The following is a 57,671-nucleotide window of genomic DNA, read 5'->3' as shown; positions in this document are numbered from 1 at the left end:
GGACAACATTTCGCAGAGCTTGCAGCAGTCCATCAGCCAGGCGGTCACGTCGGTGCTGACGGTAGTGGGCGTGCTGGTGATGATGTTCATCCTGTCGCCCACGCTGGCGCTGATTGCGCTGGTGACCGTTCCGCTGACGCTGGGGATTACGGCGCTGATCGCCAAGCGTTCGCAGAAGCTGTTTGTGGCGCAGTGGAAGCACACGGGGGAGCTGAACGGGCAGATCGAGGAGACGTACACCGGGCACGCGCTGGTGAAGGTGTTCGGCCGGCAGCAGGAGGTGGGCGAGCGGTTCCGGCAGAAGAACGCGGAGCTGTATGAGGCGAGCTTCGGGGCGCAGTTCATCTCCGGGCTGATCATGCCGGCCATGACGTTCATCGGGAACCTGGTGTACGTGGGGATTGCGGTGGTGGGCGGGCTGCAGGTGGCGTCCGGGGCGATGCAGCTGGGCGATGTGCAGGCGTTCATCCAGTACTCGCGGCAGTTCACCATGCCGCTGGCGCAACTGGGGTCCATGGCCAATTTGCTGCAGTCCGGGGTGGCGTCCGCCGAGCGGGTGTTCTCGCTCTTGGACGAGGACGAGGAGTTGCCGGATCCATTGCCTGGGGATTCTTCTTCCGACGGTTTTGGCCGTGGCCGGCTGGTGTTTGAGGACGTCTCCTTCTCCTACTCGCCGGACAAGCCGCTGATCTCTTCTTTGTCTTTGGTGGCGGAGCCTGGACAGACGGTGGCGATTGTGGGGCCCACCGGTGCGGGCAAGACCACGCTGGTGAACCTGATGATGCGGTTCTACGAGCTGGACGCCGGGCGGATAACGCTCGACGGCGTGGACGTCACCTCGGTGCCCCGGCGCGAGCTGCGCGCGCGGATGGGCATGGTGCTGCAGGATACGTGGCTGTTCGGCGGGACCATCCGGGACAACATTGCGTACGGCAGGCCTTCGGCTACCGAGGACGAGATTTTGGAGGCGGCGCGGGCGACGTACGTTGACCGGTTCGTGCGGTCGCTGCCTGAGGGGTATGACACTGTTTTGGACGACGAGGGCGCCAACGTGTCTGCGGGGGAGAAGCAGCTGCTGACGATTGCGCGGGCTTTTCTGGCGCGGCCTTCTGTCCTGATCCTGGATGAGGCGACGTCTTCGGTGGATACCCGGACCGAAGTGCTGGTACAGAAGGCGATGAGTGCGTTGAGGTCCGACCGGACTTCGTTTGTGATTGCCCACCGCCTGTCCACCATCCGGGACGCCGACCTCATCCTGGTGATGGAGGCCGGGCAGATCGTGGAACAGGGGACGCACGCTTCACTGCTGGCTGCGGGCGGGGCGTACGCGCGGCTGTACGAGGCGCAGTTTGCGGCGCCCGTGGCGGAGGTGTGAACTGGCATTGTTCGTGCCCCGGGCCGGCTGCAAGAACAGCCGGCCCGGACGCATCAGTCAGCGCAGGTCGAAGCGGTCCAGCTCCATGACCTTCACCCAGGCGGCCGGAGTCGTTGACTTCTCCCGGCCGTCCCCATGCACATCCAGCGAGAACCTGTTGACACTCTCCGGCGTCGATAGCATACTTGAGCGCAGAAACTAATATATCAATGGGATATTAGGTTTAAAACTTTAGGAGACATGATGGTCGACGTTCTGACCCGCACGCTCGCAGAGACGGATCCTGCTATCCACGCCGCTGTGGAGCAGGAACTGCTGCGCCAGCAGGGCACGCTGGAGATGATCGCCTCGGAAAACTTTGCGCCGACTGCCGTCATGGAGGCGCAGGGATCCGTACTGACCAACAAGTACGCCGAGGGGTACCCGGGCAAGCGCTATTACGGGGGCTGCGAACACGTTGACGTGGTGGAGCAGCTGGCCATCGACCGCCTCAAGTCCCTCTTCGGTTCCGAATTCGCCAACGTACAGCCCCACTCCGGTGCGCAGGCCAACGCAGCGGCGATGTTCGCCCTGATCCAGCCCGGTGACACCATCCTGGGCCTGAACCTGGCTCACGGTGGCCATCTGACGCACGGCATGAAGATCAATTTCTCCGGCAAGCTCTACAAGGTGGTCCCGTATGGCGTCGATGAAGACTCCATGCAGATCGACATGTCGGAAGTGGAGCGCCTGGCGGTTGAGAACAAGCCGAAGCTGATCGTCGCCGGCTGGTCCGCGTACTCCCGCCAGCTGGACTTCGCCGAATTCCGCCGCATCGCTGACCTGGTGGGCGCCTACCTGATGGTGGACATGGCCCACTTCGCCGGCCTGGTGGCTGCAGGACTGCACCCCAACCCCGTGCCTCACGCCCACATCGTTACCAGCACCACCCACAAGACCCTTGGCGGCCCGCGCGGTGGAGTGATCCTGACCAACGACGCCGGCATCGCCAAGAAGGTCAACTCCGCAGTGTTCCCCGGACAGCAGGGCGGCCCGCTGGAGCACGTCATTGCCGCGAAGGCCGTGGCGTTCAAGCTCGCTGCTGAGCCGGAGTTCCGCGACCGCCAGGAACGCACCCTGGAAGGCGCCCGCATCATCGCAGAACGTATTCTGGCTGCCGACGTCGCAGAGTCCGGTGTGACCGTGGTCAGCGGTGGTACCGACGTGCACCTGGTCCTGGTTGACCTGCGCAATTCGGAACTGGATGGCCAGCAGGGCGAAGACCGCCTGCACCGGATCGGGATCACCGTTAACCGGAACGCTGTGCCCTTCGACCCGCGTCCCCCGATGGTTTCCTCCGGGCTTCGTATCGGCACACCGGCACTGGCCACGCGTGGGTTCGGAAAAGCAGAATTCACCGAGGTGGCAGACATTATCGCAGCAGCCCTCAAGCACGATTTCAATGAAGAGACCGTGGCAGAACTTCGGCAGCGGGTTGAAATCCTCGCCGGAAAGTTCCCCTCTACCCCAATCTGGACCCGAAGAAGTCATAAGGACGGTGTGGTCCGGGCATTGAACACAACCTTGGCCTGACCTGCGACTCCGTGGGCGGGCTGGTGCAGATCCCCTGCATCGAACGCAACGCCATCGTCAGCGTCAATGCCATCAATGCCGCCCGCCTTGCCCTGCACGGCGACGGAAGCCACAAGGTATCCCTCGACAAAGAGACCAGCCTGTCCTATCGGAGCAAGAAATGTCCCTGAAACGACTCCCGTACGAACACATCGCCGTCACGGGCAGCAAGCGCGTCAAGCGCGGCATGGCTGAGATGCTCAAGGGCGGCGTCATCATGGACGTCGTCAACGTCGAGCAGGCCCGCATCGCCGAAGACGCCGGTGCCGTTGCAGTGATGGCGCTGGAACGCGTGCCGGCTGATATTCGCGCCCAGGGCGGCGTGTCCCGGATGTCGGATCCGGACATGATCGACAAGATCATCGAGGCCGTGTCCGTGCCGGTCATGGCCAAGGCCCGGATCGGCCACTTTGTTGAGGCCCAGATCCTGCAGTCCCTGGGCGTTGACTACATTGACGAGTCCGAGGTCCTGACCCCGGCGGACTATGCCAACCACATCGACAAGTGGGAATTCACTGTTCCCTTCGTCTGTGGTGCCACCAACCTTGGTGAGGCGCTGCGCCGGATCAACGAGGGCGCGGCGATGATCCGGTCCAAGGGCGAGGCAGGCACTGGTGACGTTTCCAACGCCACCACGCACATGCGCCAGATCCGTGCCGAGCTGCGCAGGCTTTCCTCGCTGCCCGAGGATGAGCTGTACGTTGCCGCGAAGGAACTGCAGGCCCCGTATGAACTGGTCAAGGAAGTAGCGCTCACGGGCAAGCTTCCGGTGGTGCTGTTCACCGCCGGCGGCATCGCCACCCCCGCGGACGCGGCGATGATGATGCAGCTCGGCGCCGACGGCGTGTTCGTCGGCTCGGGCATCTTCAAGTCCGGCAACCCGGCCCAGCGCGCCGCCGCCGTCGTCAGAGCCACTGCCTATTTTGACGACCCGGACGTCATCGCCAAGGCCTCACGCGGTCTGGGCGAAGCCATGGTGGGCATCAACGTGGACGAAATCCCGCAGCCGCACCGCCTCGCCGAGCGCGGCTGGTAAAGCAACGACATTGACCGGGCATCACATCTTAGAGAAAAGGAAAAAAGTGACACGTATTGGCATTGTGGCCGAGTTGGGTCGCGAGACGAGGGTGGCGGCGACGCCTGTCACCGTGAAGCAGCTGCTTGGGTTGGGCTACGAGGTTGTGGTCGAGAAGGGTGCGGGGGAGTCCGCGTCGTTCCGCGATGAAGCGTATGCCGAAGCGGGTGCCCTGATTGTGGGCGCCGATGAGGCGTGGGGCAGCGAGGTGGTGTTGCGGATAAATCCGCCCACTGAGGATGAGATTGCCCGTCTAGCATCGGGCGCCACGCTGATCGGGTCATTGAGCCCTGGTTTGCGGCCTGAGCTGGTGGAGGCTCTGGCTTCGCGTCCGATCACGGCGCTGGCGTTGGATGCGGTGCCGCGGATCTCGCGGGCCCAGTCGATGGATGTGCTCAGTTCGATGGCGAACATTGCCGGGTATCGTGCCGTCATCGAGGCGGCCCATGAGTTCGGCCGGTTTTTCACCGGTCAGGTGACCGCGGCGGGCAAAGTCCCGCCCGCGAAGGTCCTCGTCGCAGGCGCCGGCGTCGCCGGGTTGGCGGCGATCGGCGCCGCGTCCAGCCTGGGCGCGATTGTCCGGGCGACTGATCCGCGGCCGGAGGTCGCCGACCAGGTGAAATCCATCGGCGGTACCTACCTCAAGGTCGAGGTCGCCGAAGAGATGAAGTCCTCCGATGGATACGCGAAGGCGACGTCCGAGGCGTACAACGCCCGGGCCGCGGAAATTTACTCCGAGCAGGCAGCGGATGTGGATATCATCATCACCACGGCCCTGATCCCGGGGCGTCCGGCGCCGAAGCTCCTCACGGCTGAGGATGTGGCCGGTATGAAGGCTGGCAGTGTGATCGTGGACATGGCAGCGGGTCAGGGCGGGAACGTTGAAGGCTCCGTCGCCGGCGAACGCATCGTGACGGACAACGGGGTGGTGATCCTGGGCTACACGGATCTTCCGGCCCGTTTGCCGGCCCAGGCGTCCCAGCTGTACGGGACGAACATGGTGAACCTGCTCAAGCTCCTGACGCCGGATAAGGACGGTCAGCTTCGGATCGATTTTGATGACGTGGTGCAGCGCTCGGTGACGGTGGTGCGCGACGGTGAGAAGACCTGGCCGCCGCCACCGGTCCAGGTCTCCGCCGCCCCGGCGGCCAAGGCCCAGGCCACGGCTGCCGAAACCACCGCCCCGAAGAAGAAGCAAGGCCTCGGTACCGCCGGTAAAGCGGGCTTGTTTGCCGCCGGCATCGCGGCGTTGTTCCTGGTCAACGCGGTGGCTCCGGCGCCGCTGCCCCAGCACTTTACGGTTCTGATGCTTTCGATCGTGGTCGGCTTCTACGTCATCGGGAAAGTCCACCACGCCCTGCACACCCCGCTGATGTCCGTCACGAACGCGATCTCGGGGATCATCGTCGTCGGTGCCCTCCTGCAGGTCACCTCGGACAACATTGTCATGCAGGTCCTCGCGGCCGTCGCGGTGCTGCTGGCCAGCATTAACATTTTCGGCGGCTTCGCCGTCACCCGGCGCATGCTCGCCATGTTCTCGGCCGGGAAGGCACGTTCATGAGCGCGGCCACTGAAGCAGCAGGAATTCTATCGAGGAGCCTTACCGTGTCTGACACCGTCTCCGGTCCGTTGACCGCCGACTCCATCGCCGGCGCCGCCTACGTCGTCGCTGCCCTGCTGTTCATCCTCAGCCTCGCCGGGCTGAGCAAGCACGAGAAAGCCCGGGCCGGGGTCATCTACGGCATCACCGGCATGGTCATCGCCCTCGCCGCGACGATCTGGCTGACCGTCCAGGACGCCTGGGGCACCGGCGCCGGCCTCACCGGCCTGGGCCTGCTGGTCGCCGCGGTGGCCGTCGGCGGCGCCATCGGGCTCTGGCGCGCCCGCGTCGTCGAAATGACCGGCATGCCCGAACTGATCGCCCTGCTGCACAGCTTCGTTGGTCTCGCCGCGGTCCTGGTCGGCTGGAACGGGCACCTTGAAGCCCCTGACCTATCCCCGGACCTGACAGCGATCCACCACGCCGAGGTGTTCATCGGCGTGTTCATCGGCGCGGTGACCTTCACCGGCTCGATCGTGGCGTTCCTGAAACTCTCCGCCCGGATGAAGTCCTCACCGCTGATGCTGCCGGGCAAGAACGCGATCAACCTCGGCGCCCTCGCCGCGTTCATCGCCCTGACCGTCTGGTACGTCAACGACTCCCAGCTCTGGCTCCTCATCGTCGTCACAGCCCTTGCCCTGGCGCTGGGCTGGCACCTGGTCGCCTCCATCGGCGGCGGCGACATGCCCGTGGTCGTGTCCATGCTCAACAGCTACTCCGGCTGGGCCGCGGCCGCGGCAGGCTTCCTGCTGAATAATGACCTGCTCATCATCACCGGTGCCTTGGTTGGCTCCTCGGGCGCATACCTGTCCTACATCATGTGCAAGGCCATGAACCGGTCCTTCATCTCCGTGATCGCGGGCGGCTTCGGCATCGCCGCCCCCGCCAGCAAGGGGGACACGGACCAGGGCGAGCACCGCGAAATCACCGCCGAAGCCACCGCTGAAATGCTGACCAACGCCTCGTCCGTGGTCATCACCCCCGGCTACGGCATGGCCGTCGCGCAGGCACAGTACCCTGTCGCGGAACTCGCACACCAGCTCCGAGAGAGGGGTGTGAACGTCAGGTTCGGCATCCACCCGGTCGCCGGGCGCCTGCCAGGGCACATGAACGTTCTCCTCGCCGAAGCCAAAGTCCCCTACGACATCGTCCTGGAAATGGACGAAATCAACGAAGACCTCGGCGACACCTCCGTGGTCCTCGTCATCGGCGCTAACGACACCGTCAACCCCTCCGCCGCAGAAGACCCGGGCAGCCCCATTGCCGGGATGCCTGTCCTGCGGGTCTGGGAAGCCGAAAACGTCATCGTGTTCAAACGCTCCATGGCCGCAGGCTACGCCGGCGTCCAAAACCCCCTGTTCTTCCGCGACAACTCCCAAATGCTCTTCGGCGACGCCAAAGCCCGCGTCGAAGACATCCTCAAAGCGTTCTGACAGGAAGCACGTCATGGGCTTCCTGCAGTTCATCCGCCCGCGCTGGAGGCGTACGTACGATCACCCAACCCTCAACGGAGATGAGGACAAAACCATGCCCCAGGATCAAGCGCCGCACAACCGCATTCGCCAAGGCGCGGTTCGATCCTTTCCGTCCGCCCCGCCACAAACATGCGAGAATTCTGCAGCGCGGGAATTTCCTAGTATTGACGCCTTCGGCGCCTCACCCTGGGTTGGCCTTCACTACCGGCACGAGTTCCTGCTCCACCACCGGCACGAACTGCTGGCGTATCCGGGGGATGCATAACGCGGCAAGCTGCGGCCGACCGGACCTCCTTTGTGATGGCGCACCGCTTCTCCACGATCCGCGACGCCGATCTCATCCTGGTGATGGACGCCGGTCAGATCGTAGAACCGGGGACACACGCCTCGCTGTTGGCTGGCGGCGGGGCTTGTGCGCGGTTGTATGAGGCGCAGTTCGCGGCTCCAGTGGCGGGGGTCTGATCGGTTCCGGTTGTTCCGAGGACCAAGGCAGGGAGCCGTGTGTCAGCGTGGAGTTGCCGCTGTGAAAAGCTGCAGTTATGGACATCTCATCTCGGGAACATGACCTCGTTCTCTACGGAGCGACGGGTTTCGTTGGCAGACTGATCGCCGTCTACGTCGCGGAGAATGCACCGGCCGGCATGCGAGTCGGACTCGCGGGCCGGTCCAGGTCCAGACTCGAGGCGGTTCGGTCGCGGTTGCCGGTTGCGGCGCACGGATGGGCCCTCATCGAAGCCGACTCGGAGGACGCTGACTCAATCGCCGCCCTGGCCGCGGGCACACGCGTGCTCTTCACAACCGTCGGTCCATACGCGGAACACGGACTACCTGTCGTCGACGCCTGCGCACGGGCCGGTACCCACTACGCCGACCTCGCGGGTGAGGTGTCCTTCATCAGGGAGGCGATCGATCGCTACGACGCTCTGGCCAAGACGAACGGGGCCAGGATCGTGCACTCCTGCGGCTACGACTCCGTGCCGTCCGACCTCACTGTACTGCTGCTTCACCAGGCGGCAAAAGCCGATGGCGCTGGCGGTTTGGTCGAGGTCCAACTCGTTGCTACTGCCAAGGGTGGCATCAGCGGAGGCACGCTCGAATCGATGCGCGGGCAGCTCGACGCGATGCGATCGAGCAACGCCCTGAGATCATTAGCCGCGGACCCCTACGCTCTGAGCCCCGACCGCACACGGGAGCCGACGACTCAACAGCCTCCTGACGCCGGTCCTGTCCGCCGTTCCGATGACGGCACCTGGACCGCGCCTTTCATCATGGCCCCGTTCAACACCCGGATAGTGCGCCGCAGCAACGCATTGCAGGGCTGGGCCTATGGCCGCTCCCTTCAGTACGGCGAGGTGATGGGGGTGGCCCGCGGACCGGCAGGAGCGGTCATCGCCAGGGCGATCGCACTCGGGCTCCGGGCATTCACGGGCGCGATGGCGTTCCCGCCGACCCGGAGGGTGCTCGACCGCTGTCTTCCGGCACCAGGTGCGGGTCCGAGCACCAGCACGCAGCGCGCGGGCTGGTTCCACTCCCAGGTGACCGCCCACACCGAGGGCGGGCACCGATACCAGGCGATTGCTGCCGGCCCCGGTGATCCCGGCTATGCCGCCACCGCCGTGATGGCAGGGGAGACGGCACTCGCTCTTGCCCTCGACGGCGACCGGCTGCCGACCGCGAAAGGGTCGCTGACACCGGCCACTGCACTCGGCAACGTGCTCATACAGCGACTCCGTGCAGCCGGTCACACTTACCAAGTGACCAAACTCGCCTAACCCAGGTCCTGCAGGTCACCTGATAACGGGGCAATCATTGACTGGACCAGGTCCGCTTGCGGTCTGCCCATTTCCGAACGCCGATAACGGAACTTCTGATCGATCTACTCGCGAAGGTATTGGCGGAGCCCGGGGATTGCGAAGTCCACTTTGCCGTAGCCTGCGGACTCGATCAGGCCCGCAGCCATGAGCCTGTTCCGGTACTTAGATACGAGATTGGGCTTAGCCTTGAGGATGGCGCCAATCTGACCGGCTGCAGAGGGACCATCTTGGGCGGCCATTGCGTCGAGGAACTCGCGGTCTTTGTCAGAGATGTCCGACAGCGCCGACTCGACGACCACCAAGGTGTTTCGTCTTTGGGCGGCAGTGATCGCGCGCTGAACGCTGCCCTGGTTCAGCTTCCATCCTGCCTTGTCGGCTTCGAGCCAGAGGTAGTAGCCGACCAGTTGGATCAGGAAAGGATACCCCTCGGTGGCCTCGGCTGCTTCGTTAATGAGGTCGGGGGAGATGCTGATGTCCCCCTGGCTGAAAAGCTCGCTGTACGATGCAGTGACTTCAGTGATGGCTGCTTCGTGGAGATTTATCCTGTCGGCGCGACGCAGGAAGGTGGCGACGCCTTCGTTGAGGAGGTCGGAGACAGCTGATGGCAGGCCGGCGAAGATCAGGCCGATGGGCAGCCCGTCGCGGATGAAGTGCTGGACGTCGGCGGCCAGCTGCGAGATCTCCGTCCTGTCGACGGCGTGTATCTCGTCAACGGTGATGACCAGTCCTGTGCCTTGAGCGTCCAGCAGGCGCAGCAGTTCGTTCCCGGTACGGCGCCAGTCGGCCGCCCGTTCCGGGGGAAGATGGGTTGTCAGTCCGAACCCTGCCGCGGAAAAGGCTGTAATTTTCCGGGCAGGAGGCCCGTCCCCGAGTTCCTGGAGGAGAGCGAGCATGTCGTCGCCGATTCCGGCCAGGAACCCGGGTGTGGCTGTCCGGGAGATGACGGCCCAGCCGTGAGCCCGGGCGATGCCTTCGGCAGCGCTCAACATGACCGTCTTGCCGATGCCTCTGGAGCCCGTGATGATGGTCAGAAGGCCAGGCGCTCCGGAACCCTGTTGCAGGCCGTACTCGAACTCGTCCAAAAGCCCGGCCCGTCCGACCAATGCAGGGGGCGTTGCTCCTGCCGTCGGCTTGAAGGGGTTCTGCCCGGACCTCCTGGGAAAACGTAGGTGAAACTAGGTGAAAGTGGTGAAAGTGGTGAAACTTCTGCCACCGTACGGCAGCCGTGGCCTACCAGGCAAGTGCGCCGGCAGCACCCGAAGGGTAAGGCGGTAGCATCGGGGTCATGACCGGAGGAGAGAAGCCCACTGCGCGGAATCGCCGCCTAGCCTACGAGCGCCCGCGTGTGGTCGTTGAGGAATATCCCGCGGGGATCGAACTCCCGGCGAACCTGTAGGAAGGTGTCCAGCTCAGGGTAGAGACGCTCGAGACGGCTCCTGGTCATGAAGTGGATTTTGCCCCAGTGTGCCCGCGGCTCGAACTGCTGCAGGACGGCGTCGGCGTCCCGGAAGAACTGCCAGTAGTCGGTGCCGGGCTCGGTGGTAAGCGTAATAACAGTGCTGTCCCGGCCCTGGAACTGGGACATGTAGGCGTCATCGGCCTTCACCCAGCGGACCTCCACGGGGTACTTCTGATCCGGGTGCCTGCTTCGAATCAACTCCTGGACAGCCTCGACGGCGGCCAGGCCGTCCTCGCTGCGGACGAAGTACTCCAGTTCATGGAACTGCGTGGTGAAGCCGCCCGGATAGATCCGGTACGAGCGGTCCAGCCGGGCGCCTTCAATGCCTGAGATTTGGCGTTCGTCCTGGACGTCCACGATGTTGTACTTCTTCGTGTAGCTCCGGCCTCCCATGCCGTAATCCGGCGAACCCGGCAGGTCCAGAAGCTCGCACGAGTCGTCTTGGGGGCACCAGAGGAAGGAATAGTGCCTGTTGGAATCGATGTCGGACTGCCAGGTTTCCACAGTTTCCGTCCACGTGGGGTAGGTGATTTGTTCCTGCAGGTAGTAGCTGTCCTCAACGGCCAGTTCCACCTCCAGGAAGATCCCGAGAGTGCCCAATGCCACCTGGGCGGCCCGAAGTTCGCGGAGCTGGCCTTCGCCGATTTCCACAATCTCGCCGTAGCCGTTGATCAGCTTCACCCAGCGGAGGTTGGACGAGAAGCTGCCCAGGTTCTTGCCCGAGCCATGGGTGCTGGTGGCAAGGGCCCCGGCGATCTGCTGCTTGTCGATATCCCCCTGGTTGCCCAAAGCCAGTCCCTTCTCCCACAAGGCGTCACCGAAGGCGTTGATGGTGGTTCCGGCCAAGGCCCGGGCGCGGCGCCCCACCCGGTCGGTGCCGGTGATGGCCGACAGGGCGGACATGTCCATCAGCACTCCGCCGGTTTGGACCAGCGGAGAAGACGAATGCCCTGAGCCGACCGCCCGCACAGGCAAGCCCTCGCGGATGGCGAAACGGACGGCGTCGAGAGCTTCTTGTTCATTCCCCGGCCGCACCGTGAAGGCTGGCGTGGCGCTCTGGTTCCCGCCCCAGTTGGTCCACGTGACGTCCGTCCCGAAGGGGGCGGAAGGCGTGGAGGCACCTGCCAAAGAGGCAGGACGGGAAACGTTAGTGGTCATGGTGAAAGCTCCGTTGCTTGTCTGGGTGCTCATGCGCCGTGGTTGATCATGACGTGCTTGGTGCGCGAGTAATCATCAAGGGCGTAGAGCGACAGGTCGCGGCCATAACCGGATCCCTTGAATCCGCCCCACGGTACCTCGCAGGCCAGGACCAGGTGCGCATTGACCCAGACGGTGCCGAAATCGAGCTGCTTGGGAACCCGCAGGGAGAGGCTGGAATCGCGGGTCCACACTGAAGCGGACAAGCCGTACGGGCTCTCGTTGGCCCGGGTGATGGCTTCCTCGGTGGCGCTGAAGGTCTCCACAGTGACCACGGGGCCGAAGATCTCGTGTGTGGCGATTTGTGCCCCGGCAGGAACGTCGCTGATGACCGTGGGTTCGATGAAGTAGCCCGGACCGTCCAGCGCCGAACCTCCAATGGCCACCCGAAGGCCGGCAGCGCGGGCTTCTGCCAGCGATTCCTTGACCCGCTCGAAGTGGGGGAGCGAGATCATAGGACCGATTTCGACGTCGTCCCCCGCACCGGGTGAACCAACTACCAGCGTGCTGACTTCGCGGACCAAAAGCTCGGTGAATTCCTCAGCCACGGATTCGTGAACCAGCACACGGCAGGCTGCGCCACAGTCCTGGCCGGCGTTCCAGAATCCGGCGTTCCGGACTCCGGCAGCGGCGGCGCGGAGGTCGGCGTCGGGGAAGACCACAACGGGAGCCTTGCCGCCGAGTTCAAGGTGGACGCGCTTGACGGACTTGGCTGCGGTTTCCGCCACCGCCTGGCCGCTGACCACGCTGCCGGTCAACGCCACCAGGGCGACATCAGGGTGTTCGGAAAGCCGTTGGCCTACAGTCCGGCCCCGTCCCGTGACAACGTTGAGGATTCCATCCGGAATGCGTCCCGCCACGAGTTCGGCAAGTTTCAGGGTGGACAGCGGCGTCTGTTCCGAAGGCTTCATGACGATGCTGTTGCCGGCTGCCAGAATAGGCGCGATCTTCCAGGCAGCCATCAGCAGCGGGTAGTTCCACGGTGTAATGACACCCACCACGCCCACCGGTTCCCGGAGGATCACCGAGGTGTGGCCCGTTGCGTAGTCGCCGCCGGCCATGGACGTCAGCGTGCGGGAGGCGCCTGCCATGAAACGGAACGTATCGATGGTGCTGGTGACGTCGTCCTCGGCCACGGCGCGCGGCTTCCCCGTGTTGGCGGACTCGATGACCTCGAAGGCCTCGCGGTTGGCTTCAATGATGTTGGCAATGAGGTTCAGGACGTCCGCCCGTTCCTTTGGGGTGGTGGCACCCCAGGACTTTTGGGCGCCGACGGCGGCCTGTACAGCAACGTCCACATCATCCGCTGTGCCTGCCGGCACCGAGGCAATGACCTGCTCGGTGCTGGGGTCCACGACCTCGATGAATTGGGTTCCGGATCCGGGGACGAAAGATCCGCTGATGAAATGGCCGGACGGAGGCAAAGGCAGGGCTCCGGTGGTGCTCTGGTCCGGGGAGCGCCGGACCGTGAACGCTGTTGTTTCTACGTGGGCAGTGTTTGTGGGATTCATGACAATTCGCTTTCAGATGAGGTCTGGGGTGAGTGCAGGAGAAGGAACAGGGGCGGCTTCCGTCCTCTGACGGAACACGCGGGCCGCGAAGTAGTAGAGCGGAGCGACCGCCACCAGGCCGACGATCCAGGAGATGTCCACGCCACCCATCGCGGCGGCCAAGGGCCCGGTGTACACGGCGGTTGCGGAGAACGGGACCTGGATCAGGGCGCCTGCTACGTAGGAGCCGATGGCGGTCCAATTGAACCGCCCGTACACCCCGCCGTCGCGCTTGAAGAAGTCCTCAACCCGGTAGTCGCCATGCCGGAGAAGGTAATAGTCCACCAGGTTGATGGCCGTCCAGGGAACCAGCACGTACATCAGGAAGGAGAGGAAGTTCGTGTAAAAAAGGATGAAGTTATCGCGGGCGAACAAGGCGATGGAAACAGCGACGGCGAAGATGATGACCGCCGCGATGCTCCGGGTCTTGGCACGCGGCAACCAGTTCGGCTTGAACGTTTGGCCGATGGTGAGGGTGCACAGGACGCCGCAGTAGAGGTTCATGGCGTTCGAGGCCGCGACGCCCAGGCAGAAGATGCCGACGATGATCAAGGTCCAGGGCTGGAGCATCGCTCCGAGGCTGCCGACGATTTCGACGTCGCCGGCTTCGCTGCTCATGGTCACGGCGAGCGTTCCCACCAGGGCACCGAGGATCATGGGGAACAGCGTTCCCAGGACGCAGCCGGAGTAGGAAGCCCAGAACGCCGGTGCCGAGCCCGTGCCTTGCGGCATGTAGCGCGAATAGTCCGAGACGTACGGGGCGTAGGCGAGCTGCCACAGTGCGGCCACGGAGATGGTCGCCATAAAGCCCACCCAGTTGAAGTTGCCCTGCTCCAGGAAGCTGGCGGGCAGTCCGTGGACCAGCAGGATCCAGCCGAAGGCCAGCAGCAATGCCAGGCCGGCCGCGACGCTCAGGACCCGGGCGTAGGCGTGGATGAGCCGGTATCCGAAGATTGTGGCGATAACGCTGACCACGCCGATGATGATGATGCCGGCATCCACACTGATGCCGGGGCTGACGGCGGCCATGGCTTCGCCGCCAAAGACCAGGTTCGCAGCGAAGAAGCCGACGTACATGATCACCACGATGACCACGATCAGCAGGGCGCCGAAGGAGCCGAACTGGCCGCGCGTCTGGATCATCTGCGCCACACCCAGTTGCGGGCCCTGGGCGGAGTGCAGCGCCATGAAGATGCCACCCACCACGTTGCCGATGATGATGCCCACGACCGCCGGCACAAAGCCGAGGCCGAACACCGTGGTGGCGAGCCCGCCGGTCACGATGGTCATGATCATGATGTTGGAACCGAACCAGATGGTGAACAGGTCCCGCGCCTTGCCGTGGCGTTCGTTGGCCGGGATGGGCTGGATGGTCTTGTCCTCGAGCCGGGGTACCTCAGTTAAGGGGGTGACGGTGGTGCTCATGATGCGTTCCAAGTGGCTTCTTGCAGTTCACGGACAGGGGTAGCCTTGCTGCGGTTAACCATCAGCGCAAGAAGGTCGAAGACCAGGGTGGCCGCGGCCAAGGTGGTGATATCCGCATGGTCGTATGCCGGGGCGACCTCCACGACGTCGGCGCCCACAATGTTGATGCCGTTCAGTCCGCGGAGCAGGGCCAGGAGTTCGCGGGAGTGCAGCCCGCCCATCTCTGGCGTGCCGGTGCCAGGTGCGTAGGCCGGATCCAGGACGTCGATGTCGATGGAGACGTACACCGGGGTGTCGCCGAGCCGCTCCTTCACTTGGGCGATCGCCGCCGGAACACCAATGACGTCCAGGTCTGAGCAACGGATGATCTGGAACCCGAATTCGTGGTCGCGGAGGAAGTCGTTGCGGTCATAGACCGGCCCGCGGATGCCCACATGCATGGACCTGTCCTCCACCAGCAGGCCTTCCTCAAACGCCCGCCGGAAGATGGTTCCATGCGTGACGGGCTGATCGAAATAGGTATCCCAAGTGTCCAGATGGGCGTCGAAATGCAGCAACGCCACCGGGCCATGGACCTTGTTCAGGGCCCGCAGCATGGGAAGGGCGATGGTGTGGTCGCCGCCGATGGAGATCAGCCTCTTGTCCTCGCTGATCAGCGGCAAGGCCTGCTCTTCGATTTCACGGACTGCCCGGCTGATGTCATACGGAGTGCACGCGATGTCGCCGGCGTCCACAACCTGGGCTTCGTACACGGGCTCAACGTCGAGCTCGGGATGATAGCCGGGGCGCAGAAGGCGGGAGGCTTCGCGGACTGCGGCAGGACCGAAACGGGCGCCGGGCCGGAAGGAGGTTCCGCCGTCGAACGGTACGCCGACAATTGCGATGTCGTAGTCCGGGACGCGGTCAATCTGGGGGAGGCGGGCGAAGGTGCCGAGGCCTGCATACCGGGGGACTTTGGTTGCGTCGACAGGGCCGATGGGCTGGTGCGTTGTCATGCCGGGATCCTTGGGTTGAGGGGTGCTCGCCGTTGAGCGGGAAGTAGGTAATTCCATTGTTGGTGACGCGGATCACCGCGGATAGCGCTACATTGACTACAAATGGCCGAGGCGTTTAGACGAATGTCTAAGTACCGCTCCAAGAGGCCCCGGAATCAAGGAACCAGGACGGAATCCGATGGCAATCACCGTTGCCGAACTTGTGGCTGAACCGCAGTTGGGGCTCACCTTCCTCGCGGGTACGGCCGGCCAGGACAACCGCATCACGTGGGCCCACACCTCGGACCTGCCCCGGCTGTGGGAATGGGTCACCGGTGGCGAACTCATGATGACGAACGGCATGTCCATCCCCGCCGATGCCGAGGGGCAGGTGGCGCTCGCAGAGGCCCTGATGGATTCAGGTGCCAGCGCCTTGGCCATCGGCGAGAAGATGCATGCGCCGCCGCTGCTTCCGGAGTTCCTGGAGGCCTGCGACCGGCTCCCGCTGCCGCTGATCAACATCCCCTACCCGTTGCCGTTCATCGCGATCGCCCGCTCGGTTGCTGAGTCTTCCCTGCTCGAAGAGTCCAGGCGCCTGCGGCAGACTGCCCGGGTTTACGATCTGCTGAGAACGGCGGGGGCCTCCGAGAACCATTGGCAGAGCCTCGTCCAAAGATTGGCGACGGAACTGGACGCTGAGCTCTTTGTGGTGGATCACCGCTGCCTTCACCCGTGGCATCCTGACGGACAATCACTGCCGGTGTTCCTCGCGGACGAGTGGGCGCCGCTCTCCGGGCAGGTGTCCCTGGCTGGCAAGAACTTCCAGTGGCATCGGGTCAGGGGCCGCCACGTGTTGACCATGGACATCCCCACCCACGCCAACGCGCTCCTTGTGGTGCTGCCCAGGAGCGAACCGCACCCGGACGCCGTCGTACTTTTGCATGCGGCAACCGTGCTGGGACTCCAGCTTTCGCGCATCGTCCTGTCGCTGGAAGGGCAGCACCGGCTGGCGGGTGAGTTCCTGCTGCAGGCTATAGACGGCCGGCTGGGGACAGCGGAGATGGAAAGCCGGCTGGCGGTTTTTGGCGTCCCGGCGCAGGACTTTATGGTCGCCTCAATCTCCGCGGACGACGGCGCGCAGCTGGCTAACGTCCACATCGAACTTTGGCGTCACGGAATTTCAGCCGCCTCCTTAAGGCGGAACAACAGGCTTCACGTGGTGGTTCCGGCGGATGTGGCCGACGACGTGCTGGTGCACTGTGCCGGGTCCGGCGCCGCGCTGGGCATCAGTGCCCCGACGACGGTTGCCGGCATTCAGCGGGCATTGCAGGAGTCCCTCTGGGCGCTGGGATCGGCCCGCGCCAACAAGCTGGGCCTGGCCCGCTATGCGCAAGGTCCGTCTTGGCTGGGGCTGACCGGCTTTGAGGAAGGAACTGCCCTGGTCCGGCGCCTTTTGGGCCCGATTTTTGACTACGAGCAGAGCCAGGAAGGCGATCTGATAGTCACGCTGAGGACGTATCTGGACTCGCAGCGTTCGTGGCAAAAGACGGCCGCTGCCCTGTTCGCGCACCGGCAAACCATCATTTACCGGATCCGGAAAATCGGTGAACTGACGGGGTTGGACATGGGTGAAACGTCCACGGTTGCCCAGTTGTGGTTCGCGCTGCAGATTCACGAGGCGATGCGGAGCTAATCCGCCGCCAAGTCTCTGGCCAGTCAAACCTGGCCTTGCGTACTTGCAGAAATACCCGCTATGGTGTGAACCGTGCCACCCCTCAAGGGTGGCGCAACGCTTTTGAACTGCGGCGGGAGAGTCCTGCCGGTACATCCAGTCAGGCGCCGTAGGAGCAAATCCTCCCCAGGAATCTCTCAGGCCCATGTACCGCCGCGGCGAGGCAACTCTGGAAAGCAGTCCGATAATCGGGCTCACCGACGGTGCAAGCAGAACACAATCTGCGGAATCTCTCAGGTCCAATACAGAGCGGGGAGGAACCCACATCATCGTGGCGCTCACTGGGCGCCTGAATCATGGAGTTCCTCTTGACTGTTCAATCAACCCCCACCGCTTTCGCGGACCGGCACATCGGCGCCCGGCGCCAGGCCGACGTTGACACCATGCTCAAGGCAATCGGCTACGACTCCGTAGACGGCCTGGTAGACGTGGCCGTCCCCGATTCCATCCGTCAGTCCTCACCCTTGACTCTTCCAAGCGGCACGGACGCGCTCAGCGAAGTTGAGGTCCTGGCCGAACTGCGCCGGCTCGCCGCCAAGAACAAGACCGCCATCCAAATGATCGGCCAGGGCTACTACGACACCGTCACGCCGCCGGTCATCCGCCGCAACATCCTGGAAGCTCCGGCCTGGTACACCGCGTACACGCCGTACCAGCCCGAAATTTCGCAGGGCCGCCTAGAAGCGCTCCTGAACTTCCAGACCATGGTGCAGGACCTCACCGCACTTCCGGTGGCCAACGCTTCCCTGCTGGATGAGGCAACGGCCGTGGCCGAGGCCGTGCTGTTGATGCGCCGGGCCAAGAAGTCCAGGTCCGCCGCCGCCGGCAAGACAGTCCTGGACGCTGACTGCCTCCCGCAGACCATCGCCATCGTGAAGGGCCGCGCTGAGGCACTTGGCTTTGAGGTGGAGATCGCGGACCTGAGCCAGGGCTTGCCCGACGGCGACATCAACGGAGTGGTCCTCCAGCAGCCCGGTGTTTCGGGCCGCGTGTTCGATCATTCAGCGGTGATCGCTGCCGCCAAGGAACGCGGCGCACTGGTCACAGTTGCCGCCGATCTGTTGGCGCTGACGCTCATCACGCCCCCGGGCGAGCAAGGTGCCGACATCGCCGTCGGAACGGCACAGCGCTTTGGCGTCCCGCTGTTCTTCGGCGGCCCGCATGCCGCGTACATGGCCGTCCGCGAAGGCATGGAGCGCACGCTGCCGGGCCGCATCGTTGGCGTGTCCAGGGACAACGCCGGGGTGCCTGCCTACCGGCTGGCCCTCCAGACCCGTGAGCAGCACATCCGCCGCGAAAAGGCCACGTCCAACATCTGCACGGCCCAGGCTTTGCTCGCAATCGTTGCCTCGATGTACGCGGTCTACCACGGCCCCGAAGGCCTGACGGCGATCGCCGAAACCGTCCACGGCCACGCCCGGACTCTGGCAACGGCACTCAAGACCGCCGGCCGCGAACTTGTCTCGGAGTCCTTCTTCGACACCCTCACGGTTCGCGTCCCCGGCAAGGCGGACAAGGTCATCGCCGCCGCCGAAGCCCGCGGCATCAACCTGCGGCTCATCGACGCTGACACCGTTGGCGTCTCCGTGGATGAAACCACGACGCCGGATGTCCTGTCCGCAGTGGCAGTCGCCTTTGGCGCCGGTCCCGTGAAGTCCGCTGCCGGCTTTGAGCTGCCGTCCGGCGTTGTGCGTACGTCCGATTTCCTGCAGCACCCGGTGTTCAACACGCACCGTTCCGAGACGCAGCTGTTGCGCTATATCCGCAAGCTGTCCGACCGGGACCTCGCGCTGGACCGCACCATGATTCCGTTGGGCTCCTGCACCATGAAGCTGAACGCCACGGCTGAGATGGAAGCCATCTCCTGGCCGGAGTTCGCCTCCATCCACCCGTTTGCTCCGGACTCCCAGACGGCGGGCTGGCGCGAACTGATTGAAGGCTTGGAAGCGGACCTCACCGAAATCACCGGCTACGACCAGGTGTCCATCCAGCCGAATGCCGGTTCCCAGGGTGAGCTTGCAGGTTTGCTGGCCATCCGCGGCTACCACCTGTCCCGCGGCGACGAGCAGCGCACCGTCTGCCTGATCCCGGCCTCCGCGCATGGCACCAACGCTGCCTCAGCCGTGCTGGCCGGCATGAAGGTTGTTGTGGTGGCCACGGCTGCCGACGGGACCATCGACCACGCAGACCTGACCGCCAAGATCGAGGCGAACAAGGACGTCCTGTCCTGCATCATGATCACCTACCCGTCCACGCACGGCGTGTACGACGCTGACGTCCGCGAGGTCTGCGACGCCATCCACGAGGCCGGCGGACAGGTGTACGTGGACGGCGCCAACCTGAACGCCCTGGTGGGACTGGCCCAGCCGGGCAAGTTCGGCGGCGACGTCTCGCACCTGAACCTGCACAAGACCTTCTGCATCCCGCACGGTGGCGGCGGTCCGGGCGTTGGCCCGGTGGCAGCCAAGGCACACCTGGCACCGTTCATGCCCGGCGACGCGAACAAGGCTTCCTCAGGCGGGGGCGTGGCCATCTCCGCTTCGCGCTTTGGCTCCGCCGGTGTCCTTCCGATTTCCTGGGCGTACGTGAAGCTCATGGGTGGGCAGGGCCTGACCGACGCCACCAAGTCGGCGCTGCTCGCTGCGAACTATGTTGCTTCCCGGCTGGATGAGCACTTCCCCGTTCTGTACACCGGTGCAGGCGGACTCGTGGCCCACGAGTGCATCCTGGACCTCCGCGAACTGACGGCCCGCACCGGCGTCACCGCGGAGGACGTGGCCAAGCGCCTCATCGACTTTGGCTTCCACGCTCCCACGTTGTCGTTCCCGGTTGCGGGAACACTGATGGTGGAGCCCACCGAGTCCGAAGACCTGGCTGAGATCGATCGCTTCATCGAAGCGATGATCATCATCCGCGCCGAAATCGAGCAGGTGGCCAGCGGTAATTTCACTGTGGAGAAGTCGCCGCTGCGCAACGCACCGCACACAGCTGCCGCCGTCGTAAGTTCCGTCTGGGGCCGCGAGTACCCGCGCGAGCAGGCAGCATTCCCTGTCCCGCACCTGAAGCAGGACAAGTACTTCCCGCCCGTGGGCCGGGTGGACGGTGCCGCCGGCGACCGGAACCTTGTCTGCTCCTGCCCTCCCCTCGAAGCGTTCGAGGACACCACAGCAGACCTCGAAAACTAAGGACGCGACTCATGACTGAGAACTACACAGCCCTTTACGAGCAGCACAAAAAAGCCGGCGCGTCCTTCACGGACTTCGGCGGCTGGCAGATGCCCCTCAAGTACGAGTCCGAGCTCGCCGAGCACCACGCTGTCCGCAACGCAGCAGGCCTGTTCGACCTCTCCCACATGGGCGAAGTTTGGGTCAGCGGGCCGGATGCAGCAGCGTTCCTGGACTACGCGCTGGTGGGAAAGCTTTCAGCGGTTGCCGTGGGCAAGGCGAAGTACTCGCTGATCTGCAACACTGACGGCGGCATCATCGATGACCTCATTTCCTACCGTCGCCCGTCTCCCGAAGACGGCGTGGACGAGTACCTTGTGGTCCCCAACGCCGGCAACGCGAAGGTGGTTGCGGCGGCGCTTTTGGACCGTGCGGCCGGCTTTGACGTCGTCGTTCGGGACGCCTCCGCTGAGACGTCGCTGATCGCCGTGCAGGGACCGAACGCGGAAGCGATCCTGCTGACGCTGGTCCCGGCCGGGCAGCACCAGCTGGTCAGGGACCTGAAGTACTACGCCGCGGTTGAAGCGGATATCAACGGGCAGGAGCTGTTGCTCGCCCGCACCGGCTACACCGGCGAAGACGGCTTCGAGATCTACATCCCGAATGTGGACGCAGCCGGCCTTTGGGAAGCGCTGCTCGACGCCGGGGAAAGCCACGGGCTCATCCCGGCAGGCCTCGCAGCCCGCGACTCACTGCGCCTCGAAGCCGGCATGCCGCTCTATGGCAACGAACTCTCCCGCTACGTGAACGCCTATGCGGCAGGCCTTGGCCCGGTTGTTTCGCTGGCCAAGGAAAGCGATTTCGTTGGCAGGAAAGCGCTGACGGCCATCAAGTCTGCGGGCGTCGGGTCGACCATCGGCCCGAAGCTCGTCGGCCTTAAAGGGACCGGCCGCCGGGCTGCCCGCGCCCACTATTCGGTCCTCAAAGACGGCACACTCATCGGCGAAGTCACCTCTGGCCAGCCGAGCCCGACGCTCGGATACCCCGTGGCGTTGGCCTATGTTGACGTCGCGCACTCCGAGCCGGGCACGATCGTCGACGTGGACCTCCGCGGCAAATTGGAACCCTTCGAAGTTGTTTCGCTGCCGTTCTACAAGCGGATCAATTAAGCCTCCCTCGGGGGCCCGTCGGGCCCGAAGGGGCCTGGACGCTCTCTCACTTAACGCAGTGTTTGGGCCAACGCTCTCTCACTTCTCACACCAAATTAAGGAAATAGCATGAGCAAAGTAGTTGCTGAACTGAAGTATTCGGCCGAGCACGAGTGGGTTGCTTCGGATGGGGCGGGGCCTGCGGGGATTGGGATCTCTGCCGTTGCGGCCGACGCCTTGGGTGACATTGTGTACGTGGATCTGCCCGACGTCGGCGCTTCCGTGACCGCGGGAGAGACCTGCGGCGAGGTGGAGTCCACCAAGTCCGTGTCCGATCTGTACTCGCCGGTCACCGGTGAGGTGACGGAGATCAACGACGCCGTTGTCAGTGATCCTGCCCTGATCAACAACGATCCCTATGGTGCCGGCTGGCTGTTCAGGGTGGCCGTGACCGAAGAAGGTCCGCTGATGTCAGCTGAGGAATACGCTGCAACGAACGGTGGCGAACTGTGAACCCGGCAGCCGTGACGGCATTCGAGCAGGTTGTTTCGCCGAGCCTGGACGCGGACCTGTCGGTCCTGGATCCGGAGATCGCGGTGAAGATCGACGACGAACTGGGCCGCCAGCGCGATGGCCTGGAGATGATCGCGTCGGAGAACCACACCGCCGTAGCCGTGATGCAGGCGCAGGGCTCGGTGGTGACAAATAAGTATGCCGAGGGTTACCCGGGCAAGCGGTACTACGGTGGCTGCGAGCACGTTGACGTGATCGAGCAGCTCGCCATCGACCGCGTAAAGGCCCTGTTCGGCGCAGAGTTTGCGAACGTGCAGCCGCACTCCGGTGCACAGGCGAACGCCTCGGTGATGCACGCGCTGATCAAGCCGGGCGACACCATCATGGGCCTGAACCTGGCCCACGGCGGCCACCTGACGCACGGGATGAAGATCAATTTCTCCGGCCGCCTGTACAACGTGATCCCGTATCAGGTCCGCGAAGAGGACCACCGGATCGACATGGCCGAGGTGGAGCGCCTGGCCCAGGAACACAAGCCGCAGCTCATCGTGGCAGGCTGGTCCGCGTACGCCCGGCAGCTGGACTTCGCCGAGTTCCGCCGGATCGCCGATTCCGTGGGTGCGTACCTGATGGTGGACATGGCGCACTTCGCCGGGCTGGTCGCAGCCGGGCTGCACCCCTCACCGGTGCCGCACGCCCACGTCACCACCTCCACCACGCACAAGACCCTCGCCGGTCCGCGTGGCGGCATCATCCTGACCAACGACGCCGCCATCGCCAAGAAGATCAACTCGGCGGTGTTCCCGGGCCAGCAGGGCGGTCCGCTGGAGCACGTCATCGCCGGCAAGGCCGTAGCGTTTAAGATCGCCGCGTCCGCTGAGTTCAAGGAACGCCAGGAACGCGTCCTGGCCGGCGCCCGCATTCTGGCCGAGCGACTGGTCCAGCCGGACGTCACCGCCAAGGGGATCAACGTCATCTCCGGCGGCACCGACGTGCACCTGGTCCTGGTGGACCTGCGGAACTGCGAACTGGACGGCCAGCAGGCCGAGGACCGGCTCGCGGAAATCGACATCACGGTGAACCGCAACGCCGTGCCGTTCGACCCCCGCCCGCCCATGGTTACATCCGGGCTGCGGATCGGCACCCCTGCGCTGGCGACCCGAGGGTTCGGTGAAGCAGCCTTCCGTGAGGTCGCGGACATCATCGCCGAGGCTTTATTGGCCGACGCCGATGCGGACCTTTTAGGGCTGCGTCACCGCGTAGAGGTTCTCGCCGCGGCCCATCCGCTATACCCGGGCGTCGCGAATCTGTCCTAAGGTCTTCCGGCTTGTGCTCGCCTTTGCCCGGTGGGACCGGCATCCTCCGCGTGCTCGGTCGCGTAGACGCCCGCTAAGCGGACGTGACGCTCCCTTAGACGCACGCTTCCGGATGCCGGTCCCACAGGGGCATCACCACCTCACCTGCAACGATTATCTAGTTAGGAACCACGCGCATGGCCGTTGGTGTCTTTGACCTTTTCTCCATCGGAATCGGACCGTCCAGTTCCCATACGGTGGGCCCTATGCGGGCCGCTGCGGTGTTTTCCGGGGAGCTCCACGACAAGCACGTCCTAGACAGGGTTGCGGGGTTGCGGGTGGACCTTTATGGGTCGTTGGCTGCTACCGGGCACGGCCATGGCACTATGACCGCGATCCTGCTGGGGTTGGAGGGGTTTCATCCGGAGCTGATCCTGCCCGATGAGGTGGAGGAGCGGCTTGTCGCGGTTGAGGAGACGGGTGTCCTGCTGTTGGCCGGGGCCGTGCCGCTGCCGTATGGGGTGAAAGACATGGTGCTGCGGCCGCTCACCATCCTGCCTCGCCACACTAACGGCATGACCTTCACCGTCTCGGACGCAGTGGGCAATGTCCTGCACACCGCCACGTTCTTCTCCGTGGGCGGCGGTTTCATCGTCCGCGAAGGCGAGGAGGACGCGGCACAGCAGGAACTCGAGGAATCCAAGAAGGAACTGCCCCTGCCGTTCCGGACTGCCGCTGAACTGCTGGAGCACTGCCGGGAAACCGGGCTGGGCATCAGCGACGTGATGCGGGTCAACGAGGAGGACAGTCGTACTCCCGGGGAGATCCGCGAAGGCCTGCTGCATATCTGGGCGGTCATGGAGGACTGCGTGGCCACCAGCCTCAAGCGCGAAGGCCTGCTGCCCGGCGGACTGAAGGTCCGCCGTCGAGCACCGGACTGGTATGACCGGCTTAAAAAGGAAAGCTCACGGCCGGACGCTGAAGGCCAGGACCAGGACTTCTATGACCAGAGGTATTGGCAGGAGTGGGTTAACTTGATCGCTCTCGCGGTCAATGAGGAGAACGCCTCGGGCGGACGGGTGGTCACCGCCCCCACCAACGGAGCGGCCGGGATCATCCCGGCGGTGCTGTTCTACGCGCTGCACTTCGCGCCGGGGATGGAGAACGCAACGCAGGAGGACCGCGACGACGTCGTGGTTAAGTTCCTGCTCACCGCCGGTGCCATCGGGGTGCTTTATAAGGAGCAGGCATCAATCTCGGGAGCTGAGGTGGGCTGCCAGGGCGAGGTGGGCTCGGCGTCCTCGATGGCGGCCGCGGGCCTGGCCGAGGTCATGGGCGGCACGCCGCAGCAGGTGGAGAACGCGGCGGAGATCGCGATGGAGCACAACCTGGGGTTGACGTGTGATCCGATCGGCGGGTTGGTGCAGATTCCGTGTATTGAACGGAACGCCATCGCGTCGGCGAAGGCGATCAACGCTGCGAAGATGGCGTTGTGGGGTGACGGCACCCACCGGGTGTCGCTGGATGAGGTGATCGTGACAATGCGCGAAACGGGCAAGGACATGTCCTCCAAATACAAGGAAACCGCGATGGGCGGCCTGGCCGTCAACGTGGTCGAATGCTAAGGAAAGAGTACTGATGACACTGGCACCAGAAGGCCGGAAGATGCTGCGCATCGAACAGCGGAACGCGGCCACGCCGGTGGAACGGAAGCCGGACTGGATCAAGGCCAAGGTCCAGATGGGTCCCGAGTTCGTCCAGCTGAAGAACCTGGTCAAGAAGGAAGGCCTCCACACTGTTTGTGAGGAGGCGGGCTGCCCCAACATTTTTGAGTGCTGGGAAGATAAGGAAGCCACGTTCCTGATCGGCGGGTCCGAGTGCACCCGGCGGTGTGACTTCTGCCAGATTGACACCGGTAAGCCTTCGCCGGTGGACATGTTCGAACCCACGAAGGTGGCCAGGTCCGTGCAGGCCATGCAGCTGCGCTACGCCACCGTCACCGGCGTGGCCCGTGATGACCTGGCCGACGAGGGCGTCTGGCTGTACGCCGAGACGGTCCGCAAGATCCACGAACTGAACCCGGGTACCGGCGTCGAGCTGTTGATCCCGGACTTCTCCGGCAAGCCAGAGCACATCGAAGCGATCTGCGATTCCAAGCCTGAGGTGTTCGCGCACAACGTCGAGACCGTGCCGCGGATCTTCAAGCGGATCCGGCCCGCGTTCCGCTATGACCGCTCCCTGGATGTCATCACGCAGGGGAGGAAGCTGGGCATGGTCACCAAGTCCAACCTGATCCTTGGCATGGGGGAAACTCGTGAGGAAATCTCCGAAGCCCTGAGGGACCTGCACGAGGCCGGCTGCGACCTGATCACCATCACCCAGTACCTGCGCCCGAGTGAACGGCACCTGCCGGTGGACCGCTGGGTCAAGCCGCAGGAATTCGTGGACCTCCAGGACGAGGCGATGGAGATGGGCTTCCTGGGTGTGATGTCCGGGCCGCTGGTCCGTTCCTCCTACCGCGCCGGCCGGCTCTGGGCCACCGCGATGCGCAAGAAAGGCTGGGAAATCCCGGCCGAACTGGCGCACATCGAATCCTCCGGCAGCACCCGCCAGGAAGCCAGCTCACTGCTCGCGGCGCACTCCTAATCTGCCGCGAACTCTGGGTAGACGGCTATGACGTTCATCGGGAACCTGGTGTAGGTGGGGCTTCTTCGGACGGGTTCGGCCCCGGCCGGCTGGTGTTCGAGGACGTGTCCCTCTTCTACTCGCCGGACAAGCCGCTGATCTCGTGACTGTCCCTGGTGGCGGAGCTGGGGCAGGAGAGGAGTATCGTCACGGGTTTCGTACCCGGCCACAGGGCCCATCGCCGTGACGGGGGCCGTGGCACGCAGGCCGCGACCTCCGCGGTTCGTTCGGTCCATTCGATGCCCAAGCCCAGGGCAGTTCCACAATCGCGTAGGGGCGACCAGGCGCACCAAAGCGGCTTGATCGTCGGGCGTCACTGTCGCGTGACTGGCGTTCGCGCCTGCAAGCAGACCCTCTTGACCCTTGGGAGCCCGCAGGATGACCTGTAGGACCATAACGCCCCCCGGAGGGTGCTAGGATCTCGATCTAGAATTTGCACAATTGGGGGAATCATGTCCGGCGATCCGCTATACCGTCCAACTCTAATACCGGCCAAGGTTTTAGGAAGCGCATGTTCTAGCCGTGATGCCGGAGCAGCACCGGTTGGTATAGGTCAGCCTGAATATGGGGCGCATCTCGACCGCGATGGCGGTAGTGTCGGCTGCGAATAGCGTAGAAGCCGGTCCATTCGTTCGACCCCGAGCCTTGATGATGGACGTTTTCCATACTGGTCTTGTAAGTCCACTCTCTCCCTGCTGAAAGGCGCTAGCTTTGCCCTTCTCCTTCTTTGACGCCACTCGGAACTTTTATCGGGACCATCAAAACTTCTCAACGGTGAGCCAGTCGGCTGCAGTTGGGTTGTTCAATCTCCGACGGGAAGTAAGTGCAGTTTATGATGCAGCTGGCTACTTCAGTTCTAAAACGAAGCCTGATCACGACATGTTGCGGCGGAGGTTTCTTGCTGGCAGTAGTTTGACGAAGGGTGATTTCCTGCAACTCGCTGCTCCTGATTCTTTCGCGGATGACCTAGCTGTCTTGGTCCGCATGTCTCTTATGACGAACATCAGTCTCTTTGAAGGTTGGCAGGATGCAATAAGCGAAGAATACGGTTTGAGTAATAACTACAAGCAAGCTCTTGAGTGGCCCAGCCAGTCGAGCTACCAGAGGTTGAAGTCAAACGGGCAATCAAAAGGCCCTGGCTGTACTGATGTGCTTGCACGGCTTCGCAATGGCGAACCTTCCGCTCTCATGGTGAACTCTTTTGGACCGGCCCTTACCGGCGCCGCTGTATACTCGCTCAACAATCTCGACGACTTCTACATTTGCTTTCGAGCTTGGAAGGAGGCGCGGAACTGCATCACGCACGGAGGCGGGCGTGCTAATAGCCGGTTCATTGCAGATGCTCAAAGACTCACAGGCATAGCCGCGAGGGGCCTGCCTCCGCTCAAGTGGTTTCCTGCCCTCCCCCCGCTTGCAGAGGGCGAATTTATCGATATTCCATTCAAAGACATGCTGGCGTTTAGCGAGGTCTTGCGGCGAATTGTGTGCACGGTGGACGCCGAACTTGCACAGACCAAAAGAGGTGAACGAGTCTTCTTAAAGCGCTTTGTGGCCGATCGCCGTCACAAGAAGTACGAAGTGCCCTTCGAGAAGGCGCGGCGGCATAAGGTCATAAGTGAAATCTGTAGGAGAATAAACTTCCCTCCGCCTGCGCAACTAGCCGAGATCGACGAGGCCGTAACGGCCACTATGGGCCGCTTCCTGCGGCCACCCTTCGATAGCTAGATCCTGCCGCAGCCAGGATAGCGGGGCAATGTGACGTGTGGGTCGAACTTTTGACGAATGATGAAAGCCCCCATGCCGGGTACGGTGAACTGTACCCCAAAGATGATGCCCTTCTCGATCAGGCGGCCCCTTTAGCCGGTGAGAGAACTGTGGTCCGTGCCTAGCGGCCATTGCAGACTGCGGCAGCGGGTGGTCCTTTGCTGTCCTGGCTCATCGGACGCAAGTAATTTCTTTCGGTTGGCGTTAATCGTTGCCACAGTGAGACAAAGAAACCCGGCGGTGGGCTGCGGAACGAGTTGTCCAACGGACTTTAGCGCTCATGACGCTCTAATCGGTTGCCTAAGACAACTACTCTCTTTAAGATCAACCTCAATCGATATTCGATCTCGGAAGCAAATTCTGAGAATGCACTTCCGTTCGTCGATTAGATGGGAAAAACGAATTTGCTAGCAGATATGCATTCCTCGGCGATATGGTTGGAACCAAATGCGGCACCCGTCAATGCGAGTACGGGTTTTGCAGCCATAATGATGCCACTGTCTACAACACAGACTTTACGACTCCCAATAAAATCTTCGCCGATCCATCGAAGTGAGCTTTTGTCTGCTTCGACTAGCAGTAGCTGCTTTCCCTGCTGCCCAATCATATATCCTGAGACTTTGATCTCGTTTCCCTTCTCGCTAAATGTCACATTCTCTTGGGGAGTCCACGGCGCAGCGGCAAGGGATATTACCAGGAGAACGGAATTTGCGCTCAATAGCAAAATGGCCACTTTTCGTCGTCGGCGTATGATTGCTGCCCGAGGTTTCGACCGCTTCTTCTTTCGGTCGCGATGCAGGAGAAAGCGCACCCAGAAGATCATAATCAGAATTAATATAATGTAATATGCTGGCGCTGCTATTAGTATCAAGGCCCAAGCAAAAAATCGAGGTATGTAGCGCTGAAGATTCTGCTTCAGGAAGGTGAGCTTATCGTTGCTTTTGGTTTCTTGGCCGAAAGTGGGAAATATTGTTGGGACTAGAATTAGAAAAGCTGCGCCGATGACAAGTAGGCTGAACATTGTACTGGCCAGAATCGTGAACTGCTGGCCGGCATTCAATACGGCTAGAGCAATCGAGTAGTCGCCAAGCGAGAAGATTAGGATTTTTGTCGCCGCAAAGGTGACAAGAAATGCTGAAATTACGACAGTGAGATGCTCACGAAGTAACGTGACCATGTACCAAGGCTTTTCAGGGTGCACATCGGTAGCATCGTGCTCAATCTGACCATGGTCAGCTAGCTGTTCACGCTTGCTTCTGAACGAGAAAATGGAACGCAGTTTTAGTTTTGCCACTCGATGATGCTAGTGGCCATTCTCTCAGCAGCGAGGAACATGACTCCTGTTAACCCCGCCTAAGCAGAAAATACTTCTGCATACGCCCGAATCCGTCATGAACGGGGTTTCTCGCTGCCACCTCCGCTGTCGTGCTTTAACGTCGATAAGGACGATTCTGGGAAGCTACGGTAGGAAAGACTTTAAAGGGCCCTCAACGTTACCTGTTGGATGAACAGAGGCTTGGTAGATCGGTCAACCTTCCCAGCACTCGACGCGGTGTGAATGTCCGTTGCTCTCGCTTGTAAAGGCTGCGAAGAACAAGGGAACTCAGAACGAGCAGTACAAGCGTTACCGAGTGGTGGAAGAAGCCCCCAATGGGTGGGAGGTGTCCTTCTCGTAGCGCTGGGGGCCGCGCACATGGGCCCCTTGCAGTTCATGTTTGGCCGCTTAACCGAGACCCCATCACTGCAGTCGGGGACCTTGATGCCACCTGCCACAACTAACGTGGTGCTGCCCCAGCCTCGTGCTCTTTTGGAGCAGGACTTGGAGGCGCTTACCGGACTTGGGAGCTCGCATTAGTTGCGCCCGATTGTGGTGCGGCGGGGCGCGGAAGGAACTACAGAACTCAAATGCCTACTCGCAGCCGGCGACACGGACCTACCGGAAGAACACCCTCAACCTGACTAAAATCCGAAGGGCCATTTTTGCCTATGCTGGAAGGGAGGGCCCTTTATACATTTCCGCTCGTCGGTTGGTGCAACATGGCCCGCTCAATGAAGTTTCGCAGTTCCTTCTATGTGCTGCCTACTGACCGGGAGTGCGTCTAACTCCTTGAGTTGGTGGCGGGGAAGAGGTCTCGTGGGCCTCGATACATCAGGCGGATACCTTTAGAGAGGTCAAAGCCAGGTGTCCAAATTTGGATGGTGTTCGCGTCACTGACGGTCACCCGGAGCAAGTATTCTGGGCAGGCACATCTCCATGCCACCTGACATCTTCAATGTCTTCATTTGTACGCGTCCATTGCCGGAGGCTCGGGCGGCGGACGTGCGACGCAAACTCCTCCCAGGCCGACCGAGATTCACGGCTTGGCCACGTTGCGTTCGATTCGTATTTGGGGTCGAGGTCATCTATCCATTGGCGCATGTCTGCCGCCGAGTTGAAGCCGGCACCAGTGCTGATTACTGCATTCACAGCGGCAAGTCGATGGTCGAATCCGGAACGGATGAGGACCGATGCCGACCAGTTGAAAGTCCCGGTTTCGATTGCGGTTACGGCTGCACCATTCAACGTCTCGGCCAGGACATTGCCTTGGGCTGCCTCGAAGACGCGGGCGGCCTCCATTCCCCAGACCAATTTATAGACCAGCCCGGATTCGATGAATCGCGCGATCGCGACGCGATCCCCAGGGAGGTCCGCAAGACTCAGTCCTTGGACCCACAAACGAAGCACGCCGCTCCAGTCATCAACCAAGACTTCAGGGGCGAACGTTTCCAGGCTAAAGACAGCATTAGCGACCTCGATGAGACGATCGGACGCGGCGACGTGATCGTCATTGACGAGGTCGACTTCGACTTGGCCCAGCAGGTCGATCACATGCTCTGAGATCGCGGACAGACTCGCCCCGGCGTCGGCTCCCAGCCCAGCGAGATACCAGCCGCGACGTTGAGAAGGCGTGGATGTGCGCCATAGATATCGTACCCGACCCGTGACCAATTCACGAACGGCCCCGGCGGCGCCGCTTTCTCCGCGGCGCAGCTGGCGCTCCCATAACGAGTCCACAAGAGCATCGGCGAGTATCTGCGTGGCAGCGTCCGGGTCGGAGTCGTAAGCGCCGTCCCCAATGATGCTGAAAATTCCGATATCAAGCAGTGAAAGGTTGGATCGCCACGCGGCCCCGGCTTTCACCTGGTCTGCAGCTGACTCCTGCTGCAGGACTGGAAGCCCCCAGTCTGGCCCACCCGTCAGGTAGTCCAGGAAGGGCTCGATGGGTCCGGCCCCGCGCGAGGCATACATGCGCTTGAGCAGCGCAAAGCCGATCTGGATGAGTCCTGACTTGAGCGCCTTACCTCCCTCACCTTCCGTCAACTGCAGCCAGTCCCGCCGTAAATTTTGGCGTTCGTGGGGTCGCGGCTCGAAGATCGGGTAGAGCACCAGTCCCTCAGTGTCGACGAACGCGCGCCCGGCACGACCGATGACGTTGGAGAAATCGGATCCCTTTATCAATTCGCGGCCGCGTTTCAGACCATGAAACAGCACTGCCGACGCCGACAGGTTGAGTCCCTGGGCAAGTGTCGGCGAGGCGATAGTGACCTTCAACTTGCCATCCTGGAGGAGCTTCTCCACTTCCCTACGGAACGGCGCCGGAAGCGCTCCGTGGTGAATTGCAACGCCGAGCTCAAGGCACTTCAGAATCGGGTGATCGGCACCGAACCACTCGGCTCCCACAACGAGCGCTCCGCTCAGGTCGACGTGATCAGGCAGGACGGTGGTGATGAGGCCTTGCCTGTGCAAATCGATAATTTCGCGCGCATACGGCTCAACCGAGTTGCGCTGCGGGCAGAAGACGAGAACAGTCTGGCCCTCCTCGACCAAGCGCCACGCTGTCGCAATTACCAATTCACGCTGAGTCGCAGGAAACTCCCTTCTGCGCCTCCCCGTCGGCCGACTTGCCTCGAAGTAGCGGGGGATGAACGGCTGGTCGGACCCGAGGGTGATAGCCAGCCGCGCATGGTCGCCGAGCCACTCAACGAGGCCGAAACGCTGCAGGGTAGGGCGCCAAGTCTCCTGATGCAGGCCGTTGGGGTCGTCGTCGGTGATCCAAGCAACAAAGTCCTCCAAATCTGTACCGGAAGGGAACACTGCGGACAGGCAGACAATTCGACGGGTAGAAGCATCGGGGCGCCGCAAGAGCCTCTGAATCTGGGCCTCGTAGCGCACCTCGCGCTCAGACGCACCAATCATGTGACCCTCGTCAAGAACGACCAGCCCGACGTCGTCCAATACAGAGGGATCGGACCGAAGCGCGAAGTCCAGCTTCTCCGGGGTGGCGACAACGATTTCGCTTGAGCGCAACGCGTCGTCGTCGACGTCGCTGATCCCAGCGCTGCCGTACAGAGACGACACTCGCACTCCAAGAGGACTGAATGTCTTCGTCAGGACCTGCTCAGTCTGGGCAGAGAGAGCCCGAAGCGGGGTGACGTAGACGGTACGCCGCTTCTGTGACAGGCACGCCAGTATAGATAGTTCGGCAATGCGAGTCTTGCCAGCGCTGGTCGGAAGGGCGACAACTAGGTCGCGTGCGTCGGCGAAAATTCGGTCAACGACGTGGAGCTGTGACGGCCACAAATCGATCTCGGACCGTTCTCGTGCAAGGAGATTTTCGATAAAAGTACGGCGCAGGTAGCGCCAACGAGCCTCCTCGCCGCCGTCTGGCGGGTCGACCGGAACGTTTGTGTCGATGCTGGTAGCGAACAAGTCGCCGAGCATCCAACGAGTGAGCCGGAATACCCACCAAGGTCCGGGAGCGCTAACGTCCATTGAGGCACGCTCACCCAGAGCCATATCCTCCAACGCGTTGTCCAGAAGTTCGCGTTTACCGACCTCAATTGCAAAGAGACCTGAGGACACGGCCGAAAGGTAGTTCTCGCTGAGCAGCAGGGCGATGGGGCCGAGCGCGTCCTCCTCAGGCATGTCCTCATCGGAGAGGGATGCGAGCAGGGAGTCGTCCGAGACTTTTTCGGAAGAGCGCATCAGCCGTGTTCGCTCCTCGATGGCGCCGAGATTGCGCGTTGTCAGGTCAGCCAGGGTGAGCTCCATAGGCGTCAACTGGCCGGATTCCCGGCTCCCTTCCATCAGCGAGAACGCACGGGCGGCGTAACCACCGAGATGGCTAGCCGCACCCGCGATGAGTCGATGAAACATCTTGTCAGAGGCATCCGCGGCGTTGCGAGTGGCCGCTTCCAGTGCATAGGAGCTCTGAATGAACGCTAGCCGGGCGACCGTGACTTGACTGTCGGTTTCGTCGTCGCCGTCGGCTTCTAACTCGTCAAGTAGGTCCAGTCCGTTTGCGAGTAGCGCGTAGCCATAGTTGACGAGGTCGGCGTCGAGGAAGGGGCTGAACTCTGGCGAGCCGTTCGGAAGCACGCCGTCCCGGCGAATCATGGACTGGGCCTGTCCGCGGGCCAGTAGGCGACCACGGAAACCTGCGTCTGTTGCGACGTTGAGGGCAGCGGCTAGCGCTTGTGCGTCACGGGACATTGACGACAACCTTGTCGTAGGAATCGTTAATGAACTTTTGGTGATGCTGGACTCGGAGCGTAACGGTCAGCTGGGCGACCGTGCCAGAATAGGCGTTGAGATCTGCGCCCACGTGAGCGCTTGGGTCGCCGCCCGTTAGCAGAAACATCAAATGACCTACGCAATCCGACCTCACCCCATCGGTTAGCTGCAAGTCGAGCACGGCTTCGCCAATCTTGCGATCAGATGTCTTCAGTAGACGGGTAGCGAATTGGGATAGTGAATGCGGGGACGGCATTTCGTCGTTTCGGGCGAGACCCTCTCTTGCTTCTTTGACTGTGGCTTGACCGAGGGTGACACGACTCTTGGCTTCGGCTTTGACGATGTGCAACTTTGAGCCGTCATGAATCCTGGCGGCCAGCACGTCGTCACCTCGCATCGCCCACTCTTGGTGGTCTCGGTCGATGAGTCGACTAGGCCCGACGACGTAACCGCGCTCCTCGGCGAGATACGCCGTCGCCAGGATCTCACCCATATCGCCGGATCGAGCGCTTTTCTTTGTCGGGAGCCGGTGGCGGAGAAAAGTCGCCAGCCCAGGCTTTCCATGCTTCTCAGCGATCAACGCGAGAGCCGTTGTGTCGGCGTAAGAATCGGGGAGCTTGGCAGCTAAAACCTCAACTCCCGTGGCGTCGTCATGAGAGTCGATCTTGCCTACTACCTTGCCAACTGCTTGGCTGGCGATCGGAGTCAGCCCACCGTTTGAGCACCAACTATCAAACATGGTCACGACGCTCATCCACCCCTAAATCGTGCCGGCTCGAAACCTGCACCCAACAACCTCTCCATTCATACACGACCCAGGCGCCCCTACTGGCCGGCTTCGATGGGACAAGGGGACTTAACTGTAAGGTTCACGGCACGCGGCCCCGATCGCGCCAGATCGGTACCGCCCCACCACCCCCGTCGTAGCACATCGAAATACGAAGCAATGTTTCGGCGTGTCGCACGTAACCTGTTTAGATGCCTCGTTTTGCGCTTGATATAGACTCCGTCCCCCGCCCCGCCCGTTCGCAGGAGCTGCTGGACGCCGTGAACCACCGCGTCGTCATTGCCGACGGCGCGATGGGCACCATGCTGCAGGGCCGGGAACTCTCGCTCGAGGAGGACTTCCTGGGGCTCGAAGGCTGCAACGAGATCCTCAACCACACCCGGCCGGACGTCCTCGCAGACATCCACGATGCGTACTTCGCCACCGGCATCGACGCCGTCGAAACAAACACCTTCGGCGCCAACTGGTCCAACCTCTCCGACTACGGCATCGACGACCGCATCGAGGAGCTGGCCCGCAAGGGCGCAGAGATCGCCCGCGACCGCGCCGAAGCGGCAGAAAAAACAGACGGCCGCATGCGGTGGGTCCTGGGCTCGATGGGGCCGGGCACCAAGCTCCCCAGCCTCGGGCACACCAGCTACGACTACCTCAAGCAGACCTTCGCCCTGCAGGCCGAGGGCCTCATCGACGGGGGAGCGGACGCCTTCCTCATCGAGACCAGCCAGGACCTCCTGCAGACCAAAGCCGCCGTCAACGGCTGCAAGCAGGCCATCGTCACCCGCGGCGTCCGGCTCCCCATCTTCGTCGAGGTGACCGTCGAGACCACCGGAACCATGCTCATGGGATCCGAGATCGGCGCGGCGCTCACCGCGCTCGAGCCGCTCGGCGTCGACGCCATCGGTCTGAACTGCGCCACCGGCCCGGATGAGATGAGCGAGCACCTGCGCCACCTGTCCAAGCAGTCCTCCGTGGCCATCGCCTGCATGCCCAACGCCGGCCTGCCGGTGCTTGGCCCCAACGGCGCGCACTACCCGCTGTCACCCTCCGAACTCGCCACCGCGCACGAGCAGTTCGTGCGCGAATTCGGTCTGGGCCTGGTGGGCGGCTGCTGCGGTACGACGCCGGAGCACATGGCCGCCGTCGTCGAACGTCTTGCCCCCTTCCGCAACGGCGCCTCGGTCGCCAGCGGCGGGCGGGGCGCCGACGGCAGCCGCGTTCCCACCGAACGGGAAGCGGGCATCGCGTCCCTCTACCACCACGTGAATTTCGACCAGGAACTCTCCTACCTCGCCATCGGTGAGCGCACCAACGCGAACGGTTCCAAGGCGTTCCGCCAGGCGATGCTCGAAGAGCGCTGGGACGACTGCGTTGATATTGCCCGCGAGCAGGTCCGCGTTGGCGCGCACCTGCTGGACGTGTGCATCGACTACGTGGGGCGCGACGGCGTGGCCGACATGAAGGAGATCGTCTCGCGTTTCGCGTCGGCCTCCACGCTCCCGCTCGTCATGGACTCCACCGAGCCGGCCGTGCTTCAGGCCGGGCTCGAACTCATCGGCGGCCGCCCGGTGGTCAACTCCGTCAACTACGAGGACGGCGACGGCCCCACCAGCCGCTTCGCGCGCATCATGCCGCTCGTGAAGGAACACGGGACCGCCGTGATCGCCCTGACCATTAACGAAGAGGGCCAGGCACGCACCACCGAAGGCAAGGTGGCCATCGCATCCCGTCTCGTTGACGCCCTGATGGGCGAATGGGGGATGCGGGTAGAAGACATCATCGTCGACTGCCTGACGTTCCCGGTCGCCACCGGCCAGGAAGAGACCCGCCGGGACGGCATCGAAACCATCGAGGCCATCCGCCAGATCACCGCGAAGTACCCCGGCATCAACACCACGCTCGGCGTCTCCAACGTGTCCTTCGGCCTGAACCCGGCAGCGCGCATGGTCCTGAACTCGGTGTTCCTGCACGAGGCAGCACAGGCGGGCCTGTCCAGCGGCATCATTGACGCCGCCAAGATCGTGCCGCTCGCGTCCCTGCCGGAGGAGCAGCGCAAGGTGGCACTGGACCTCGTCTATGACCGCCGCGAATACGACGCCGACGGCAACGTTACGTACGACCCGCTGGCCATCATGCTGGACCTGTTCGCCGGCGTCGACACCGCAGCACTCAAGGACCAGCGCGCGGCGGAACTCGCGGCGCTGCCCACCGGTGCGCGCCTGGAGCGGCGCATCATCGACGGCGAGGGCAAGGGCCTGGAAGCGGACCTCGACCTGGCGCGCTCCGAGGGAATGACCCCGCTGGGCATCATCAACGACAACCTGCTCGAGGGCATGAAGGTGGTGGGCGAGCGCTTCGGCGCCGGCGAGATGCAGCTGCCGTTCGTGCTGCAGTCCGCCGAGGTGATGAAGAACGCCGTGGCCCTGCTTGAGCCGCACATGGAGAAGTCGGATTCGTCGGGCAAGGGCACCATGGTGATCGCCACCGTGCGCGGCGACGTGCATGACATCGGCAAGAACCTGGTGGACATCATCCTCACCAACAACGGCTACAAAGTCATCAACATCGGCATCAAGCAGGGCATTGCCGAGATCATGGCCGCCGCGGAGGAGCACAACGCCGACGTGATCGGCATGTCCGGCCTGCTGGTGAAGTCCACCGTGGTGATGAAGGAGAACCTCGCCGAGCTGCAGTCCCGTGGCTTGGCGAAGAAGTGGCCCATCATCCTCGGCGGTGCAGCCCTGACCCGTGCCTACGTGGAGCAGGACCTGGCGGAGCAGTTTGATGGCGTGGTGCGATACGCCAAGGACGCCTTCGAGGGCCTCTCACTCATGGAACCGCTGGTCCGCGTTGCCCGCGGCGAGTCGCCGGACGACGTCGGCCTTCCGCCTCTGAAGAAGCGCATCCACAAGGGCGGCGCGAAGTTCACGGTGACCGAGCCGGAGGCGATGCCCGGGCGTTCCGACGTCGTCGCCGACAACCACGTACCCGCGCCGCCGTTCTGGGGCACGCGCATCGTGCGCGGCGTGGCGCTGCACGACTACGCGGCTTTGCTCGACGAGCGCGCCACGTTCATGGGGCAGTGGGGGCTCAAGCCCGGCCGCGGCGACGACGGCGCCTCCTACGAAGAACTGGTGGAACTCGAAGGCCGGCCGCGCCTGCGGTACTGGCTGGACCGCATCCTCGCCGAGGGCATGCTTGACGCGTCCGTCGCGTACGGCTATTTCCCGGTGGTCTCCGAGGGTGAGCAGGTGGTGGTGCTGCATCACGGAGAAGATCACGACGGCGTCCTCGGGACCGCGGGACTGCTCGCCCCCGATGGTGGTTCAGGCGGTCCGATCGGCACCGAGCGTCTGCGGTTCGACTTCCCGCGCCAGCGCCGGGACCGGCACCTGTGCCTCGCCGACTTCGTGCGCTCACGCGAATCTGGCCAGATCGACGTCCTGCCCATCCAGCTGGTCACCGCCGGTTCAGCGATCGAGGAGTTCACGTCCAAGATGTTCGCCGCGAATCAGTACCGCGACTACTACGAGCTCAACGGCCTGGTCATGCAGCTCACCGAGGCACTCGCGGAGTTCTGGCATGCCCGTATACGCACCGAGCTGGGTTTCGCAGCCGAGGAGCCCAAGGACAAGGCCGGGTACTTCAAGCTCGACTACCGCGGTGCCCGCTTCTCGCTCGGCTACCCCGCGTGCCCGGACATGGAGGACCGCCGCAAGGTGACCGAGCTGCTGAAACCCGAGCGGATGGGCGTGATCCTGAGCGATGAGCTGATGCTGCACCCCGAGCAGTCCACCGACGCGTTCGTGTTCCACCACCCGGAGGCGAAGTACTTCAAGGTGTGACGCGGGGTCTGAAAACCGTCTTATAGCGATTTCGGCAGGAGAGCGGTCCCGTTGCAGGACTCGGCCGGAAGTTTAGTGGTTTTCTCGGATGACTCAGGCAGGAAATGCGCAAATACCTGGTATCCGTCATATCGGGGAACCATCTGTCTCGAACTGGTGCCTTCCGCTGAAATCCAAAGCAGCGAGTTGTCGGCCATGACAGCCTCGACTGTTCCTTTACGGACAAATCTCCCGTCTTTCCAGATTTCTACCCGCTGCCCCAGGGCGCGTTGCCAATCTGATTGCAGATGCAGGTCCATTCATACTCCTCAATGCACACAAACTGATGTGGCAGTTCTAGGTTGTTCAGTGAGCCGGCGGTGAGGCGCCGTAATCGTTGCGAATAGTTGATGAGCTGCGCGCAGCTCATGCCTTGCCTAGGCCATGCGCGGCCTGCGCGTTCACCTGTGCTATGCCCGGGAGACCTCCCGCAGGTGGAGGCAGACTTCTTCGACCGCCCATTTTGCCTGCACGAACGCGCCGATCTCAGTGATGAAACCGTGAAATACGCCGGCATACCTGGTTAGCGAGACGGGGACGCCGTCATGCCGCAGCCGTGCTGCATACGCCTCGGCGTCGTCTCGGATAGGGTCAACCTCCGCAGTCAGGATCAGTGCCGGCGGCAGGCCGCACAGTGACTTGGCGCGCATAGGAGCCGCGAGATGATCGTCCGCCCGGTGTCCCGGGCCGACGTATAGGTTCCAGAACCAGCGCGCGTCCGCGGTACTCAACAGCGGTGCATCGGCGAATTCCGACCACGACGGCATGGAAAATGTCCCATCGACCGCAGGGTATGCGAGCACTTGAGTCACGGGCAGGGGGCTGCCCTCGTCGCGTCGATGGAGGCAGAGGGCAGCGGCGAGGTTGCCACCGGCAGAGTCACCCCCCACAGCGACCCGTTCCGGATCAATACCGAGTTCCGGTGCCTTTCCGGTCAGCCATGCGTAGGCGTCGAGGCAGTCTTCAAGTGCCGCCGGGTACGGGTTTTCCGGAGCCAGGCGGTAATCCAGGGACACGACCGTCCATCCGGATCCGGCGGCAATCGCACGGCACAGCTCGTCTGCTCCGTCCATAGTTCCAAGGACGAAACCTCCGCCATGCAGATAGACGACGGCGGGCCTGCCGCCGTCTTGAGCGTCGTTCGCGCGGTACAAGCGAGCCCGGATCGTACCCGCGCGGGTCGGCACGGTCAATTGTTCGACTTGGGCAAGCGGTGTGATCGGCTCGATGGATGGAGCTGTATCCAGGAGCATCCGCGCCTGCTCCGCTCCCAGCTCATGGAGGGGTTTGGGCAGGACATGGTTAATCATCCGGGCGGCAGCCCTGGCATCCTCGTCGAGCAGATTCCACCACTTGGGGGCGTTGTCGTCCATCTCGGTTACCTTCGCAGTCATTGACAAAAAGTGATCTGTACCTCACCATCATAATCACATGATCAAGTCGGTCGAACGACTATGAACTCATGCTTCCCTTGGGATCCGCTGCTGACGCCTACCGCGCGCAGGGTCTCGTTGAAACGAAAGGACAAGAGGATGACCGAAACGACAATCGGCCACGCGACACGCGAGGCCGATCCGGTCGGCGGGGTCGACATACGGATTGAGGACGATGCTAGTCCGATCGTCCGGCTGGTCGGCCGCACGATTGCCGATTCCATCCGTGCGAACCGTGCAGACTCCATCGTGGAGGCGGTGGATGGCAGTTTCGCTGTCCGCTCGCACGACACCCCACAGGCTGCGACAGTTAACATCTCGAACGGGGTCGTTGCGGTATCGAGCGGTGTACTCGTCGACCCTGACGTAACCCTGGTCGTCGACCTGAACGGGCGGTTCGCCCTGTCCGGCGCGCCTGTTGTTGGCGAAGGTCACGGCGACCTCGCTGCCACCGCGCTGGCACTGCTGTCCCCGCCGCTGCCCGACTGGCAGGTCGCCGCCGAGACCTTCTGGGCCGCAGCGCGAGCGGTACCGGGGATCCCCGACGTACTCGTGGCTATCGCGCACGGCCCCGACGGGCTGTCTGAGCTGGTCGTTGGCGAGGGCGATACGCAGTATATAATTGCTGGTTCTCCTGACGGACTGGCTGGTATCTTCTCGGGCGCCGACGACCTGATCGCCGCCCTCTCCACCGGGCTGATCGGCGTACGCGGAACGCTCTCTCAGCTGTCGGTCATGGTCGGCGCATCCTGGAAGGTTCGTTACAATGTCTGAAATCACCACCACTTCGATGGACCAGGACGCCGTCCACACAGTTCGGCTCGAGGCCACCAATCACGAGGGCTCATTTCTCGGCAAGAACCTCGCCCCCAAGAAGTTTGCGGCGAACGCAGGCTCGGGCTTTGCGTTCGCCGATCTCCTGTTCGGCCTGGACCTAGGCAATGTCCCCACCTTCGGATTTGCCTACCCCGACTGGCGTGGGCACCTGGCCGACGTCCAGTTCCGGCCCGATATGTCGACGCTGGTGCAGTGGGAACCTGGCCTGCAGTCCGTGATCGGTGACTACTGGCAAGCGGACGGCACCCCGGTCGGAATTTGTCCACGTAACCTGGCCCGAAAACTGGTTGAGCGAGTCGGAAGCCTCGGTTTTACGGCCACTGTAGCCGTCGAGATCGAGGCGACACTATTCCAAGAGTCCATCCACGAGGCCCGCGCCAAGGGATATCGCGACCTCACCCCGCTTGGCGGCTCTGCCGGAACCGCGTACCACCTCGCGAAATCCAAGGACTGGATCGACTATATGTCGGCCGTTTCCCGTCGCCTTGACGAGATCGGCATCGAGTGGGAGGCGTGGAGCGACGAGGACGCAGCTGGTCAGGTTGAACTCAACCTAACCCCCGGTGACCCGATCTTGGTCTGCGATGCCTGGGCTCGCACCCGGCAGGTAATGCGCGAGGTGGCCTTCGAACTCGGTCACACCGTGACCTTCATGGCCAAGCCGACTGCCGGATACGGCCAGGCCTCGCACGTAAACCTGTCCTTGCAGCGCGACGGGGTGAATGCGTTCTACGCCGAGGACGGGCCCTCGTCAACGATGCGGCACGCAATTGGCGGGCTCCTAGCAACGATGCAGGGTGCGACTTCGATTGTGCTCCCGCAGATCACCTCGTACCGCCGTCTGGTCGATCTGAGCGGCCCGCCGACGACGGTCACGTGGGGCATCAGCAACAAGACCACCGCGGTGCGGGCCGTATGCGGGCACCCGGAATACTCGCGGCTCGAGTACCGAGTTCCTGGAGCGGACGCAAACCTGTACCTCGCGGTTGCTGCCATTCTCGCCGGAGTGTGCGCCGGCTTGGACGGCTCGATTGAGCCTCCCCAGCCAGTTAGCGATATGGCCTGGTGTGCGCCCGACCTCGAGCGCTTGCCGGATACCATCACCAAGGCAGCCGCTGCTCTGGAAGCGGACCCGATCCTGCGTGAACAACTCGGCGATGAGTTCGTCGACTACTGGGTGGGTACGCGCCGGTGGGAGTGGATGCAGTTTCACACCGCTGGCGGCGATCCGTTCGCCGAGCTCTCGGAATGGGAGTCGACACGATACTTTGAGTTCCCGTGAGCTCATGCAGCACGACGACGGGCACCATCCGGCCACTCATCGGCGTCACCGGCCGACGGTTTCGGCTGGGCCTGGTCGACGGAATGGACCAGCGCTACGGTCATCTGTTCGCTGACGCCTTCATGTCCGACTTCTCAGACCGGATCGCCAGGGCTGGGGGAATTCCGGTGGATCTGCCCTATGACGCCGACCCGGAGGCACTCTGCCACTGGCTCTCGGGCGTGGTCATCACCGGAGGCCAGGATGTTCATCCCGCATGCTGGGGTGGCGATCTGTCGGTGGTCCGCGACGTGAATCCGCGCGATAATCCGATGGTCCACGACGCAACTCGGGACGAGTACGAGATCGCGCTTGTGCGTGCCGCACTCGCCAGGGGCATCCCAGTCCTCGGGGTGTGCCGGGGCCTGCAGATCCTGAACGTCGCTTTGGGCGGCACGCTGATCGCTGACCTTCCGCACGGCTCCGTCGAGCACCTTTCAGGTTCGGCCGCGCCGTTCGACGGGGCCGACGATCACAAGGTGACGTTCGTGCCTGGCTCGCTCGCGGAACGGCTGTTCGGAGCAGGCGCTGTGACCAACTCGTGGCACCACCAGGCGGTCGACAGCTGCGGAACGGGCCTGGTGGTCACGGGGCGCGCGGGGGACGGCGTCGTCGAATCGGTAGAGCTGCCCGGGGCCGCGGTGCTCGGCGTCCAGTGGCATCCAGAATGGATGGAGCGCGACGATCCGGCGTTGAGCTGGATCGTCATCGAGGGGAACCGCCGGATAGGGAGTTGCGTTCCGCCGCATGACCATGAGGCGGAACGCGACAACCTGCACGGTTAGTCGACGCAGCGGCGATGTTCGCCGTGCTGAATCGTAGAGAGGCGCCAGCGGTTCCGGCAGGATCTTCAAGACTGTGACTGCCACCAAGGGTGGCGGTCACAGCTGTCTTTCTTGTCAGCGCGGTATCCACCCGGGCTCATCCGGGGACACGAGCGGAAGCATGATTTCCTTAAGCTGAGGCCCTTGAAGCCCGGGCCCCACGCTCAGACGAATCGCCAAGGTTCGCGGACATCCAGGCGTTGAGCACGCCGAGGGTGAGCTCGATCTGTGGCAGCGCCGCTGCGCGGTCGGTGAACACTAGCCAGTTCAGCGCGAATCCGTCGGACAATGTGGAAACGATATAGATCAGATCGTCGATGGTACTAGGGTCGACCGACTGGCCGGCAGAGGACGCGGCGTTCAGGAGGATCGGCCGCATGGTCTCGAATGCCTCGTTGTACACCAGCTCGGCCTGCTTGTCCTCCTGACGCTGGCCCCAGCTGATCAGCTCGACGATAGCCGGGCCGACGTCAGGATTTGCAACGTACCATTCCAGCAGGCCGCGCAACAGTTCGCGCGCGGTGGTCTCGACGTCGCCACGGACAGCGTTTCGCGTCAATACCTCACGATACTGCCCAGCTACGTATTCGAAGACTGCCGCGAACAGCATTTCCTTGCTGGCGAAACAGTAGTGCAGCGTGGCTAACGGGGCGTTCGCCTCCTGGGCGATGCGACGCGTAGTGGCTCCCTCCACTCCGTGGGCGGCGATCATGCGCACAGCCGCCGCCACCAGTTCCGCGCGACGTTCTACGGCGGGAATGCGAGTCATGGGTTCCTCCTGGCGGTCATGGACGGACGACTGATTGAGTCAATCCAAACGCTACCAGCCCCCGACCGCGAGCGACAGGGCGCAGCAATTCATCGAGCACATCCTTCATGGTCATTTGCCTTGATCAATTGACCATGAAGGGGTATTGTCATGACTGAAATCACATTCCCGAAGTGGTGACGGCGGTAGCTACGAGCGGCGGGGACGAGATCTGCAGGGACCCATGCTGCCGGCGGACAACAGCTTCCTAACCTGCAGTGTTGACGAGAGCTCCGCAGGTTTTCCCAGGAGCTCCAACCTAAGCTCGATGGCTCTCGAGGCGCTACGTCGGCTGCGCCCGAGGCCCGAGGTCGGATGTTCGACCCCATGGTTCTGCTGCAGCGCGACGACCGCCCGACGATCCAGGACGGCCAACCCACTGCCGCCTAAGACATTCGAAGAGGACCACATGACAGAAGTCGAATCAGCACACCGGCAACGCGCGATGGCAGTCGATCGGATGGCTATAGACCCACCGATCGATACCCTCCTCGGCCTGCTGGCCAACCAGGCGCTCACCTGTCCCGACCGTGAGTTTCTCCGGTTCTCAGAAGGATCCTGGACCTTCGGCGAGATCGAGGACTGGACGTCTCGTCTCGCACAGCGCCTGATCTTTGAGAACGGGATTAGCGTTGGCGATCGCGTCGCAATCATGCTGCCCAATGTGGTCCAATGGCCGGTCGCTTGGCTTGCGATCCTCAAGGCCGGCGGCGTTGCAGTGCCGGTGAACTCGTCGTATCAGCGCGCCGACCTGGAATTTGTGCTCCGAGACTCCGGCGCGCGGGTAATGTTCACTGACACCGATCACACCCCCCTTGTCGAAGAGGTGCGCGCAGCAAATGGTGATCTGGGGGACATCCAGATCGTTGAAGGCGCGTCGCCCGGTGAGCTCGCGCAGTATCCGGCGGACACACCCGCCGTCGCCATCTCGGGTGAGACGCTCGCCAACCTCCAGTACACCTCGGGGACCACCGGATTTCCGAAGGCGTGCATGCTGAACCACGACTATTGGGTCCGACTGGGGTGGATCTGCGCGAGCGCGGCAGGCCTCGGGCGGGATGACGTGCTACTTACCGCACAGCCGTTCTCGTACATGGATCCGCAGTGGAACACCTCCTTGTGCCTCACGATCGGCGCGACGTTGGTGGTGCTACCTCGGTTCTCCGCCTCGGGTTTCATGGCGGAGGTCCGCCGACACCAGGCGACGTTCTGCTACGTGCTCGGCTCAATGCCCACGCTTCTGTTCAAGCAGGCGCCGAGCCCGGAGGACCGGGACAACGACTTGCGACTAGTGCTGTGTTCGGCAATCCCCGTTGCGCTGCACGCACAGCTCGAACAGCGTTGGGGAGCACCGTGGCGGGAGATCTTCGGAATGACCGAAAGCGGGGCGGATCTTATCAGCCTTCCCGAGAACATGGGCGATGTTGGCAGCGGACGGCTGGGGCAGCCCGTTCCCACAAAGCAGATCCGGGTGGTCGACCCGGCTGGCCGGGAAGTTGCGGTGGGAGAACCCGGCGAGCTGATCACATCGGGGAAGCCGATGATGCTCGGCTACTGGAACCGCCCGGAAGACACTGCGAAGGTTTTCCGCGATGGCTGGCTGCACACTGGTGATGTCGCGGTCCGTGAGGCGGACGGCTACCGACTGGTAGGACGAATCAAGGACATGGTCCGACGCGGCGGGGAGAACATCGCAAGCGCCGAGGTCGAACGCGTCCTCGAGCGCAATGCCATCGTCGTCGCTGCGGCGGTGATTGGCGTTCCGGACGAGCTGTTCGGCGAGGAGGTCAAAGCCGTCGTGCAGCTCGCCCCTGGCGTTGAGGAAACCCGTGCGACCGCAGAGCGAATCATCGACGCCGCGCGAACAGAGCTGGCGCGCTTCAAGGTTCCACGCTACGTCGAGTTCGTCGCCGATTTCCCGCGTACCCCATCGGAGCGCGTGTCGAAGCCAGCCCTCAAGGCCCGCTCCGCCGAGCATCCGGGCATCACCTACGACCTGCAGCCGCCGCGAGCCGTCGGCAGCGGCAACTGAGGAGCAAGACATGACAGACAACGACCACCTGAATGTGCAGATCGATCATGACGTGGCGGTGCTCACGCTGAACCGCCCGGAGAAACTAAACGCAATGGACGCGCTCACCCGGGTGGAGCTCGCTCAGACGATCCGCCGGATCGGAGCGGGTGAACTCGTCCGCGGGATCGTACTCACGGGAACAGGTCGGGCCTTCTCCTCCGGCGAAGACCTGCAGACTGTGCCGAGCTCGTATGACGAGGTCCGCGAGGCCTTCGCCAGCTTCCACGACATCACCCGGGCCATTCTTGAAACGAAAGTCCCCGTCGTTGCGGCAGTAAACGGCATCGCGGTGGGCGGAGCCTCGGAGGTCACCCTGTCCTGCGACTTCCGGATAGGCACCCCAAACGCCGAGTATTACCAGCCGGAGAACCACCGCGGGATCATCATTTCGAACGCCTCGAGCTTCCTCATGGGCCGTCTGGTACGCAACCACGCCATGCGAATCATCCTGGGCTCGGAACGGATCAACGCGGACGAGGCCCTGCGGATCGGGCTTCTCGACGAGATCGTGGGCCCGGAGGCGCTGCTGGACCGCGCTGGCGAGGTACTCAGGCAGTGGAACTCCGATCCCCGCACCACCGCGCTGCACCTGGATCTGCTGCGGCCGCGCCCTGAAGACATCGAGGCCGCATTTACCCGCGAAGACAACGCCGCCCGCGAGTCGTGGGAGTCCGGCGCATTCACCGAGGGCATAAAGCGCTTTTGGACATCGAAAAAAGCGGCGTCGACGACGCCCGCGACGAGCAATTGAAATCGGAGACGATGATGATCACCACCGAAGCAGCACTACTCACCGCCGTAAACGAGCCACTGGTACTTACCAAGATCCGCGTCGACGATCCGCAGCCGAACGAGGTCCGCGTCGCGGTCTCGAACGTGGGCCTTTGCCACAGTGACCTGCACTATATGACCGGTACTGTGCACACCGATCTGCCCGTTGTGGTTGGGCACGAGGTGGCGGGCATCGTCGAATCAGTCGGCTCCACAGTAACCGGGTTTCGCCCGGGCGACCGTGTCGTCGGCGCCCTCACGCCCTCGTGTGGGTTGTGCCGCAACTGCGAGGCAGGCTACTCCACACAGTGCCAACGCGGTGCACAAATCCGACAGCGGCTCCGCCCCGCTTTCCAGCTGCCGGGAGGCCAGGCCGTCGAGCGGCTCGGTGACATCGGCGCGTTCTCCCGCCACATTCTGATGCGGGAGAACTCGCTGGTGAAGGTCCCGGATGGGGTGGGGCTGCACGTCGGCTGCCTGCTCTCCTGCTGCATCATCACCGGCGTCGGGGCCGTGTTCCGCGGCGCCAGGGTGCGCCCCGGTGCCACCGTGGCCGTGATCGGCTGCGGCGGTGTCGGGTCAGCCATCATCCAGGGGGCGCGGCTCGCTGGCGCCTCGGCGATTGTCGCCGTGGACCTCGACGACGCCCGGCTCGCGGCCGCCCGCAAATACGGTGCCACGCATGTCGTAAACGGCGCGGCCGATGTCCCCACCGAGATCCGGAAGATGCTGGGCGACGGCGTGGACTACTCGTTTGAGGCGGTAGGTTCCGCGCGTACCGCGGCCACAGCGCTGTCCGTCCTCCGGGGCAGGGGTACCGCATGCCTGGTAGGCATCGCACCGGACGGCACCCACCTCACCCTCCCGGCGTCGGACTTCTTCTTTGGCGAGAAACGCCTCATCGGCTCCTACATGGGCTCGGGCCAGGCACACGAGGACATCACCCAATTCTCTCGTCTGTACCTGCAGGGCCGCCTGCTGCTCGACGAGATGGTCACCGACGTAATCCCGTTCCGCGAGATCAACGACGGCTTCGAGGCAATGAAGTCGGGCGAAGTGACCCGCATCGTCGCCGACCTCACCGTCTGACTGCACCAAAATCCATCCACACACCTACTCATCGAGGGAGGCCGTTAGATGACAAACACACAACTGCCGCAGCCGATCAACTACATCGCGGACGAATGGTCCGAGTGCCGCGTGATCCAGGACGCCTGGAATCTCGACCCCAACACCGGGCAGCCCATCCACCGTGCCGTCACGACCAGCCCGGACGACGTGGAGCGCGCCTTGCGTCATGCCGAGAGGTCGTACAGCTTCGAGGGCTGGGACGAGGCGGCCAGCGAGGAACGTGCAGCTGTCATCGAGCGTGCGGCCGCCCTCGTCGAGACCCGGATCGAGGACATCGCCCGCACCGATGCCCTCACCAGCGGCGTCCCGATCGCGAGGGCCCGGAGGATCGCAGAATTCCTCCCGCACAGGATCCGCTCTGCCGCTGCGGAACTTCGGGCCATCCCGCGTCGCAAGGCGCTGGAAGCCGGTGGCCGCGATGTGCGGCTGTACAAGGTCCCGTGGGGCCCGGCCGCGGTCCTCACCCCATGGAATGGCCCGAGTTTTATCCCCGCCGCGAAGACGGTGAGCGCACTGGCTGCCGGGTGCCCCGTCATCCTCAAGCCTTCTGAGCACGCGCCGAGCAGCGCCCAAATTATCGTTGACTGCTTCGTCCAGGCCGGGCTGCCTGACGGTGCGTTGCAGCTCGTCCACGGGGCCGGCGACGTGGGCGCAATGATCACAGGCGATCATCGCGTGAAGATCGTCGCGTTCACAGGCGGCCCGAATGCCGGACGCGCGATCGCCCGGGCGGCAGCGGAGGACTTCAAGGTGCTCCAGCTCGAGCTCGGCGGCAACAACCCGGCCCTCGTGCTGGATGACGCCGACATTGACGTCGCCGCCGACGCAATCTTCGAGGGGATGACGAAGCTCAACGGTCAGTGGTGTGAGGGCCCCGGGAAGGTGCTGGCGCACAAGAAGCTCGTAAAGCCGCTCCTGGACGCGCTGACCGACCGCATCTCTCAGGTCGATATCGGGCACTCGCTTGACGAGGACACGCAACTGGGACCCATCTCGAACGCCCCGCATTTCGCCACGCTGCGGAGCCGGATCGAAGCCCTGCGGGCCCACGGCGCGACCATCCATCAGCCCGCGGAGCTCCCCGCGCTCGACGGGTTCTTCCTTTCGCCCACTGTGGCTTCGGGAGTCGACGCGTCGGTGGCGACCGCCGAATTGTTCGGGCCGCTCGTCAGCGTCCATTCCGTGGAGTCCAACGAGGACGCACTGCGCGCGGCCAATGCCAACCCGTCAGGCCTCGACGCGTACGTGTTTGGTGGCGACCTGGAGCGCGCCATAGGTATCGGATCCCGGGTGTTGTCGGGCGAGGTCCGCGTGAACGGTGCCAAGATCGCGGATCTCGGCGAAGGTTCGGCCCAGAGCTTCTGGGGCGCTTCCGGAATCGGTGGCCACGCCCCTGGTGAGGCGGTCCGGGTATTCTGCGGCGACCGTGTGGTCGGCGTCGATTCTCCCGACCTCCCTATCTAGCTACCCCCAAAGACACCCCTTGACTGTGACCCGGACCACTGGTCTACTTGAACTGGATCATTTGACTAAATCAGATGATCACTAGCGAAAGCGGAAATATCAATGAACTTCCCCTCCACCTCCCACACTGGTGTCGTCGATGTCATCGGCGTCGGCGCCGGCTACGCCGGCCTCTACCTCTCACACCGGCTCACAACGGCCGGGTGGACCTTCGCAGGCTTCGAGGCCGGACCCAGTGTCGGCGGCACCTGGTTCTGGAACACCTATCCGGGCGCCCGCTGCGACGTCGAGAGCATCTACTACTCGTACTCATTCGACAAGGCACTCCAGCAGGAATGGACGTGGAGCCAACGATTCGCGCCGCAGGCCGAGATCCTCAGCTACATCAACCACGTCGCCGACCGCTTCGACCTGCGCAAGCACTTCACGTTCAATACACGAGTGGTCGGTGCGACGTGGAACGCGGCCGACCGGCTATGGGAGGTTCAGCTGGACAACGGCGACACCCGACGCAGCCGGTACCTTATCTCGGGCGCCGGCGGGCTCTCCACCCCCAAAGACTTCGACGTGCCGGGCCTGAAAAACTTCACGGGACTCCAGGTGTCCACCAGTCGATGGAACATCGCACTCGACGACCTCGCCGGCAAGCGGGTCGCTGTAATCGGAACCGGATCATCGGGTGTGCAAGCCATCCCATTGATCGCGGAGGTCGCGGAGCACGTTACGGTATTCCAGCGAACCCCCAACTACGTGATGCCGGCCCGCAACACCGAACTCTCCCCAGAGCAGGTCGAATCCATCAAGGGTGACTACCATGCGATACGCGAGGAGTGCCGGCACTCCCTCGGCGGCATCCCCGATCATCCCTCAACCGAAAAGGCCCTTGATGTATCCGCCGAGGAGCGTCAGCGTCGCTACGAACTGGCCTACGAGCGCAGTGGTTTCAACGGCGTCGGCGCAGAGTTCACCGACCTGCTCACCGACGTCGAAGCGAACCGGACGGCGTCGGAATTCATCCACAACAAGATCCGTGAGATCGTCAAGGATCCGGCCACCGCCGAGCTCCTGGTGCCCAAATACCACCCTCTGGGTGCCAAGCGCAGCTGCTTCGGAACCGATTACTACGAGACCTTCAACCGGCCCAACGTGTCACTAGTGTCGTTGCGCGACGAGCCGATCGAGACTATGACGGCGAATGCGATCGTCACCTCCAACGGGACGTACGAGGCGGACGCCGTGGTGCTCGCCATCGGTTTCGACGCCTTCACTGGCCCGTTGTACGGGCTCAATCTCACCGGCGCGTCCGGCCAGAAGCTGCAGGACGCCTGGCACGACGGTGTCCGCACGTACCTCGGAATCATGACCGCGGACCTCCCCAACTTCTTCATGGTTGCTGGCCCGCAAAGCCCTGCGCTGGCGAGCAACGTGGTAGTGACTATCGAGCAGGCAGTGGACTGGATCGCCGACCTCATCGAGTACGCCCGTGACTGCGGCGCGACCCTGATTGAAGCCACCGCCGAGGGGCAGAACGACTGGGTGGACATCTCGGAGGAGACCGTGGCCGCCACCCTGTATGCCACTACCGATTCCTGGTACCGCGGCTCCAACATCGAGGGCAAGCCGAACACGTTCATGGGCTATCTGGGCGGTGTCGGCAAGTACCGGCGGATGTGCACCGAGATCGCCAGGCGAGGCTACCCCGGCGTCCAGATTGACGGCGAGGCAAGTGCCCGTCACCTCGGCCCCATCCATCAGGAGATCTCATGAGCAAAGCAGTCCATCGGCGCTACGTTGCTTTCTCCGACGCGCACTATGCGGGCAATCTGGTCGACGGCGCCTTCGCGCTGAAACTCTTTGGTGACGTCGGGACGAACCTTTCAATCGAGCAGGACGGCCACGAGGGCCTGTTCGCCGGTTACTCGTCTGTCGAGTTCCTCGCTGCCATCCGCGGCGGCGATGTCGTAGAGGCCGAGGCCAAGCTCGTGAAGAAGGGCAACCGCAGCCGCACGGTTGACTTCGAGCTCCGCGTCATCTGCCGGGCCTCCGACGGCACCGGCCGATCCCAAGTCCTGGAGCCTCCCTTGGTGGCGGTGCGTGCTCGCGGCACCGCGGTCATCCCTGCAGTCGAGAAGGAGTAGTGACAATGAAACTGATCCACGAAACGGGTTGGGCAGAACCGCCCGCCATCGCAGAACAGCCTCTGACGGGTGACATCGACTGCGATGTCGTCGTGATCGGCGGGGGCGGGGGCGGGATGTCGGCCGCGCTCCGTCTCATCGAAAAGGGCGTTGACGTGGTGCTCCTCGAGGCGCAGACCCTCGGCTGGGGCGCCAGCTCCCGCAACGCCGGCTACATCACGAACTCGATCGCCGCCGATCCCGAGCTGCTGGGCCTAATGCTCAAGCCCGAGAGGCTGCGCAGGCTGTACAAGTTCGCCGAAAACGCGGTGCACTTCGCCGGTGACGCCATCAGCCACCACGAGATCGACTGCGGCTACCAGCAGGAAGGAATCGTGATGGCCGCAGTGTCCAAGGGGCAGCTGGGGCACGCGCGCCGCAACGCGAAGGTGATGGCCGCCGCCGGCTCGTCTGCCAAATTCGTCGAGGGCCGAGAAGCGGGCCTTCCGGAAGGCTTCCTGGGCGGAGTGCGCGAGGGCGTTGGTGGCACGCTCAACCCGGGCGAGTTCGTTCTCGGCCTGCGGGCTGCAACCCTCGCGTCAGGGGTGCGCGTCTACGAGCACACCCCTGCCCTGGACGTAACGGACGCTGGCGGCGGTGTCACCGTTGAGACACCGAATGGAAGGGTGCGGGCTCGCAAGGCGCTGCTGACGACCAACGCCGACAGCGCTGGTCTTTCCATCGTGCCGAAGAACCTCGTGACGCCGGTGTGGACCTCCCTGGTTGAGACAGAACCCGTCGCACCAGCGCGGCTTGACGAGATCGGCTGGACCAGCCGCGCCCCGATGGTTACCCTGCACATGATCATCGAGAGCTACCGCGTCACGCCGCGGGGCACCATCGTCTTCGGCACCCGCCGCGTGCAGACCGGCCGGAGTCCACTGCCTGACCGCACTCCGGCGCGAAACATCGCTGATGACCTGGTCCGCGGTTTCCGCGAGCGCTTCCCTGCTCTGCGCGACGTTAAGCCGCAGAAAGCCTGGGGAGGGTGGATTGGCATGAGCTCCACGTGGCTCCCCGTGGCCGGCGAGGCCTCCGACAACGTGCTGTACTCCCTCGCCTGCAACGGCCACGGATTCGCCCAGGCACAATACGTGGGCCATCTGCTGGCGGACCGGATCGCCGGCGCACCGCTGCACGACGACCTTGCCCCAATCTGGCACGGCCGAAAGCGCTTCTCGCGCAGTTTCGTCGGCGGCCCCGCACTGTACGCGGCCTGGCTTGCCGACCGCGCGTCCGACCGCTTGGCAGCCTTCACAAAATGACTAGCGCCCCCAGCATTCTGCTCGGCTTCTTCGACGCCCAGCCGATCGGCTGAACTAACCATCCAAGGAGAAAACAATGTCTATCCGAGAGCTGCTTTTCGCGGTCGCGGACGTCTGGATGATCGCCGTAGGATTCACCTACGGGATCAAATTCATCCGAAACCACAAGAACTACCTGCTGGGCATCGAATGGATCGTCGTTGCAACATCAGGTACCAACTTCCTGATCTACGGCCTCCTCAAAGCTGGTCACGACAGCCCAATGTACACCTTCGCATACTTCCTGGACGCCTTCTCGCGGTCCATCGGCATCACGCTGATCCTCGTCCTCGGACTGATGAAGGTCACCCACCGGTACAAGCCATCCGCGAAGGTGGATGTCGGCGTGTTCGCCTTCGCAACAGTGGTCGGCTTGCTCCTCAGCCAGTTCGCCGATGAGATCGGCACCCCCGGCAAGATCTTCTACATCGTGGTCAACGTGCTCACCACGATCTTCCTGATCTACTTCGTCAAGCGCCTCTGGGATATCAATGAGCGCGGTCACGCTGCGTTGGCCGCCGTTGCCACGGCCTGCGGATTCGTCATCGCCGCGACGTACGACTTCGTCCACATCCCGGGCGACGACGCGGAGCGCACGATCTTCTACATCTTTGCGCTGTCCACATGGGGCCTGCAGATGTTCGCGTACTACCGCGCTTACCGGGTGTTCGACGCCTATAACAATCGCGTCGACGACCAGGCGGTCAGCGGCAGCGCTCGCGTTACGGCATGATCCGCGTCGACGTCGTCCCTTACCCCGAGGCCCTGAACGTCGTCACTCATTGGTGCCGAGGGTCGCCGCACCTTCCCCTAAACAAGTTTTGAGTCAGGAGTCATCATGACAACGCAGGAAGTACTGGAAGAGACCGTTGAGGTGGTCGTCGTCGGCGCAGGAATGGCGGGGTTGATAGCGGCTACCACACTGTCGCCGGAGACCGACGTGGTTGTGCTCGAGTCCACAGATCGCACCGGCGGACGAGTAGAGACTGTCCGGCAAGGCGACTACTGGATAAACATCGGCACCCAGTTCACCGAGGGCACGGGCACGCTGATCGAAGCCCTTAATCGGCATGGCATCAAGATGGGCTCACTCGCAGGCAAGAACATCGCGCTGTATCTTAACGGTGGAATGGTCGACACGTCGAACCCCGTCGCACTGATGTTTCGCACGCGAATGACCATGATGGACCGTATCGGTATGGCCATTGTCGGCGCACGCATTCTCTCGGTCATGCCGTTCCTCGAGTCGCAGAGCAGTATCGCACAACGGGTGCGCGCCAACCTCGAAACCAAGCTGGGGTCGTACCTGCTCAAAGGCGTCCGGTCAGAACTGGCCCACAACCTCGTCCGGTCGTGGTCGGCGCAGTGGATGGGATGCGAGTTGGAGGAGACCGCAGCCACCCAGTTCGTCACGTCGGTGGGGCTCGCGCTGGCCGACCCAGAGAAGATCCCGAACTTCTCGCTGCCGGTGGGTGGCAACCAGACGCTGACCGACGTACTGGTACAGGACCTGGGTGGCCGGATCCGGCTGAACTCGGTGGTGCAATCTGTGCGGCAGGACGGCGACGGCGTGGTCATTGACTACCAGGACGGTGACCGTCCGGCACGGCTGCGAGCGAAGCGCGCGATCGTGACTGCACCCAGCGATGTCGCCGAACGGATTATCCCGCACCTCTCGCAGCAGCACCGGAACGCTTTCAACGACATCACGTACGGGCGTTATGTGATAGTCGGATTTTTCACCGACGAAGTCGGGCCGCAGCGTTGGGACGACTACTTCGCCGTCTCAACGCCGGAATTGTCGTTCCAGGCGATGTTCAACCACGCCGCAGCGATGCGAAACGGGGGCAACCGTGAGCCGGGTGGAGCACTCGCCTGTTTCGCCGGTGGCGCCCAGGCCGACGCGTTGTTCGACCTATCTGACGAGGAGATCGTGTCACGATTCACGAAGGACCTGTTGACGGTGTTCCCCGAGCTTGAGGGGAAGCTGGGCGAGGGCATCGTGCGGCGACACCGTCGGGTCGTGCCCTTCTGGGCACCCGGGCGAAGGAACTCGCTTCCAACGTTGCGTGATCCGCTCGGAACTATCTACCTCGCAGGTGACTATCAGCTCGATCTGCCGTCCCTAGCAGACGCAGCGACCTCGGGCGAGCGAGCCGCCAAGGCCGTACTGGCGAGCCTGCGCCGGCCACAATGAACGACGACAGTCCGGGGTGATCAGTCACTTCACCAGCTGGCAGGGGATGAGAATACTTATCCGACCCCGGGCCGGTTCTTCCCTTGGCACCGTAGGGAATGTGCAGAGGTCTACATTTCGTGGCTCCGCTAGGGCGTGATGTTCACAACCAGCGGGCAAGCATCAAGTTGGTCAAATAATCCAGTCATAGGTCTTGATCAATTGACTTACTCCACCTAACGTATGAGATGAATCACAACCGGTCGGTGAATGAGCAGACCCTATCGATCTCCTCACCCCCGATGACTACCCTCCACCGGCGCCGGCCTTCCCGCGTTGGTCAGAACAGCAAGGAATCCGGTATGACTGAAATCAATGACAAGACCCACCCAGGTCGGGACCTGAAGGATCGGCGTACGCCCCGCAAGGGGCCGCTGATCGGAATCGGGGCTGTGCTGGTCATACTGACCAACGCGGTCATCTTCGTTCTGCCGCCGCTACTGCCGATCATCCAGGCACAGTACGGCCTTGCCACGGTCTCAGAGACAACCTGGCTCTACACCGCACTCACCTTGGCAGGGGGAGCTGGGTTTATCCTGCTACCGCGACTCGCCGACGTGTACGGCGACCGGAACGCGTCCGTGATCGCGTCTGCGGTCCTCACCACCGGCGCCCTAGTACCCGCCCTCGGCGACTCGTACCCCGCGCTGTTGGTCGGTTGCGCGCTCATGGGATTCGGCGGAGCAGCCCAGCTCCTGCCCTTGGGGTTCCTCCGCCGCAACCTCGCCGGGAACGGCATCCGGGTGGGCGTCGCGGTCCTGGTTATCGCCACCGGAATCGGCATCGTCGTCGGCATGATCGGCGGCGGCCTGGTCGTCGAGAACTTGTCGCTGGGCAGCCTCTTCTGGATTCTCACTGCTGCCTTCGCCATGACAACACTGGTTTCCTACACCGTCATCCCTCACACTCCGCCGGCCGAGCCTTCCGGCCGTATTGGCGTGCTTGGCACGGTCTGGATGGTGGCGTGGGTCGCAATGATCCTGTTGGCATTAACCCAGGGTCTGGTATGGGGCGATGCAGCGCTGATTCCGTTGGTCGCCGGAGTCATTGGTGGGGCTGCCTGGCTGCGGGTTGAACGACGGTCCAAATCGGTTGTCTTCGACGTCGCCCTGCTGAAGTCGCCCTTCGTCACAGCCGCGTGCGTCTGCATCGCCCTGTTCGCATCGGTGAATGCTGCGTTCCTGCTGCTGCTGAGCACCTACAGTCAAGTCCCTCCGGAGGCCCTCGCCCCAGCGGATGCCTATGGTCTCGGACTCAATGCCCTGCAGACGGGCCTGCTGATGTTGCCCTTCGCAGTGATGTTCCTGGTGGGCAGCGTCGTCGTCGACCGCCCGGTCTCCCGGGGCCACGGGGGGACCGTGCTGATGGTGGGTGCGGCAATCTGTGCGGCAGGGCTCGCTTGGCTGGCTCTGGCTCATGATCAGCAGTGGCACTACCTCGTGGGCGCTGCCTTCCTAGGACTTGGGTGCAGCATCGGCTATGCGGCCGGTTTTACTATGGTGCAGCTTGCGGTGCCGGAAGAGAAGGCAGGTATGGCGGCGGGCGTGGCGGGGACCGCCATGGCGGTTGGCTTCGCCGTCGGCACCGCACTGGTCTCCGGTGTCCTAAGCGCCACGGTGGTCCAGGTTCCGGGAACGGAGATCAATGTCGCCACGGAGAATCTGTACGGTACTGGTTACTGGGCCTCCAGCGTCCTCGCTGTGCTGGTGCTGATCACCGTTCTGGTTTCTCGAGCTCGTACTGCCCGCCGCAATCGCAGATCACCGATTCGTGCCACTGCAGTGTAACGATAACTGTCGCTCCTTGTGCTACTATCGCTATTGCTAAATTGCAGGCAGCTTTCGCATCGGCTGCATGGGCCGCCGGGACGAATCCGTCAATCGAGATATTTCACGCATCTTTGTTAAGGAACGCGGGAAGCGGTCTTGGGCTACGTCGCCTGGGACCGCTTCCCTTTGTGCCGGGGAAGAACATGAGTATCGATAGCTTCCTGCCTTGAGCAGAGAGGGAGAGACAAGGAATGAGCGGTCGGCGGGGGACATTCGTGATTCCTTGCAGCGTGTGGAGCAATTGGCCCTCGTATGACACGCTGCGTCTGTCTAGACATGGGTCCGCCTCGTGTTCCAAACCGCATGTGTGGCTTCTCCAGCAATAATGGAGAAGCCGAAGTCGGCCATCGTCCTCCTTACAGTCTGTCGATGCTTCCCCACTGCATACTCCCTGTTACGGGCAGACGCCAAGTGTCTGGGCACAAGCTGAAGGCCCCTGTCTGATGCAGACAGGGGCCTTCAGAGCCTTCGGCATATTTATCTTTGAACCTGAGTGCTGGCTGTGCGCTGGATGTCGACCTGCTCAGGAACCATCGTGGTGGTCCATATGTCAGAACGCTTTGAGGATGTCTTCGACGCGGGTTTTGGCGTCGCCGAAGAGCATTTGGGAGTTGTCGCGGTAGAACAGTGGGTTTTGGACGCCGGCGTAGCCTGCGGCCATGGAGCGTTTGAACACGATGACGTTTTCGGCTTCCCAGACCCGCAGGACAGGCATCCCGGCAATGGGGCTGCCCGGGTCTTCTGCGGCGGAGGGGTTAACGGTGTCGTTAGCGCCGATGACCAGGACCACGGAGGTGTCGCCGAGGTCATCGTTGATTTCGTCCATTTCCAGGACGATGTCATAGGGGACTTTCGCTTCGGCGAGGAGAACGTTCATGTGCCCTGGCAGGCGCCCGGCGACCGGGTGGATGCCGAACCTGACATTCACACCCCTCTCTCGGAGCTGGTGGGCGAGTTCGGCGACGGGGTATTGGGCTTGCGCGACGGCCATGCCGTAGCCGGGAGTGATGACCACGGACGAGGCGTTGGTCAGCATTTCAGCGGTGGCCCCGGCCGTGATTTCGCGGTGCTCGCCCTGATCCGCGTCCCCCGTGCTGGCGGGGACGGCGATGCCGAAGCCGCCGGCGATCACGGAGATGAAGGACCGGTTCATGGCCTTGCACATGATGTAGGACAGGTACGCACCCGAGGAGCCAACCAAGGCACCGGTGATGATCAGCAGGTCATTGTTCAGCAGGAACCCGGCCGCAGCGGCGGCCCAGCCGGAGTAGCTGTTCAGCATGGACACAACCACAGGCATGTCGCCGCCTCCAATAGAGGCCACCAGGTGCCAGCCCAGCCCCAGGGCAAGGGCGGTGACGACGACGAGGAGCCAGAGCTGGGA

43 protein-coding genes, 2 pseudogenes and 1 riboswitch (2 of these 46 cut by a window edge) are annotated in these 57,671 nt (G+C 63.2%); of the genes and pseudogenes, 31 read left to right on the top strand and 14 right to left on the bottom strand.

Going from position 1 to position 57,671, the window contains the following annotated elements; all coding sequences use genetic code 11:
• On the top strand, nucleotides 1–1,375 hold the 3' portion of the coding sequence (locus tag F8G81_RS20745) for an ABC transporter ATP-binding protein (RefSeq protein ID WP_323809215.1). Its footprint begins 665 nt before the window's first position; 1,375 of the gene's 2,040 nt are visible here — the last part of the coding sequence; its start codon lies off the left edge, out of view; its stop codon occupies nucleotides 1,373–1,375.
• Nucleotides 1,376–1,432: 57 nt separating this feature from the next.
• On the opposite strand, the gene F8G81_RS20740 is transcribed toward F8G81_RS20745, so the two are convergent.
• On the bottom strand, nucleotides 1,433–1,558 hold the full coding sequence (locus F8G81_RS20740) for a hypothetical protein (protein ID WP_267276515.1): 126 nt from the start codon (nucleotides 1,556–1,558) through the stop codon (nucleotides 1,433–1,435).
• 60 nt (nucleotides 1,559–1,618) lie between these two features.
• Here F8G81_RS20740 and glyA (F8G81_RS20735) point away from each other — a divergent pair, with 60 nt between their 5' ends.
• The 7 genes and pseudogenes from glyA (F8G81_RS20735) (at nucleotide 1,619) to F8G81_RS20710 (ending at nucleotide 8,908) form a co-directional block, all read left to right on the top strand.
• Nucleotides 1,619–2,947, top strand: coding sequence for a serine hydroxymethyltransferase (gene glyA / locus F8G81_RS20735; RefSeq protein ID WP_267279314.1), 1,329 nt, complete (start codon nucleotides 1,619–1,621; stop codon nucleotides 2,945–2,947).
• Nucleotides 2,923–3,117, top strand: a pseudogene (locus F8G81_RS20730) (L-serine ammonia-lyase, iron-sulfur-dependent, subunit alpha); the annotation flags it as partial. The gene glyA (F8G81_RS20735) and the pseudogene F8G81_RS20730, both read left to right, overlap by 25 nt.
• Nucleotides 3,108–4,022 carry a pyridoxal 5'-phosphate synthase lyase subunit PdxS gene (pdxS, locus tag F8G81_RS20725; protein WP_323809214.1) on the top strand — a complete coding sequence of 305 codons (915 nt, stop codon included), beginning with the start codon at nucleotides 3,108–3,110 and terminating at the stop codon, nucleotides 4,020–4,022. The pseudogene F8G81_RS20730 and the gene pdxS, both read left to right, overlap by 10 nt.
• A gap of 46 nt (nucleotides 4,023–4,068) precedes the next feature.
• Nucleotides 4,069–5,622 (top strand): Re/Si-specific NAD(P)(+) transhydrogenase subunit alpha, encoded by a 1,554-nt coding sequence (locus F8G81_RS20720; protein WP_267276514.1) that lies wholly within the window; start codon nucleotides 4,069–4,071, stop codon nucleotides 5,620–5,622.
• Nucleotides 5,619–7,094 (top strand): Re/Si-specific NAD(P)(+) transhydrogenase subunit beta, encoded by a 1,476-nt coding sequence (gene pntB / locus F8G81_RS20715; protein ID WP_267276513.1) that lies wholly within the window; start codon nucleotides 5,619–5,621, stop codon nucleotides 7,092–7,094. The genes F8G81_RS20720 and pntB (F8G81_RS20715) overlap by 4 nt, the downstream gene beginning before the upstream one ends.
• Nucleotides 7,095–7,415: 321 nt before the next feature.
• A pseudogene (locus F8G81_RS23630) lies at nucleotides 7,416–7,598 on the top strand (permease); the annotation flags it as partial.
• Between the two features lie 77 nt (nucleotides 7,599–7,675).
• Complete coding sequence (locus F8G81_RS20710) at nucleotides 7,676–8,908, top strand: saccharopine dehydrogenase family protein (protein WP_267276512.1); 1,233 nt, start codon at nucleotides 7,676–7,678, stop codon at nucleotides 8,906–8,908.
• 104 nt (nucleotides 8,909–9,012) lie between these two features.
• Here the strand turns inward: F8G81_RS20710 and F8G81_RS20705 are convergent, their stop codons facing one another.
• The 5 genes from F8G81_RS20705 to speB all read right to left on the bottom strand — a co-directional run bounded on the left by F8G81_RS20705 (nucleotide 9,013) and on the right by speB (nucleotide 15,576).
• Nucleotides 9,013–10,053: an ATP-binding protein gene (locus tag F8G81_RS20705; RefSeq protein WP_267276511.1), complete on the bottom strand. Its 1,041-nt coding sequence runs from the start codon at nucleotides 10,051–10,053 to the stop codon at nucleotides 9,013–9,015.
• 221 nt (nucleotides 10,054–10,274) lie between these two features.
• Nucleotides 10,275–11,600 (bottom strand): D-arabinono-1,4-lactone oxidase, encoded by a 1,326-nt coding sequence (locus F8G81_RS20700; RefSeq protein WP_267276510.1) that lies wholly within the window; start codon nucleotides 11,598–11,600, stop codon nucleotides 10,275–10,277.
• Complete coding sequence (locus tag F8G81_RS20695; protein WP_416377153.1) at nucleotides 11,597–13,030, bottom strand: aminobutyraldehyde dehydrogenase; 1,434 nt, start codon at nucleotides 13,028–13,030, stop codon at nucleotides 11,597–11,599. Before F8G81_RS20695 ends, F8G81_RS20700 begins: the two co-directional genes overlap by 4 nt.
• A gap of 99 nt (nucleotides 13,031–13,129) precedes the next feature.
• Entirely contained in the window at nucleotides 13,130–14,581 is a 1,452-nt protein-coding gene (locus tag F8G81_RS20690; RefSeq protein ID WP_267276508.1) for a purine-cytosine permease family protein, read from the bottom strand.
• Entirely contained in the window at nucleotides 14,578–15,576 is a 999-nt protein-coding gene (gene speB / locus F8G81_RS20685) for an agmatinase (RefSeq protein WP_267276507.1), read from the bottom strand. Before speB ends, F8G81_RS20690 begins: the two co-directional genes overlap by 4 nt.
• A 178-nt stretch (nucleotides 15,577–15,754) precedes the next feature.
• On the opposite strand from speB, the gene F8G81_RS20680 reads away from it, so the two are divergent.
• The 7 genes from F8G81_RS20680 to lipA all read left to right on the top strand — a co-directional run bounded on the left by F8G81_RS20680 (nucleotide 15,755) and on the right by lipA (nucleotide 26,053).
• Entirely contained in the window at nucleotides 15,755–17,248 is a 1,494-nt protein-coding gene (locus tag F8G81_RS20680; protein ID WP_267276506.1) for a PucR family transcriptional regulator, read from the top strand.
• 103 nt (nucleotides 17,249–17,351) lie between these two features.
• Nucleotides 17,352–17,450: riboswitch (glycine riboswitch) on the top strand.
• A 145-nt stretch (nucleotides 17,451–17,595) separates the two neighbouring features.
• Nucleotides 17,596–20,472: an aminomethyl-transferring glycine dehydrogenase gene (gene gcvP, locus F8G81_RS20675; protein WP_267276505.1), complete on the top strand. Its 2,877-nt coding sequence runs from the start codon at nucleotides 17,596–17,598 to the stop codon at nucleotides 20,470–20,472.
• Nucleotides 20,473–20,483: 11 nt separating this feature from the next.
• Nucleotides 20,484–21,620, top strand: a complete 1,137-nt coding sequence (gene gcvT, locus F8G81_RS20670; protein WP_267276504.1) for a glycine cleavage system aminomethyltransferase GcvT — start codon at nucleotides 20,484–20,486, stop codon at nucleotides 21,618–21,620.
• Between the two features lie 108 nt (nucleotides 21,621–21,728).
• Complete coding sequence (gene gcvH, locus F8G81_RS20665) at nucleotides 21,729–22,112, top strand: glycine cleavage system protein GcvH (RefSeq protein WP_267276503.1); 384 nt, start codon at nucleotides 21,729–21,731, stop codon at nucleotides 22,110–22,112.
• Entirely contained in the window at nucleotides 22,109–23,428 is a 1,320-nt protein-coding gene (glyA, locus tag F8G81_RS20660; RefSeq protein WP_323809213.1) for a serine hydroxymethyltransferase, read from the top strand. Before gcvH ends, glyA (F8G81_RS20660) begins: the two co-directional genes overlap by 4 nt.
• A gap of 176 nt (nucleotides 23,429–23,604) precedes the next feature.
• Nucleotides 23,605–25,032, top strand: coding sequence for an L-serine ammonia-lyase (locus tag F8G81_RS20655; RefSeq protein WP_267276502.1), 1,428 nt, complete (start codon nucleotides 23,605–23,607; stop codon nucleotides 25,030–25,032).
• A 13-nt stretch (nucleotides 25,033–25,045) separates the two neighbouring features.
• Nucleotides 25,046–26,053 (top strand): lipoyl synthase, encoded by a 1,008-nt coding sequence (gene lipA / locus F8G81_RS20650; RefSeq protein ID WP_267276501.1) that lies wholly within the window; start codon nucleotides 25,046–25,048, stop codon nucleotides 26,051–26,053.
• Here the strand turns inward: lipA and F8G81_RS20645 are convergent.
• Nucleotides 26,050–26,328 carry a hypothetical protein gene (locus F8G81_RS20645; protein ID WP_267276500.1) on the bottom strand — a complete coding sequence of 93 codons (279 nt, stop codon included), beginning with the start codon at nucleotides 26,326–26,328 and terminating at the stop codon, nucleotides 26,050–26,052. The genes lipA and F8G81_RS20645 overlap by 4 nt on opposite strands.
• A gap of 216 nt (nucleotides 26,329–26,544) precedes the next feature.
• On the opposite strand from F8G81_RS20645, the gene F8G81_RS23625 reads away from it, so the two are divergent.
• Nucleotides 26,545–26,703: an excalibur calcium-binding domain-containing protein gene (locus F8G81_RS23625; protein WP_267276499.1), complete on the top strand. Its 159-nt coding sequence runs from the start codon at nucleotides 26,545–26,547 to the stop codon at nucleotides 26,701–26,703.
• Between the two features lie 100 nt (nucleotides 26,704–26,803).
• Nucleotides 26,804–27,817, top strand: coding sequence for a hypothetical protein (locus F8G81_RS20635; RefSeq protein WP_267276498.1), 1,014 nt, complete (start codon nucleotides 26,804–26,806; stop codon nucleotides 27,815–27,817).
• 424 nt (nucleotides 27,818–28,241) lie between these two features.
• Here F8G81_RS20635 and F8G81_RS20630 read toward each other — a convergent pair whose 3' ends face one another.
• From F8G81_RS20630 to F8G81_RS20620, 3 genes are all read right to left on the bottom strand, one after another.
• A complete protein-coding gene (locus F8G81_RS20630) occupies nucleotides 28,242–29,150 on the bottom strand; it encodes a hypothetical protein (protein WP_267276497.1) in 909 nt (302 codons plus the stop codon).
• Nucleotides 29,151–30,074: 924 nt separating this feature from the next.
• Complete coding sequence (locus F8G81_RS20625) at nucleotides 30,075–33,389, bottom strand: DEAD/DEAH box helicase (RefSeq protein ID WP_267276496.1); 3,315 nt, start codon at nucleotides 33,387–33,389, stop codon at nucleotides 30,075–30,077.
• Nucleotides 33,379–34,164 (bottom strand): Hachiman antiphage defense system protein HamA, encoded by a 786-nt coding sequence (locus F8G81_RS20620; protein ID WP_267276495.1) that lies wholly within the window; start codon nucleotides 34,162–34,164, stop codon nucleotides 33,379–33,381. The genes F8G81_RS20625 and F8G81_RS20620 overlap by 11 nt, the downstream gene beginning before the upstream one ends.
• 224 nt (nucleotides 34,165–34,388) lie before the next feature.
• On the opposite strand from F8G81_RS20620, the gene metH reads away from it, so the two are divergent.
• A complete protein-coding gene (gene metH, locus F8G81_RS20615; RefSeq protein ID WP_267276494.1) occupies nucleotides 34,389–38,039 on the top strand; it encodes a methionine synthase in 3,651 nt (1,216 codons plus the stop codon).
• A 20-nt stretch (nucleotides 38,040–38,059) separates the two neighbouring features.
• On the opposite strand, the gene F8G81_RS20610 is transcribed toward metH, so the two are convergent.
• Both F8G81_RS20610 and F8G81_RS20605 read right to left on the bottom strand, forming a co-directional pair.
• Nucleotides 38,060–38,338, bottom strand: a complete 279-nt coding sequence (locus F8G81_RS20610) for a hypothetical protein (RefSeq protein ID WP_267276493.1) — start codon at nucleotides 38,336–38,338, stop codon at nucleotides 38,060–38,062.
• Nucleotides 38,339–38,488: 150 nt separating this feature from the next.
• Nucleotides 38,489–39,472 (bottom strand): alpha/beta hydrolase, encoded by a 984-nt coding sequence (locus tag F8G81_RS20605; RefSeq protein ID WP_267276492.1) that lies wholly within the window; start codon nucleotides 39,470–39,472, stop codon nucleotides 38,489–38,491.
• Nucleotides 39,473–39,610: 138 nt separating this feature from the next.
• Here F8G81_RS20605 and F8G81_RS20600 point away from each other — a divergent pair, with 138 nt between their 5' ends.
• From F8G81_RS20600 to F8G81_RS20590, 3 genes are read left to right on the top strand one after another with little or no spacing between them, the layout of a single operon-like run.
• Nucleotides 39,611–40,285, top strand: a complete 675-nt coding sequence (locus tag F8G81_RS20600; protein WP_267276491.1) for a hypothetical protein — start codon at nucleotides 39,611–39,613, stop codon at nucleotides 40,283–40,285.
• Complete coding sequence (locus F8G81_RS20595; RefSeq protein WP_267276490.1) at nucleotides 40,278–41,630, top strand: glutamine synthetase family protein; 1,353 nt, start codon at nucleotides 40,278–40,280, stop codon at nucleotides 41,628–41,630. The genes F8G81_RS20600 and F8G81_RS20595 overlap by 8 nt, the downstream gene beginning before the upstream one ends.
• Nucleotides 41,627–42,454 carry a gamma-glutamyl-gamma-aminobutyrate hydrolase family protein gene (locus F8G81_RS20590; protein ID WP_267276489.1) on the top strand — a complete coding sequence of 276 codons (828 nt, stop codon included), beginning with the start codon at nucleotides 41,627–41,629 and terminating at the stop codon, nucleotides 42,452–42,454. The genes F8G81_RS20595 and F8G81_RS20590 overlap by 4 nt, the downstream gene beginning before the upstream one ends.
• 169 nt (nucleotides 42,455–42,623) lie before the next feature.
• Here the strand turns inward: F8G81_RS20590 and F8G81_RS20585 are convergent, their stop codons facing one another.
• Nucleotides 42,624–43,262: a TetR/AcrR family transcriptional regulator gene (locus F8G81_RS20585; RefSeq protein WP_267276488.1), complete on the bottom strand. Its 639-nt coding sequence runs from the start codon at nucleotides 43,260–43,262 to the stop codon at nucleotides 42,624–42,626.
• A gap of 448 nt (nucleotides 43,263–43,710) precedes the next feature.
• On the opposite strand from F8G81_RS20585, the gene F8G81_RS20580 reads away from it, so the two are divergent.
• The 10 genes from F8G81_RS20580 (at nucleotide 43,711) to F8G81_RS20535 (ending at nucleotide 56,245) form a co-directional block, all read left to right on the top strand.
• Entirely contained in the window at nucleotides 43,711–45,333 is a 1,623-nt protein-coding gene (locus tag F8G81_RS20580; protein ID WP_267276487.1) for a class I adenylate-forming enzyme family protein, read from the top strand.
• A 10-nt stretch (nucleotides 45,334–45,343) separates the two neighbouring features.
• The gene (locus F8G81_RS20575; protein ID WP_267276486.1) at nucleotides 45,344–46,126 is read left to right on the top strand and encodes an enoyl-CoA hydratase/isomerase family protein; all 783 of its coding nucleotides are present in this window, start codon (nucleotides 45,344–45,346) and stop codon (nucleotides 46,124–46,126) included.
• Complete coding sequence (locus tag F8G81_RS20570; RefSeq protein ID WP_267276485.1) at nucleotides 46,078–47,235, top strand: Zn-dependent alcohol dehydrogenase; 1,158 nt, start codon at nucleotides 46,078–46,080, stop codon at nucleotides 47,233–47,235. The genes F8G81_RS20575 and F8G81_RS20570 overlap by 49 nt, the downstream gene beginning before the upstream one ends.
• A gap of 48 nt (nucleotides 47,236–47,283) precedes the next feature.
• Nucleotides 47,284–48,741 carry an aldehyde dehydrogenase family protein gene (locus F8G81_RS20565; protein ID WP_267276484.1) on the top strand — a complete coding sequence of 486 codons (1,458 nt, stop codon included), beginning with the start codon at nucleotides 47,284–47,286 and terminating at the stop codon, nucleotides 48,739–48,741.
• A gap of 102 nt (nucleotides 48,742–48,843) precedes the next feature.
• The gene (locus tag F8G81_RS20560) at nucleotides 48,844–50,508 is read left to right on the top strand and encodes a flavin-containing monooxygenase (protein ID WP_267276483.1); all 1,665 of its coding nucleotides are present in this window, start codon (nucleotides 48,844–48,846) and stop codon (nucleotides 50,506–50,508) included.
• Complete coding sequence (locus tag F8G81_RS20555) at nucleotides 50,505–50,879, top strand: hotdog domain-containing protein (RefSeq protein WP_267276482.1); 375 nt, start codon at nucleotides 50,505–50,507, stop codon at nucleotides 50,877–50,879. Before F8G81_RS20560 ends, F8G81_RS20555 begins: the two co-directional genes overlap by 4 nt.
• A gap of 5 nt (nucleotides 50,880–50,884) precedes the next feature.
• Nucleotides 50,885–52,183 (top strand): NAD(P)/FAD-dependent oxidoreductase, encoded by a 1,299-nt coding sequence (locus F8G81_RS20550; protein WP_267276481.1) that lies wholly within the window; start codon nucleotides 50,885–50,887, stop codon nucleotides 52,181–52,183.
• Nucleotides 52,184–52,259: 76 nt separating this feature from the next.
• Complete coding sequence (locus F8G81_RS20545) at nucleotides 52,260–52,955, top strand: hypothetical protein (RefSeq protein ID WP_267276480.1); 696 nt, start codon at nucleotides 52,260–52,262, stop codon at nucleotides 52,953–52,955.
• A gap of 105 nt (nucleotides 52,956–53,060) precedes the next feature.
• A complete protein-coding gene (locus tag F8G81_RS20540) occupies nucleotides 53,061–54,419 on the top strand; it encodes a flavin monoamine oxidase family protein (RefSeq protein WP_267276479.1) in 1,359 nt (452 codons plus the stop codon).
• A gap of 341 nt (nucleotides 54,420–54,760) precedes the next feature.
• Entirely contained in the window at nucleotides 54,761–56,245 is a 1,485-nt protein-coding gene (locus tag F8G81_RS20535) for an MFS transporter (protein ID WP_267276478.1), read from the top strand.
• A 592-nt stretch (nucleotides 56,246–56,837) separates the two neighbouring features.
• Here the strand turns inward: F8G81_RS20535 and pntB (F8G81_RS20530) are convergent.
• Nucleotides 56,838–57,671: the 3' portion of a Re/Si-specific NAD(P)(+) transhydrogenase subunit beta gene (gene pntB / locus F8G81_RS20530; RefSeq protein WP_267276477.1), read on the bottom strand. It continues 645 nt past the right edge of the window; the window shows 834 of its 1,479 coding nt (coding positions 646–1,479); its start codon lies beyond the right edge, outside the window; it ends in the stop codon at nucleotides 56,838–56,840.

This window comes from Arthrobacter sp. CDRTa11, from assembly GCF_026427775.1.
In the GTDB taxonomy this organism is placed as follows: domain Bacteria; phylum Actinomycetota; class Actinomycetes; order Actinomycetales; family Micrococcaceae; genus Arthrobacter.
This window is presented reverse-complemented; position numbering and strand designations above follow the sequence as displayed.

Coding starts and splice junctions, on each gene's coding strand:
- F8G81_RS20740 (WP_267276515.1), bottom strand. CDS start 1,558: ATGCTATCGACGCCGGAGAGTGTCAACAGGTTCTCGCTGGATGTGCAT.
- glyA (WP_267279314.1), top strand. CDS start 1,619: ATGGTCGACGTTCTGACCCGCACGCTCGCAGAGACGGATCCTGCTATC.
- pdxS (WP_323809214.1), top strand. CDS start 3,108: ATGTCCCTGAAACGACTCCCGTACGAACACATCGCCGTCACGGGCAGC.
- pntB (WP_267276513.1), top strand. CDS start 5,619: ATGAGCGCGGCCACTGAAGCAGCAGGAATTCTATCGAGGAGCCTTACC.
- F8G81_RS20710 (WP_267276512.1), top strand. CDS start 7,676: ATGGACATCTCATCTCGGGAACATGACCTCGTTCTCTACGGAGCGACG.
- F8G81_RS20700 (WP_267276510.1), bottom strand. CDS start 11,600: ATGAGCACCCAGACAAGCAACGGAGCTTTCACCATGACCACTAACGTT.
- F8G81_RS20690 (WP_267276508.1), bottom strand. CDS start 14,581: ATGAGCACCACCGTCACCCCCTTAACTGAGGTACCCCGGCTCGAGGAC.
- speB (WP_267276507.1), bottom strand. CDS start 15,576: ATGACAACGCACCAGCCCATCGGCCCTGTCGACGCAACCAAAGTCCCC.
- F8G81_RS20680 (WP_267276506.1), top strand. CDS start 15,755: ATGGCAATCACCGTTGCCGAACTTGTGGCTGAACCGCAGTTGGGGCTC.
- gcvT (WP_267276504.1), top strand. CDS start 20,484: ATGACTGAGAACTACACAGCCCTTTACGAGCAGCACAAAAAAGCCGGC.
- gcvH (WP_267276503.1), top strand. CDS start 21,729: ATGAGCAAAGTAGTTGCTGAACTGAAGTATTCGGCCGAGCACGAGTGG.
- F8G81_RS20655 (WP_267276502.1), top strand. CDS start 23,605: ATGGCCGTTGGTGTCTTTGACCTTTTCTCCATCGGAATCGGACCGTCC.
- lipA (WP_267276501.1), top strand. CDS start 25,046: ATGACACTGGCACCAGAAGGCCGGAAGATGCTGCGCATCGAACAGCGG.
- F8G81_RS20645 (WP_267276500.1), bottom strand. CDS start 26,328: ATGGACCGAACGAACCGCGGAGGTCGCGGCCTGCGTGCCACGGCCCCC.
- F8G81_RS23625 (WP_267276499.1), top strand. CDS start 26,545: ATGTCCGGCGATCCGCTATACCGTCCAACTCTAATACCGGCCAAGGTT.
- F8G81_RS20625 (WP_267276496.1), bottom strand. CDS start 33,389: ATGTCCCGTGACGCACAAGCGCTAGCCGCTGCCCTCAACGTCGCAACA.
- F8G81_RS20620 (WP_267276495.1), bottom strand. CDS start 34,164: ATGAGCGTCGTGACCATGTTTGATAGTTGGTGCTCAAACGGTGGGCTG.
- metH (WP_267276494.1), top strand. CDS start 34,389: ATGCCTCGTTTTGCGCTTGATATAGACTCCGTCCCCCGCCCCGCCCGT.
- F8G81_RS20610 (WP_267276493.1), bottom strand. CDS start 38,338: ATGGACCTGCATCTGCAATCAGATTGGCAACGCGCCCTGGGGCAGCGG.
- F8G81_RS20605 (WP_267276492.1), bottom strand. CDS start 39,472: ATGACTGCGAAGGTAACCGAGATGGACGACAACGCCCCCAAGTGGTGG.
- F8G81_RS20600 (WP_267276491.1), top strand. CDS start 39,611: ATGACCGAAACGACAATCGGCCACGCGACACGCGAGGCCGATCCGGTC.
- F8G81_RS20595 (WP_267276490.1), top strand. CDS start 40,278: ATGTCTGAAATCACCACCACTTCGATGGACCAGGACGCCGTCCACACA.
- F8G81_RS20585 (WP_267276488.1), bottom strand. CDS start 43,262: ATGACTCGCATTCCCGCCGTAGAACGTCGCGCGGAACTGGTGGCGGCG.
- F8G81_RS20580 (WP_267276487.1), top strand. CDS start 43,711: ATGACAGAAGTCGAATCAGCACACCGGCAACGCGCGATGGCAGTCGAT.
- F8G81_RS20575 (WP_267276486.1), top strand. CDS start 45,344: ATGACAGACAACGACCACCTGAATGTGCAGATCGATCATGACGTGGCG.
- F8G81_RS20565 (WP_267276484.1), top strand. CDS start 47,284: ATGACAAACACACAACTGCCGCAGCCGATCAACTACATCGCGGACGAA.
- F8G81_RS20560 (WP_267276483.1), top strand. CDS start 48,844: ATGAACTTCCCCTCCACCTCCCACACTGGTGTCGTCGATGTCATCGGC.
- F8G81_RS20555 (WP_267276482.1), top strand. CDS start 50,505: ATGAGCAAAGCAGTCCATCGGCGCTACGTTGCTTTCTCCGACGCGCAC.
- F8G81_RS20550 (WP_267276481.1), top strand. CDS start 50,885: ATGAAACTGATCCACGAAACGGGTTGGGCAGAACCGCCCGCCATCGCA.
- F8G81_RS20545 (WP_267276480.1), top strand. CDS start 52,260: ATGTCTATCCGAGAGCTGCTTTTCGCGGTCGCGGACGTCTGGATGATC.
- F8G81_RS20540 (WP_267276479.1), top strand. CDS start 53,061: ATGACAACGCAGGAAGTACTGGAAGAGACCGTTGAGGTGGTCGTCGTC.
- F8G81_RS20535 (WP_267276478.1), top strand. CDS start 54,761: ATGACTGAAATCAATGACAAGACCCACCCAGGTCGGGACCTGAAGGAT.